General features: G+C 43.9%; 51 protein-coding genes, 1 tRNA gene and 2 pseudogenes (2 of these 54 only partly in view). 24 read left to right on the top strand and 30 right to left on the bottom strand.

Annotated features, from left to right (window positions below):
* The 5 genes from F6K64_RS10820 to F6K64_RS10840 form a co-directional block, all read right to left on the bottom strand.
* A protein-coding gene (locus F6K64_RS10820) for a hypothetical protein (protein WP_008182523.1) crosses the window boundary here: on the bottom strand, positions 1-36 show its 5' end (the start). 1,479 nt of this gene lie to the left of the window's left edge; only the first 36 of its 1,515 coding nucleotides appear in the window; its start codon is at positions 34-36; its stop codon lies beyond the left edge, outside the window.
* 304 nt (positions 37-340) lie between these two features.
* Positions 341-1,687: a glutathione-disulfide reductase gene (gor, locus tag F6K64_RS10825; RefSeq protein ID WP_008182520.1), complete on the bottom strand. Its 1,347-nt coding sequence runs from the start codon at positions 1,685-1,687 to the stop codon at positions 341-343.
* Positions 1,688-1,916: 229 nt separating this feature from the next.
* Positions 1,917-2,450, bottom strand: coding sequence for a peroxiredoxin (locus F6K64_RS10830; protein ID WP_287248494.1), 534 nt, complete (start codon positions 2,448-2,450; stop codon positions 1,917-1,919).
* A gap of 129 nt (positions 2,451-2,579) precedes the next feature.
* Complete coding sequence (locus F6K64_RS10835) at positions 2,580-2,909, bottom strand: YbjQ family protein (RefSeq protein WP_044494012.1); 330 nt, start codon at positions 2,907-2,909, stop codon at positions 2,580-2,582.
* Between the two features lie 85 nt (positions 2,910-2,994).
* On the bottom strand, positions 2,995-4,386 hold the full coding sequence (locus F6K64_RS10840) for an NAD-dependent malic enzyme (protein ID WP_008186990.1): 1,392 nt from the start codon (positions 4,384-4,386) through the stop codon (positions 2,995-2,997).
* Positions 4,387-4,573: 187 nt separating this feature from the next.
* Between F6K64_RS10840 and F6K64_RS10845 the strand changes: the two genes are divergently transcribed.
* Positions 4,574-5,308, top strand: a complete 735-nt coding sequence (locus F6K64_RS10845) for a hypothetical protein (RefSeq protein WP_287248497.1) — start codon at positions 4,574-4,576, stop codon at positions 5,306-5,308.
* 25 nt (positions 5,309-5,333) lie between these two features.
* Here the strand turns inward: F6K64_RS10845 and F6K64_RS10850 are convergent, their stop codons facing one another.
* Positions 5,334-8,132 carry a tetratricopeptide repeat protein gene (locus tag F6K64_RS10850; RefSeq protein ID WP_008186985.1) on the bottom strand — a complete coding sequence of 933 codons (2,799 nt, stop codon included), beginning with the start codon at positions 8,130-8,132 and terminating at the stop codon, positions 5,334-5,336.
* A pseudogene (locus F6K64_RS10855) lies at positions 8,122-8,514 on the bottom strand (zinc ribbon domain-containing protein); the annotation flags it as partial. The pseudogene F6K64_RS10855 and the gene F6K64_RS10850, both read right to left, overlap by 11 nt.
* A 35-nt stretch (positions 8,515-8,549) precedes the next feature.
* On the opposite strand from F6K64_RS10855, the gene F6K64_RS10860 reads away from it, so the two are divergent.
* Entirely contained in the window at positions 8,550-8,726 is a 177-nt protein-coding gene (locus tag F6K64_RS10860) for a hypothetical protein (protein ID WP_154659857.1), read from the top strand.
* 177 nt (positions 8,727-8,903) lie between these two features.
* On the opposite strand, the gene F6K64_RS10865 is transcribed toward F6K64_RS10860, so the two are convergent.
* The 5 genes from F6K64_RS10865 to ppsA all read right to left on the bottom strand — a co-directional run bounded on the left by F6K64_RS10865 (position 8,904) and on the right by ppsA (position 13,717).
* Positions 8,904-9,167: a hypothetical protein gene (locus F6K64_RS10865; RefSeq protein ID WP_131827261.1), complete on the bottom strand. Its 264-nt coding sequence runs from the start codon at positions 9,165-9,167 to the stop codon at positions 8,904-8,906.
* Positions 9,168-9,253: 86 nt separating this feature from the next.
* Positions 9,254-9,538, bottom strand: coding sequence for a hypothetical protein (locus tag F6K64_RS10870; protein WP_008186979.1), 285 nt, complete (start codon positions 9,536-9,538; stop codon positions 9,254-9,256).
* Between the two features lie 299 nt (positions 9,539-9,837).
* Complete coding sequence (locus F6K64_RS10875; RefSeq protein ID WP_008186977.1) at positions 9,838-10,107, bottom strand: hypothetical protein; 270 nt, start codon at positions 10,105-10,107, stop codon at positions 9,838-9,840.
* 82 nt (positions 10,108-10,189) lie between these two features.
* Complete coding sequence (locus F6K64_RS10880) at positions 10,190-10,447, bottom strand: hypothetical protein (protein WP_008186976.1); 258 nt, start codon at positions 10,445-10,447, stop codon at positions 10,190-10,192.
* 753 nt (positions 10,448-11,200) lie between these two features.
* Positions 11,201-13,717 (bottom strand): phosphoenolpyruvate synthase, encoded by a 2,517-nt coding sequence (ppsA, locus tag F6K64_RS10885; RefSeq protein ID WP_008186971.1) that lies wholly within the window; start codon positions 13,715-13,717, stop codon positions 11,201-11,203.
* Here ppsA and F6K64_RS10890 point away from each other — a divergent pair, their 5' ends adjacent.
* The gene (locus F6K64_RS10890; RefSeq protein WP_008186969.1) at positions 13,718-13,855 is read left to right on the top strand and encodes a hypothetical protein; all 138 of its coding nucleotides are present in this window, start codon (positions 13,718-13,720) and stop codon (positions 13,853-13,855) included.
* 845 nt (positions 13,856-14,700) lie between these two features.
* On the opposite strand, the pseudogene F6K64_RS10895 reads toward F6K64_RS10890, so the two are convergent.
* From F6K64_RS10895 to F6K64_RS10910, 4 genes and pseudogenes are all read right to left on the bottom strand, one after another.
* Positions 14,701-15,235: pseudogene (locus tag F6K64_RS10895) on the bottom strand (adenosine-specific kinase).
* A gap of 535 nt (positions 15,236-15,770) precedes the next feature.
* Positions 15,771-16,310 (bottom strand): universal stress protein, encoded by a 540-nt coding sequence (locus F6K64_RS10900; protein WP_008186964.1) that lies wholly within the window; start codon positions 16,308-16,310, stop codon positions 15,771-15,773.
* Between the two features lie 403 nt (positions 16,311-16,713).
* Positions 16,714-17,217 (bottom strand): S-layer family protein, encoded by a 504-nt coding sequence (locus tag F6K64_RS10905; RefSeq protein WP_008186961.1) that lies wholly within the window; start codon positions 17,215-17,217, stop codon positions 16,714-16,716.
* A gap of 15 nt (positions 17,218-17,232) precedes the next feature.
* Entirely contained in the window at positions 17,233-19,437 is a 2,205-nt protein-coding gene (locus F6K64_RS10910) for a pre-peptidase C-terminal domain-containing protein (RefSeq protein ID WP_008186960.1), read from the bottom strand.
* A 1,187-nt stretch (positions 19,438-20,624) separates the two neighbouring features.
* Between F6K64_RS10910 and F6K64_RS10915 the strand changes: the two genes are divergently transcribed.
* The 5 genes from F6K64_RS10915 (at position 20,625) to F6K64_RS10935 (ending at position 26,835) form a co-directional block, all read left to right on the top strand.
* Positions 20,625-21,113 carry a hypothetical protein gene (locus tag F6K64_RS10915; RefSeq protein ID WP_008188263.1) on the top strand — a complete coding sequence of 163 codons (489 nt, stop codon included), beginning with the start codon at positions 20,625-20,627 and terminating at the stop codon, positions 21,111-21,113.
* A gap of 613 nt (positions 21,114-21,726) precedes the next feature.
* Positions 21,727-22,239 (top strand): hypothetical protein, encoded by a 513-nt coding sequence (locus F6K64_RS10920; protein WP_287256992.1) that lies wholly within the window; start codon positions 21,727-21,729, stop codon positions 22,237-22,239.
* Positions 22,240-25,854 (top strand): NB-ARC domain-containing protein, encoded by a 3,615-nt coding sequence (locus F6K64_RS10925; protein ID WP_353814118.1) that lies wholly within the window; start codon positions 22,240-22,242, stop codon positions 25,852-25,854.
* A gap of 289 nt (positions 25,855-26,143) precedes the next feature.
* The gene (locus F6K64_RS10930; protein WP_287257291.1) at positions 26,144-26,425 is read left to right on the top strand and encodes a hypothetical protein; all 282 of its coding nucleotides are present in this window, start codon (positions 26,144-26,146) and stop codon (positions 26,423-26,425) included.
* Between the two features lie 2 nt (positions 26,426-26,427).
* Positions 26,428-26,835 carry a type II toxin-antitoxin system VapC family toxin gene (locus F6K64_RS10935; RefSeq protein WP_287257292.1) on the top strand — a complete coding sequence of 136 codons (408 nt, stop codon included), beginning with the start codon at positions 26,428-26,430 and terminating at the stop codon, positions 26,833-26,835.
* Positions 26,836-26,884: 49 nt separating this feature from the next.
* Here the strand turns inward: F6K64_RS10935 and F6K64_RS10940 are convergent, their stop codons facing one another.
* The 3 genes from F6K64_RS10940 to F6K64_RS10950 form a co-directional block, all read right to left on the bottom strand.
* Positions 26,885-27,490, bottom strand: a complete 606-nt coding sequence (locus F6K64_RS10940; RefSeq protein WP_287265414.1) for a hypothetical protein — start codon at positions 27,488-27,490, stop codon at positions 26,885-26,887.
* Positions 27,487-27,657, bottom strand: a complete 171-nt coding sequence (locus F6K64_RS10945; protein WP_287265415.1) for a hypothetical protein — start codon at positions 27,655-27,657, stop codon at positions 27,487-27,489. Before F6K64_RS10945 ends, F6K64_RS10940 begins: the two co-directional genes overlap by 4 nt.
* 190 nt (positions 27,658-27,847) lie before the next feature.
* Positions 27,848-28,021, bottom strand: coding sequence for a hypothetical protein (locus F6K64_RS10950; RefSeq protein WP_154659914.1), 174 nt, complete (start codon positions 28,019-28,021; stop codon positions 27,848-27,850).
* 156 nt (positions 28,022-28,177) lie between these two features.
* On the opposite strand from F6K64_RS10950, the gene F6K64_RS10955 reads away from it, so the two are divergent.
* Complete coding sequence (locus F6K64_RS10955) at positions 28,178-28,423, top strand: UPF0175 family protein (protein ID WP_008188247.1); 246 nt, start codon at positions 28,178-28,180, stop codon at positions 28,421-28,423.
* Positions 28,420-28,926: a PIN domain-containing protein gene (locus F6K64_RS10960; RefSeq protein ID WP_287248051.1), complete on the top strand. Its 507-nt coding sequence runs from the start codon at positions 28,420-28,422 to the stop codon at positions 28,924-28,926. Before F6K64_RS10955 ends, F6K64_RS10960 begins: the two co-directional genes overlap by 4 nt.
* Before the next feature lie 506 nt (positions 28,927-29,432).
* Here the strand turns inward: F6K64_RS10960 and F6K64_RS10965 are convergent.
* From F6K64_RS10965 to F6K64_RS10980, 4 genes are all read right to left on the bottom strand, one after another.
* A complete protein-coding gene (locus F6K64_RS10965; RefSeq protein ID WP_008188244.1) occupies positions 29,433-29,993 on the bottom strand; it encodes a Uma2 family endonuclease in 561 nt (186 codons plus the stop codon).
* Positions 29,990-30,139: a hypothetical protein gene (locus tag F6K64_RS10970; protein WP_154659913.1), complete on the bottom strand. Its 150-nt coding sequence runs from the start codon at positions 30,137-30,139 to the stop codon at positions 29,990-29,992. The genes F6K64_RS10965 and F6K64_RS10970 overlap by 4 nt, the downstream gene beginning before the upstream one ends.
* A gap of 157 nt (positions 30,140-30,296) precedes the next feature.
* Positions 30,297-30,491 carry a hypothetical protein gene (locus F6K64_RS10975; protein ID WP_008188242.1) on the bottom strand — a complete coding sequence of 65 codons (195 nt, stop codon included), beginning with the start codon at positions 30,489-30,491 and terminating at the stop codon, positions 30,297-30,299.
* Between the two features lie 162 nt (positions 30,492-30,653).
* Complete coding sequence (locus tag F6K64_RS10980) at positions 30,654-30,842, bottom strand: hypothetical protein (protein ID WP_044494793.1); 189 nt, start codon at positions 30,840-30,842, stop codon at positions 30,654-30,656.
* Between the two features lie 409 nt (positions 30,843-31,251).
* Between F6K64_RS10980 and psb28 the strand changes: the two genes are divergently transcribed.
* On the top strand, positions 31,252-31,638 hold the full coding sequence (psb28, locus tag F6K64_RS10985) for a photosystem II reaction center protein Psb28 (protein WP_287265417.1): 387 nt from the start codon (positions 31,252-31,254) through the stop codon (positions 31,636-31,638).
* Between the two features lie 106 nt (positions 31,639-31,744).
* Positions 31,745-32,662, top strand: coding sequence for a thylakoid membrane protein ThyD (thyD, locus tag F6K64_RS10990; protein ID WP_008188239.1), 918 nt, complete (start codon positions 31,745-31,747; stop codon positions 32,660-32,662).
* A 98-nt stretch (positions 32,663-32,760) separates the two neighbouring features.
* On the opposite strand, the gene murA is transcribed toward thyD, so the two are convergent.
* The gene (murA, locus tag F6K64_RS10995; protein WP_008188237.1) at positions 32,761-34,158 is read right to left on the bottom strand and encodes a UDP-N-acetylglucosamine 1-carboxyvinyltransferase; all 1,398 of its coding nucleotides are present in this window, start codon (positions 34,156-34,158) and stop codon (positions 32,761-32,763) included.
* Between the two features lie 320 nt (positions 34,159-34,478).
* Here murA and F6K64_RS11000 point away from each other — a divergent pair.
* Positions 34,479-34,562: transfer RNA gene (locus tag F6K64_RS11000), tRNA-Leu, on the top strand.
* 17 nt (positions 34,563-34,579) lie between these two features.
* A complete protein-coding gene (locus F6K64_RS11005; protein WP_287265419.1) occupies positions 34,580-35,368 on the top strand; it encodes a TrmH family RNA methyltransferase in 789 nt (262 codons plus the stop codon).
* Between the two features lie 363 nt (positions 35,369-35,731).
* Here F6K64_RS11005 and F6K64_RS11010 read toward each other — a convergent pair whose 3' ends face one another.
* A complete protein-coding gene (locus F6K64_RS11010) occupies positions 35,732-36,268 on the bottom strand; it encodes a jacalin-like lectin (RefSeq protein WP_009149063.1) in 537 nt (178 codons plus the stop codon).
* A gap of 634 nt (positions 36,269-36,902) precedes the next feature.
* Here F6K64_RS11010 and lpdA point away from each other — a divergent pair.
* The 6 genes from lpdA (at position 36,903) to ftsE (ending at position 43,489) form a co-directional block, all read left to right on the top strand.
* Positions 36,903-38,333 (top strand): dihydrolipoyl dehydrogenase, encoded by a 1,431-nt coding sequence (gene lpdA / locus F6K64_RS11015; RefSeq protein WP_287265420.1) that lies wholly within the window; start codon positions 36,903-36,905, stop codon positions 38,331-38,333.
* Between the two features lie 140 nt (positions 38,334-38,473).
* Positions 38,474-39,361 (top strand): indole-3-glycerol phosphate synthase TrpC, encoded by an 888-nt coding sequence (trpC, locus tag F6K64_RS11020; protein WP_009149054.1) that lies wholly within the window; start codon positions 38,474-38,476, stop codon positions 39,359-39,361.
* 66 nt (positions 39,362-39,427) lie between these two features.
* Positions 39,428-39,712, top strand: a complete 285-nt coding sequence (locus F6K64_RS11025; RefSeq protein ID WP_009149053.1) for a DUF5340 domain-containing protein — start codon at positions 39,428-39,430, stop codon at positions 39,710-39,712.
* Between the two features lie 411 nt (positions 39,713-40,123).
* The gene (locus F6K64_RS11030) at positions 40,124-41,278 is read left to right on the top strand and encodes a pyridoxal-phosphate-dependent aminotransferase family protein (RefSeq protein WP_009149052.1); all 1,155 of its coding nucleotides are present in this window, start codon (positions 40,124-40,126) and stop codon (positions 41,276-41,278) included.
* A gap of 517 nt (positions 41,279-41,795) precedes the next feature.
* A complete protein-coding gene (locus F6K64_RS11035; RefSeq protein WP_044494355.1) occupies positions 41,796-42,575 on the top strand; it encodes a WecB/TagA/CpsF family glycosyltransferase in 780 nt (259 codons plus the stop codon).
* Between the two features lie 242 nt (positions 42,576-42,817).
* A complete protein-coding gene (ftsE, locus tag F6K64_RS11040; RefSeq protein WP_009149044.1) occupies positions 42,818-43,489 on the top strand; it encodes a cell division ATP-binding protein FtsE in 672 nt (223 codons plus the stop codon).
* A 174-nt stretch (positions 43,490-43,663) separates the two neighbouring features.
* Here ftsE and F6K64_RS11045 read toward each other — a convergent pair whose 3' ends face one another.
* From F6K64_RS11045 to F6K64_RS11065, 5 genes are all read right to left on the bottom strand, one after another.
* On the bottom strand, positions 43,664-48,892 hold the full coding sequence (locus F6K64_RS11045) for a PAS domain S-box protein (protein ID WP_131827111.1): 5,229 nt from the start codon (positions 48,890-48,892) through the stop codon (positions 43,664-43,666).
* Positions 48,893-49,380: 488 nt separating this feature from the next.
* Positions 49,381-50,202: an aminotransferase class IV gene (locus F6K64_RS11050; RefSeq protein WP_009149041.1), complete on the bottom strand. Its 822-nt coding sequence runs from the start codon at positions 50,200-50,202 to the stop codon at positions 49,381-49,383.
* Positions 50,203-50,359: 157 nt separating this feature from the next.
* On the bottom strand, positions 50,360-50,629 hold the full coding sequence (nrtS, locus tag F6K64_RS11055; RefSeq protein ID WP_009149028.1) for a nitrate/nitrite transporter NrtS: 270 nt from the start codon (positions 50,627-50,629) through the stop codon (positions 50,360-50,362).
* A gap of 157 nt (positions 50,630-50,786) precedes the next feature.
* Positions 50,787-52,145 carry a chloride channel protein gene (locus tag F6K64_RS11060; RefSeq protein WP_009149027.1) on the bottom strand — a complete coding sequence of 453 codons (1,359 nt, stop codon included), beginning with the start codon at positions 52,143-52,145 and terminating at the stop codon, positions 50,787-50,789.
* 740 nt (positions 52,146-52,885) lie between these two features.
* Positions 52,886-53,482 carry a helix-turn-helix transcriptional regulator gene (locus F6K64_RS11065; protein WP_009149026.1) on the bottom strand — a complete coding sequence of 199 codons (597 nt, stop codon included), beginning with the start codon at positions 53,480-53,482 and terminating at the stop codon, positions 52,886-52,888.
* 615 nt (positions 53,483-54,097) lie between these two features.
* Between F6K64_RS11065 and F6K64_RS11070 the strand changes: the two genes are divergently transcribed.
* From F6K64_RS11070 to F6K64_RS11085, 4 genes are all read left to right on the top strand, one after another.
* A complete protein-coding gene (locus F6K64_RS11070) occupies positions 54,098-55,201 on the top strand; it encodes a saccharopine dehydrogenase family protein (protein WP_009149024.1) in 1,104 nt (367 codons plus the stop codon).
* Between the two features lie 313 nt (positions 55,202-55,514).
* Entirely contained in the window at positions 55,515-56,066 is a 552-nt protein-coding gene (locus F6K64_RS11075; protein WP_267872075.1) for a GTP-binding protein, read from the top strand.
* Positions 56,067-56,714: 648 nt separating this feature from the next.
* Positions 56,715-57,269 carry a protoglobin domain-containing protein gene (locus F6K64_RS11080; protein WP_009149022.1) on the top strand — a complete coding sequence of 185 codons (555 nt, stop codon included), beginning with the start codon at positions 56,715-56,717 and terminating at the stop codon, positions 57,267-57,269.
* Positions 57,270-57,530: 261 nt separating this feature from the next.
* Positions 57,531-57,671, top strand: the 5' portion of a protein-coding gene (locus F6K64_RS11085) for a roadblock/LC7 domain-containing protein (protein WP_009149020.1). 231 nt of this gene lie beyond the right edge of the window; 141 of the gene's 372 nt are visible here — the first part of the coding sequence; its start codon is at positions 57,531-57,533; its stop codon lies off the right edge, out of view.

Genomic DNA, 57,671 nt, shown 5'->3' on the forward strand with positions numbered 1-57,671 from the left:
TTTGACGAATTTTTCTAATTTTTGTAAAGATGACATCGGGAAACTTGGGCTTTATACCACTAGATGGTGATGTTTAACTCAGATGCATTGAGTTTCTTGGCGCAGCCATTCCTTCCTGATAATACAGTTCTAGCGGCTTTTTTAGGATTTATTCTGATTCAGTAGTGTTGATCTTGAGAACTTAAAGTATTTAAGCACTTAGTAACAATACCGGGTTTGCAGCATTCGTGAATTGAATTGCTATAAATTTTCAGATTTGATTTGAAAGCGCTATAGTACGAAACTAGGGCGTGTGTTCACACCCTAGTTACAACTGTATTTAAAAAACTTTTTGAGTCCCTTAGCGCATTGTGACAAACTCTTCTGCAGAACTGGGATGAATTCCAACAGTAGCATCAAAGTTAGCTTTGGTAGCTCCGGTTTTCAATGCGATCGCAATTCCTTGAATAATCTCTGCTGCATGGTCTCCTACCATATGAGCACCCAAGACTTTGTCAGTGTTTTGGTCAACCACTAACTTCATCAGGGTTTTTTCATCCCGACCGGGTAGGGTGTAGTACATCGGTCTGAACCGAGAACGATAGACTTTTACCGCATCCCCATATTTATCTCGTGCTTCGGCCTCACTTAGACCAACAGTAGCTGCTTCGGGTGTGGTAAAAATTGCGGTTGGAACATTCTCGTAGCTCATGATCCGGGATTTGCCACCAAATACGGTATCGGCAAAGGCACGACCTTCATTAATCGCAACAGGAGTTAAGTTCATGCGGTTAGTACAATCCCCTACGGCAAAGATATGATCTTCTGTGGTAAGACTGTACTTATCGACTGCGATCGCACCATTTTCAATTGCTACTCCAGTATTCTCTAAACCTAGATTCTGGATATTGGGTATACGACCTGTAGCAGCTAAACTGACAGCATCAGCAATTATACTTGTTTGTGATTCTCCTTGTACCGTTACATTCAGACCAGCTGATGTCTTTTCAATAGCGATGATCCTACTGTTATTTAGCACCCGGATCCCATGCTTCTCCATGGCTTGTTGAATCTCAGAACCGATTTCAGCATCAAATCCCCGTAAAATCTGATCACGACGAATAACCACTGTCACTTCAGAGCCTAAACCATTGAGAATACAGGCAAACTCGACACCAATATAGCCACCCCCAAGAATCACGATCCGCTTCGGTTGTTCCTTGAGGTGGAAAATATCATCAGAGGTAATCGCGTGTTCAATGCCAGGAATATCGGGCTTGACCGGATGTGCTCCCACTGCAATCAAGATTTTGTGTGCAGTTACTTTGCGTCCGCCAATGTCTATGGTGTGGGAATCCGCGAACTTAGCATAACCCTGAAACAGTTCCACTTTGGACTTATCCAACATACGTTGGTAAATGCTATTGAGGCGTTCTGTTTCCTGATTGACTGCTGTGATCATTGTTGTCCAGTCGAGGGTACTGTGTACCTTACTCCAGCCATATCCCTGTGCCTCTTCAAATTGATCAGGAAAATGGGAGGCATAAACCATCAGCTTCTTAGGAATGCAGCCACGATTTACGCAAGTTCCACCTAAACGGTCAAATTCTGCAATGCCTACTTTTGCCCCATATTCTGCGGCTCGTCTAGCTGTAGCAATTCCTCCGGAACCTGCACCAATAACGAATAAATCAAAATCGTAGCTCATGACTCTCCCAAACTTCTGAATTACTATTCGGTTGAAAGATTACTGATTCTTGGTATATAAAAGCAATAGCTGTCGGAGGGAAAATTTTACTGATCGCCCAAGGTAATTATTGTTGTATCACTCTCAAGTCAATCCACGATGATCAGGACTTACACACCAAACTGAAAACAGTAGAGGCATTGCCGGTAACGCCTCTACTGATAAAGCTTTAAGTAAGGTCGGAGGGATGTTACTTTTTAGCTGACTTCAAGTATGCCAGCATTGTATCTGCATCTGAGACCTCGAAGGGATCGGTAGGGCAGTTATCTGCATAGCCTGGTTCTACAAACATTTTTTCAATCTTGCCGTCATCTACCACCATAGAGTAGCGCCAAGAACGCATACCAAAACCGAGATTATCTTTTTCTACCAACATCCCCATTTTGCGGGTGAATTCCCCATTACCATCGGGTAGCAAGAAGATATTCTGAACCCCTTGCTGTTTGCCCCACTGGAACATCACGAAGGCATCGTTGACCGATAAGCAGATCACTTGATCAACCCCTTGTGCTTTGATCTCATCATAGAGTTCTTCATAGCGGGGTAAGTGGGTTGATGAACAGGTGGGTGTGAAGGCACCAGGAAGGGAAAATAGCACGATACGCTTACCGCCAAAAATTTCCTGTGTAGTCCGGTCTTGCCAGCGGAAGGGATTGGGTCCAGGAACTGACTCATCTCTGACTCTGGTCTTAAATACTACGTCGGGTACTTGATTGATAACCATCTTGTCTTACTCATTCCTTTATGATTGTTACTATTTAATCGTAGTCGTAACGAGTATGAGTTGTCAAGGAAATTTAGCAGATTTAGTTAAACAACAGTTGACGGGTACCCGTCAACTGTCAAGCAACCCTTAATTCCTTAATTTGATGGCTGTGCCAGTGGCGGTAATGAGTAGCAGCACCCCCTTTTCATCAACGTTAATTGTTCCAGTATCCATACCAATGCCAATCACAGCATCTGCTCCTAGTTGTGAGGCACGTTGTTTCAATTCTTGGAGGGCTTCTTGGTGTCCTCTTTCAAAGACTTTTTCATAACTGCCAGTACGTCCCCCAATTAAATCTCGAATACCGGCAAAGAAATCCCGCAGTGCATTGGTGCCGTAAACCACCTCAGCAGTGACAATGCCCAAATACTCTTCAACAATCGCACCTTGAATAACATCAGTAGTGGTTACAATCATCAGTCCTGCCTCAAAAAATGGATCAAATGCCACCAGAATAGCTAATTTCTACGGCTAAATCATGGAATTATCTAAATATAATTACTTAATGGCATGCTACACCATCCTGACGTGCTGCCCTTTGCACCGCCGCAGCAACCGCAGGAGCAACTCGCTCATCAAATACTGAAGGAATGATATGTTCTCGATCTAAATCACTGGGATTAATCAGGGATGCGATCGCAAAAGCTGCTTCGAGACACATATTCACGGTAATGGTTGACGCCCGACAATCTATAGCGCCACGAAAAACCCCTGGAAAAGCCAGAACATTATTAATCTGATTCGGATAGTCACTACGACCTGTAGCCATTACTGCTACATCATCTACTACCAATTCTGGCTGAATTTCCGGGATAGGATTAGCCATAGCCATGACAATGGGCTTGTTTGCCATCGACCTGACCATGTCTGGGGTGAGAACCCCAGGTACACTCACCCCAATAAACACATCAGCATTGCCAATGGCACCAGCCAGAGTACCCGAAGCATCCACAGCAAATTCTTGCTTTTGCTCAGTCAAGTTAGGGCGTTTAGTGGAAATAATGCCTTGGGAGTCGCATATCCAAATTACACCTGCACCAGCTTTACGGAGTAACCGGGCAATTGCCATACCGGCAGCGCCCGCTCCATTAATAACAATTCTTACCTCTTCTAGGGATTTCTTGACTAGCTTGAGGGCATTGGTCAAGGCAGCAAGGGTGACAATAGCGGTACCATTCTGGTCATCGTGAAAGACTGGAATATCTAACTCCTGCCGCAGTCTGGCTTCAATATCAAAGCAACGGGGAGCACTGATATCTTCTAAGTTAATACCACCAAAAACCGGCGCGATAGTTTTAACGGTTTCTACGATCTGATCCGTATCTTGGGTAGCTAGGCAGATAGGAAAAGCATCAATACCAGCAAACTCTTTGAACAGCATTGCTTTACCTTCCATCACTGGCAAAGCGGCTTCTGGCCCTAAGTTACCCAACCCCAACACTGCACTGCCATCGGTGACCACAGCAACCATGTTGCTTTTAATGGTAAGGGAGTAGACCTGTTGTGGGTCAGATGCGATCGCTTTACAAATCCGACCCACACCAGGAGTGTAAGCCATAGCCAATTCAGATTGATGCTTAAGGGGGATTTTGCTGTTTACACTGATTTTGCCACCACGATGGAGGTTGAAGGTACGGTCATAGACATTTAGGATTTGGACATCGGGCACTTCCTTAACCGCTTGTACAATCTGTTCAGCCTGTTCAGTGCTAGCTGCATCTACGGTAATCTCGCGAGTAGCAATTTTCCGAGTTTTCTCCACCACCATAATTTCTCCCAAGTGACCGCCAACAGACGCGATCGCTTGAGTTACGCTGGCTAACATCCCGGCACGGTTGGGGTATGTTAAGCAAATAGTCAAACTGAAACTAGGATTTGGGGTCAGGTCTACCATGCTGTATGATCTGGGATTCTAGAAATATCTTGGCGCAAGCTGATTTCCTGCTATTTCAATCTAGACTAAACTAGACTTTAGTTCATAGTTGATCGCAAGCATGGGATAGGAATAATTTAGGGACCTCCAAAAAATCAACTATGCCATCCCTAGTAATGATAATCATTTAAGATGGAAAAACTGTCAATTGATTATTAATAAACCACTACTGACTGCAAGCTTTCTTGCCATCGGTGCTATTCTGGCAACGATTGCCAGTTTCGTTTTCGGCGTGCCCTGGCTGGTGCCAATTTTAGGAGCAGCAGTACCCTATCCGATCTTTTTGTTTCACGTTCGTCACCGTCAATACATGAGGGCCCTAGGGTGGATGCTGCTTTGGGCATTGTTTCAAAGTCTTGCGGTTGGGATTGGAACCGCATTGGCTCCAGAAACCGCAGCTCAGGTAATCCTAAATGGCTCTGACTACATCGAAGAGCAGCTTCTTTGGATTCGTACAGGAGAAGGAACAGAAGGATCCCTACGTTTGTTTCTGCCAGATCATGTCCAACAGTACACAGTTTTTTGCTTTCTATCCCTAGTGACTTTTGGAAGTGCAGCGCTAGTGCTGGGAACTTACTTGCTCAATTACATGAATTTCTACGTAGCACAGCTAGTACAGATCAGTGTCAATCCGTGGCTAGCTGCCCTAGTGGGATGGCCGCCCTGGTCTGTGCTGCGAGTGGTGGGATTTATCTGTACCGGAGTGGCTCTAACTGCTTTGGGACTTAATCTCGTTGCTAAAATCACCAGATCAAATTCCCAGCATCCCTTTCCTCAACGCTATCTCCTGATTGGTATTGGCTTTGTGGTTGCAGATATAATAGTCAAGGCAACTCTAGCACCGATTTGGCAGCAGCTTCTATCGTTTGCTCTTCTGGGCTAAGGTGACCCAGGAGAGCAAAAGCATTCTAGCCTCCAATCAACTGCCAGAAGCGATCATCGTCTGAAATAGCCTCAAAATCCGGATCATTACTGGCTTCTTCCCGATACCTTGGATTTAGCTCAATCGCCTGCTCTAGGTTTTCCACAGCTAAGGTTACTCGACCCTGGGAAGAATAAACTATTGCTTTGTTATAATAACCAGCAGCATACTCAGGTTGAATCTCCAAAGCCCGATTAATGCTTTCCAATGCCTGATCATTCTGTTCTAGCTTGACTAAGGTAGAACCTCTGTAATTCCAGGCTTTATGGGAGTCGGAATTTAATTCAATAGCCTTGTCAAAAGAGGCAACAGCTTCTTGGTATCTTTCTAATACATCTAGAGCCATGCCTCGATTCAACCAGGCTACTGTATTATCTGGCTGAACTTGAACAGCTTGGTCGAAGGAGCCAAAGGCCTCTTCATGCTTTTGTAGCATTCCCAGTGCGACTCCTCGGTCAACCCAAGCTTGATGATAATTTGGCTGAATTTCTAGGGCTTTGTCATAGGAAGCGATCGCATCTTCGTAGCGTCTCAACCGTCTTAGGGTCATGCCCCGGTTTAACCAGGCTTTGTAGTGGTCTGGTTTGAATTTAACCACCTTATTAAAAGCAACCACTGCTCCTTCATACCGCCGCAGTTCCATTAAAGCCAGGCCTCTTTGATACCAGCTATCTGGGTCATCTGGCTTGATTTCAATTACTTTGTCATAGGAAGCGATCGCATCTTGATACTGCTGTAGTTCCCATAATGCCATACCTCGCTGGTACCAAATATCAGGGTTATTCGGTTGAAGGTCAAGAACTTGATCATAGGAAGCGATCGCATCTTGATACTGCCCTTGAGAGAATAGAGTATTGCCCTGATTCACATAGTCATCTGGATTCAAGAACAACTTAGGATGGTTAGATTTGAGGCGTTCTAATTGTTCTGTCAGAGTTTGAGTGTTTTGCAGCACTTCAGACAGAGCAGCTTCTGCAATGGATGTTGGGGAAATCTCTGCTAGTTGTTGTAGAATCTTATCCTTCTCGGTTTGAGCATCAGATTCGACCTCAGACAGCTGAGCAGCCAAGGTTGTTTCCAATTTGTCCAGATTTTGAAGGATTATATCTTTTCGATTTTGAATGTCCGACTGTAAATCATAAAGTTGAGTTTTAGCCTCTGTTTCTAATTTTTCCAGACTCTGAATGGTCTGAGCCTTCTGGGTTTTAATTCCTGATTGAGAGTCATAAACTTCAGTGTTTAAGTTAGCCTCTAGCTCTTTCAGATGCTGGAGATTCTTATCAATTTGCACTTCAATCTTCGACTGGGATTTTGAAAGTTGTTCAGTAATGTCATTTCCTAATTGCTCTAGCTTCTGAAGAGCTAAATCGATTTTATGTTGAGCTTTTTGTTCAGCATCCACCTTAATGTCAGATAGCTGAGGAGTAAACTCTGTCTCTAGCTTTTTTAGATTTTCTAGTATTAAATCCCGTTGCTGTTGAGCCTTGGCTTCAAGTTCAGACAATTTTGAGGCAAACTCTGTCTCTGATTGGTTCAGTTTATCCAATACTTTATCTTGATGCCCTTGGACATTGGCTTTGAGTAAAGATAGTTGAGGAGCAAAATCAGAGGTGAGTTTTTCTAGATTCTTGAGGTAACTGTTCCTTTCTTGATCAGCCTTTGCCTTAAGCTCAGACAGTTCAACAGCAAACTCAGACTCTGATTGATTTAGTTGCTGCAGGACTTTATCCTTATGTTCTTGTACATTCCCCTGAAGTTCAGATAGTTGAGGAGCAAAGTCAGCACTTGATTTTTCTATGGTTTGCAGGTAATCTTTGCTTTGTTTTTGAGTCTTGGCTTTCAAGTCAGACAGTTCGGAGCCAAACTCAGTCTCTGATTGGTTCAGTTTCTTCAGTATTATCTCTTTCTGGGCTTGCACATCCGCCTGGATTTTCGATAATTCAGGAGTAAATTCAGCCCCTAATTTTTCTAAATCTTTTAAAGTTAAGTCCTTTTGGTTTGCCGCAGTTTCCTTAAGAGCAGACAGTTCGGAGCCAAACTCAGTCTCTAATTGATTCAGTTTCTTCAGTATTGTCTCTTTCTGGGCTTGCACATCCCCCTTGAGTTCAGATAATTGGGGGGCAAACTCAGCGCTTAAGTTTTCTAGATACTTCAGAAAACTATCCCGTTGCTTTGTAGCGTCTTGCTCGAGTTTAGACAGTCTTGATGCCAAGTCAGTCTCTAATTGTTCTAGCTCTTGTTGAGTATCGGTTTTTTGCGTCTTGATTGTCGTTAATGCCTGTTGCTGGGACTGAGACAATTTCGATAGCAGCTTAGATAGATTTTCTCGTTTAAAACTTAGGTCTTGTTTAAACTCTGCCGCCTGCTGATCTAGCTCCAAGGCAATCTCTTCAGTTTTTTCTAGGATACTTTGAACATTTTTATTAGCACTGGCAATCCTATCTTCCAAGTCAGTCATTTCATTGAGGTGAGCTCTCACGATTTGCGCAACCTCACGAATCACAGACCTTCTTAGCAGCCACAACGCTGCGATCGCGGCCACCAGTAGCAGTACCAGAGTCACCAGCACAATCAGCAAAACATTAGACAGGAGCGTCACCCGCTTAAAGCTAAGATTAGCGTCAGTTTGAACTGGCTTTTGACTTGAGCCCTGAGCGACTATCTGTTTTGGTGGGTCAGGTTCGATGGATTGGGCACTGCCAAGGCCAACAGGCAACAGGAAAAATGACAAAACAATAGTGCTTCGCCACACCAGTGCTAACATGTCTTGATTTTTACGCTTCATCAGAACGTCCTTTCTCTGTTGTTGACACTCCCCGGGCCTTAAGGCGCGGGAATTCTTTCTTCCCAGGGATTCCGACGAACTTGCCCTCAGAAAGCATCTTGACCGTGTGTCCCACGGCTGCAAGCCCACGTAGGCAGACTACTTGAGCGGCTGCCACATCTCTATCTGTGGTATAACCGCAATTTTCACAATGATGGACACGCTCAGCCAAGGTCTTTTTGCCAGTTTCAGTTAAACAATTGGGGCAAATTTGGCTAGTCTTTTTAGAGTCTACTTTTTGGAAGTAAACTCCACGTTTAAAGCAGCACTGCTCTAGTATTTGGAAAAACTGACCCCATCCTGCATCTAAACAGTGCTTACCCAGCATACCCCTGGCCAATCCTTTTGGTTTTACTGTCCCTCCACAGGCTCAGAACCGTGTCCCACAGTCCTAAACTCAACTCGCCACTCTCACCTTGGTATGACAACAATGGTCAACCAGCTGGGGCAAGAGTCTTCCCTGAACTCTGCTCTTTTTGTACCAAGCGTCTTACCGCTACGAACGGTGATCTGTTCCGAGACAGTCAGGCGGGTCAACAACCAATACTAAATTAGTGCCAAATAACACGCTTTGACAACTCTTGAGGGGGAGTATCCATCCCCACCTTTTTGAAGAATGGGGAATTTCGTCCCAGAGACGAAACCACTCTTGCCTCCCCGGATTTGTTAAATCCATTTCTTCTAGTTTGCCACCTCCTGACACTGGCTTCACTAATTTAATTCATCACCTGTTTAATCAGAAGCGATAGAGCCTGAAGCTGGCTCGCACCCCAGGGTATCGTGACCTTGATAGCGTTTACCATTTGCGGTGCGACCCCGGTCGGGTTTCCCGACAAGCGTGAAAGCGTACCAACAGAGGTGAGCTTGACCAATCTGAAGACTCAGTAAAAACCAGATTTGATCAAGTTTGCTGAGATTTAGTAATTGGTCCATGACTGAAAGGGTTAATGCCGTTTGATCGCAGTTTTCAAATCCGTAGACCAATCCGTAGACCACAGTTAACACACTGTTGGTTAAACCAACAGCTCCTTCTCAGCTTACCGCCTAATCAGCTATGGCGCTATCCAAGCTATAGCAAGTCTTCAAAGTAGCACTACAGATGCAGATGGCCAGATCGGGAGATGGCCAGATCTGACAAGGGTAGGTTTTTTACTTTGGAGATAGGTAATAGGTAATAGGTAATAGGTAATAGGTAATAGGTAATAGGTAATAGGTAATAGGTAATGGGTAATGGCTAATCGGTAATGGGTAATGGCTAATCGGTAATGGGTAATCTGTATTTCGGACCGGTCCATTACCCCGACCAGTCGGGGAATATGGGGAGATGGGTCGGTAATCGGTGGAAATTCTGGTAGAAAATCCCACATATTTTGCGAAATTTATTCCCAATGCCAGTACGTACTCGCCCTGCTAGGTAAAAAACCTACCCAAGTGAGGATGGCCAGATCGGGAGATGGCCAGATGAAATTGATGTGCAATTCATCCACCAATTAACGAGAATCCCTACCTTCAGAAGGCAGGGATTCTCGTTAATTGGTTTAATGTAGTATACTGTCAAGGAAACTTAGTACTAGTACAGGGGACACGGAAATAAGCGTGTAGGACCAGCTCCGACCTTTGTAGATGAAAGTGGTGACTTATTTCTGCCAGCCTGGACTAGGTGGAATCAGTACAATCTACGTTCTTCCCACAAGAAGCAGTAGTACGGTACACTCCCCAAGCCAGCATTAGTCAAAATTGATACCTTTATGACTGGGTTGGGTTCACAATTGTCTTCCTCAGATATCACATCTAGGTTGGCCTGGTTAAAGAAGATGCCTGAAACCAGGCTTTTGATAGCTTGGAAATTATGGGCAATCCCAACGAGCACAGATAACAGCGTTTGCCAGACTACGGCAAAGGTTGGTTTGATGGTTTCGTTAATTGTTGTTAGCATGTCAACACCCTTTATAGTATAGATTGAAAAAAAAATTGTCTAAAAATGCACCCTTTAATACCCATGGCCTACTTGCACTGGTTCAACCTTTCCAAAAGAAGCAGTAGTACGGCACACTGCCCAAGCCAGCATTAGTCAACATTGATACCTTTATGACTGGGTTGGGTTCACAATTGTCTTCCTCAGATATCACATCTAGGTTGACCTCATTAAAAAAGATGCCTGAAAACCTGGTTTTTATAGCTTGGAGATTATGGGCAATCCCAACGAGCACAGATGAGAGCGTTTGCCAGACTACGGCAAAGGTTGGTTTGATGGTTTCGTTAATTGTTGTTAGCATGTCAACACCCTTTATAGTATGGTTCGAAAAAAAATTGTCTAAAAATGCACCCTTTTATACCTATGGCCTACTTGCACTAGTTCAACTGCTGTCTGTGGATCCTGTTTACCCTAGGCTGTGCCATTGAAGACAGCCTGATTAGCCATACCACAAGGGGTGGTTTCTCCCATAGTTGTGGCTAGCATGGTTTTATCCTTGAGCTGACAGCAATAAAACTAGTGATTTCAGCTCATCTACATTTGATAAATTTTGAAAAATCAAAAATGGTGGAATTTGTTCTATTTAATTACCCATTCTTGATTTATTTTCTAATCTTTAGATTTTATTTATATTTCTCTGGAGCTATCATCCCCAATTCCTCCTATTTTATATTTCTTAAACAAACAACTCTTGATGAAACGTCAAGTTTATGGTTAGCCAAGGGTTTTCTATGGTTTCGGACCAGTTAATCACCCTCGCCCCTGGCGTATCTTAAAGTTTTGTAATGTAATTTTTGATTTGAAATTACATGAGAATTTCTTGCTATTAACTCATCCTTCCTCCAAGATGATCTGGGATTGTTGATCAAGAACTCGGCGACATCAAGCACCAAACTCGGCATCGTTGGCGTTTTGAACCTAGAAGCTAGCTGCAACTTGCCCCTAAATGCGACAAGATTCCAGTCATCTCTATGGGGGAAAAGATTGAGGTATTTGGTTAGGTGTAATGTAGATTTCTTAATACCTAACACTCTTAACACCTAACACCGGGACACTAATTTACTCCTTCTACCTTGGCGATATCCAGAAGTGTCTTGAGTACCGAGTCAGGGTTCAAGCTGATCGAATCAATTCCTAACTCCACTAGGAAGCAGGCAAATTCGGGATAGTCACTTGGTGCTTGACCACAGATACCAATCTTGCGACCATTTTTCTTGGCTTTTTCTATCACCATCCGCACCATCTGTTTCACTGCTTCGTTGCGTTCGTCAAAGATATGGGCAACTAACGCAGAGTCACGGTCTAAGCCTAGGGTTAATTGAGTCAGGTCATTAGAACCAATGGAGAAGCCGTCAAAGATTTGGCTATACTCGTCGGCTAGGATGACGTTACTGGGGATTTCACACATCACATAGACTTGTAACCCATTGTCTCCTCGCTTCAAGCCATGTTTTTCCATTTCCGCCAGCACCCGGCGACCTTCATCAGGGGTGCGACAGAAGGGAATCATGGGGATAACGTTTGTGAGTCCCATCTCATCCCGTACCCGTTTGAGTGCCTTACATTCCAAACCATAGGCTTCCCGGTAGATTTCATCACAGTAACGAGACGCCCCTCGCCATCCTAGCATCGGGTTCTCTTCCCTGGGTTCAAACTGTTGACCCCCCAAGAGATTGGCGTATTCGTTACTCTTGAAATCTGACATCCTGACGATAACTGGTTTGGGATAGAAAGCAGCAGCAATGATGCTAATCCCGTTGGCTAGTTTATCCACAAAGAAGTCAGGTTTATGCTCATACAATGCTGTCAGCTGAGCAATTTCTTCCTTGACCGATGGATCTTCGAGTTTATCGAAGTGAATCAACGCCATCGGGTGTGCCTTAATGTGATTGGCAATGATGAACTCAAACCGGGCTAACCCCACCCCATCGCAGGGAAGAAAAGACAGACTAAAGGCTTTCTCTGGGTTCCCCACATTCATCATGATTTTGGTGCGGGTGCGCGGTAGGTTGTCAAGGGGGGTTTCTTGCACCTCAAAGGGCAGCAACCCTTGATAAACCTTGCCTTCATCTCCTTCTGCACAGGAAACTGTCACTGGTTGGCCTGTCTTCAATTGGTTAGTGGCATTGCCACAACCCACAATCGCGGGGATACCCATCTCACGGGCAATGATGGCAGCGTGACAAGTGCGACCTCCTTGGTTAGTTACGATAGCACTCGCTCTCTTCATGATAGGTTCCCAATCCGGATCTGTCTTGTCCGTGACCAAGACCTCTTTGGCTTGGAAACGGTCAATCTTGTTAACATCCAGAATTACCCTTGCTTTGCCTTGACCAATCATTTCACCGACAGCGCGACCGGTGGCTAGCACAGGCGTTGCTTGCAATGTCTCTACATCGCCTTTGAGTTGATAATGACAAATAACATTGGCAGATTTCTGGGATTGTACAGTTTCCGGACGGGCTTGAACAATAAAGAGTTCACCGGTTTTCCCGTCTTTAGCCCACTCAATGTCCATGGGGGTGTAGCTACCCCGCACCTGGGAATAGTGGTCTTCAATGATGCTAGCCCACTTGGTTAGGGTGAGAATTTCCTCATCATTGATCGCGTATTTTCCCCGTTCTGATGGCGGAACTGAGATATTTTTCGTCAGTTTACCGCCGTCATCATAGACCATTTTGACTTCTTTGCTGCCTAGACGTTTGTCTAGGATAGGGCGATACCCCTCTTGGAGAGTCGGCTTGAACACCAGGTATTCATCAGGATTGACTGCTCCTTGGACAACGTTTTCACCCAAACCGTAAGCCGCCGTTACTAAAGCCGCATTTTTAAATCCGGTTTCGGTGTCAATGGAGAACATCACACCAGATGACGCTAGGTCTGAGCGCACCATTTTCTGCACACCGACAGAGATAGCGACATCAAAATGGTCAAAACCTTTAACAGTTCGATAGGAGATGGCGCGGTTGGTAAAAAGGGAAGCAAAGCATTTGTGACAGGCTTCTAAAACCCCTTTTACTCCGTGGACGTTGAGATAGGTTTCCTGTTGACCAGCAAAGCTAGCATCAGGTAAGTCCTCAGCGGTGGCACTGGAACGAACTGCTACATCTGTATTGTAATTTGACTGTAGGCAAGTGTCCCGATCCTCTGGCTCAAACTGCTCACAGAATTCCTGGGGATCATTCCCATAGCGTTGGCATAGTTGTTGGTAGCCTTGCGCGATCGCATTGGCTAGTTCTTCTGGGAATGGGGTATTGAGAATTAAGCTTCTCGCTTGTATCCCCCGTTGCCGCAAGTTATTGACATCTTCCACATCCAGATCCAAGAATGCCTGGCGTAGCTTAGCTTCTAACCCAGCTTTCTCAATAAAATATCGATAGGCATAGGCTGTGGTAGCGAAGCCACTGGGTACTCTAACTCCTACTGGTGTAAGTTGTCGGATCATTTCCCCCAAAGAGGCATTTTTTCCCCCCACTAGGGGGATATCGGCAATCCCAACTTGCTCAAACCAGAGGACGAAGGCTTTGTCTTTGGCAGATGTTGGGGCTTTTTCTGGAGCAGTGGTGACCATATGATCCTTCTCCTGAGGTTGACTTCCAAGGGGAGTAGTAATGGTTTTCTGCCTCAATGGGATTGTGAAAAGTCCGATGAAGCACCTGAAGTTGTGGCAGTTTCTGAACTAGCATTACCTCAAGGCTTAGCCTCTTAGGCAGACAACTTCACCTACTCTCAACGTTACCTAATGATAACGTTCACGAATATGCCATTGTCTTAACTCTAGCCTAGCCATTGATTGCTCCCCTTCATTGAGCTATCTACTCTATCGGGGCTGATACTACTAGTTTAGACAATTTTCCTCTTAGGAGGTCATCTTTCTTAACTTTATTTTATATACAACACAGAGGTTTTTTAAACATAAATCAGAAATGATTAAGTATAAGCCAGAAATGATTGATTTTTTTTATAGATATAAAAAAGGGGATGAGTTTTTGTTAATTTTCATGATTTGGGTTAGCTCCCCATAATTTTGTATTTTAGTTTACATAAATTCTCTGGCAGTTGTATTTTAGTTTACATAATTTTTCTGGCAGTTGCTATAGGCTAGAAAAGCTGGGTAAAATAGTCATATATTTATCTATACTAATATTTCCCTTCTCTGCTGCAACGGGCAAGGAAATAACTGATCGCTACAAATCACCCCCTCACCCCTTTACACCCTCATCTTCAAAAGAACTGGTCACAAATTTATGGTCAGGTGTACTAATTACGGGTAATGTAAGGGGTCGTTATCGTTTCTAATCTAGTTGAGAATCATCCGTCACCCATTCCCTTATTACCCATATTATAGCGCTTTTTAAGCTAGTAAGGTACAATTTTTGGGGTTTTAGGGAGCAGGGAGCAGGGAGCAGGGAGTAGGGAGCAGTAAAGTCAGAAGAGGGAAAAGGTAAAAAAATATGTGTACCTCATGAGGCTAAAAACCGCTATATCGATTCTCAACAATACAGGGACTATTTTGGCAGTAATTAATTTGACAGTAATTAATTGGACTTGGTACTAGAGCTTGTTGCCGATCTGGCTCAGGAAATCCTTGGGTGTCTTGACCTGCTCAGCACCTTTTACTCCTTGTGGTCAAAACCCATCCATAACCCCTTTGATGCTACGCCCTTGTTCGGTTTCAGCTACAATTTCCTTTACCGGATTGGGGGGGTGGAAGAATGGATAGGGCAGACTTCTGGGCACTGCTGGATAGGATTCAATAAGTTGATTGGGTATGCTTCTTTGAGTACAATCAGGAAGCTATGTCCAGATGCGCTCCCACAGCGTGAGCAAAGCTCAATCGCACAGGGTGAACTTTGCTCAATCCCTTGAGGATTATGAGTTGGATTAGATTTAAGGGTCGGATCATTTCCTGTAGCTCGGATCAAGTATGAGCCAGATGCTTCACAGAAGGTGATGGCAAATTTTAGCTGGGTCGAAGTTCCGACCATGACCTGATATAAGTCAAGGACGGTTTTAATAAAGTGGGCGTTAACAATGATGATGTTACTCCCCCTGACGAAATTTCCATGCTAACCACTTTCAGTTCGATTCCCACCGACCTCTCTGCCTTAGTTAAACACTAAAAACCCTAAATTAAACGGTAAACTTATATAATATTCCCAGCCGAAGTAAAATAACTGCCAAAATGCCAAATATATCCCCGCATCATAGATACTTCTTCTGATGGCAAGTGGCCTTCTGTAGATCTAATTATGACCTTAGCCTTGACAAAAATGCCTAAGTATGAATATAGAAAAGGGAACAGGGAACTTCGGATCAAAATTCTCACAATTCCTACACGGATTGCTATACAAGCAAACTAACATCAACAAGCCACAGTTGTTGCGAAATTCCCGGCAAAATAACTCCCACAACTTACACAAAACTGGACTCCAAAACCTATAACTAGTAGGGTGCGTTATTAACGCACCCTACTAGTAGAGTTATTGCCTAAGTCCTGTTCTCAAAAAGAGACTAGACCACTGGTGATAGTAAGAATGATTAGTGATTAATCAGTCTATTTGAGCCATCTATGTAAAAAATGCATAATCCCTAAAGCCTTAGAATGTCAAGGGTGTCTATGTCTACTTTGTATCTCTAGTTACTGGAGTGGCTGTAGTGCTTAACTCAATGCTTGGGGTTGCTACCCCTTGAACTACCAACACTGAGCAAGGAGCATGGTGAACAACATAGTTACTCACACTACCCAGCACCATTTCTTTTAAACCCCCAAGCCCTCGACGACCTAGAACAATTAAATCCGCACCCCACTTTTGGGCTAGATCACAAATTCCTAGACCCGGATCTGCCAATTGACAAGATACTTCGGCAGCGATACCATCAGCATTTGCCTGTTGAGCATAACTCCTTAGCCACCCTTTGTTTTCCTCAAGGTGTTTTTGGAGATTTTCTTGCTGAACCTTTCGGATACTACCATACACGTCTACATCGGCTATGGTGCCAAGACCTACGTAAGGAGTCATCATTTCCTGAGGTTCCCAGTTAAGGCAGTGTACTAGCATCAGAGTACTCTGTTCCTTTTCGGCTAGGTCTAAAGCCTGTTCAAACACTGCTTCTGCTTGGGATGAGCGGTCCATTGCTACCAGAATCTTTTTGTAAGCCATGATTAGTTTTTCCTCGTCTCTTCAAATTATTCAAATGGGGGCTCGAAGACATGGAATTTAAGTACTTCCAGAAAATAAATTAAGGGTTGCCCTTGTCTGGTAAAGATAGGGAAGATGGGTAAGATACTGAGGTTCGCTGGAAGCTATAATCCCTGACCTTGAAGACGTTGAGTGAATAATTTATTGTAGTCAGTGGTTTAGTCAGTGCTGTAGTCAGATGCTACTCAATGTGATAGGGTTCTATAATTTAATTATAGAAAAACTACTGACAGATATTATACTGGTTAACTATTTGTAACACTTATTGTATTGGTCTAGAAATAGCAATGAGATGATAATTATTAGGGTGAATGATTAAGGAACCCTAAAACTAGAGAAAAGTAGAGTTATTGCCCCATTTCTGTTACCTTACGCAATAATAAGGTTCAAACCAGGAAATGAACGGACTCGACTGAGGTGAATCAGGCACTAACTCTACCACTCCGTCCTTATTAAGAATCCATCGATTAGCTTCAATAATTCTAGACCGACGTGAGTTAACTGCATTGGGCTTAGCAGCATGATCAGGATTTTTCCGGCGGCGAGTTCTGTGGCGAGGTAATGGCCGTAAATCCATCCACAGGGTTTCACCCACAAGAGGTTTAGTGGGGTCTGTGGGTAAGCCACCCCGCCCAAATTGGGTAAATTGATTGCCGAGATCGGTACCGCAACCAGTGGCAACTAGCAGTTTGGGATTAACAAAATTTTCCGGTAGCTGGAATAATGCAGCGCTAGGGTCGGGGTCAGGTGCATTAATTTCCACAGTACCGCTAAAGGAAGCTCCCAGTTGGGAAGAAGCGGTAATATCACTATCTGGGGTTTTTTGTTCTCGAAATTCAGTGCCAAAAATGCCTAAGGCATTAGACATCTCCAAAAATTAACCTCAAACCCTTGCACTGCCTGGGTCAAAACCGAGTTTCTGGAGATGTCTATTGATAATCACTCGTCCGCCAAAGCTATCTTCAGCATTGGCCGTGATATCGCTATTTTCTAGGGCAACTAGCAAGTCAGTATCAATAGTAATATTACCGCCAGTGGCAGCATTTTCGGCATTGGTACTGATATTACTGCGATCGCGCATTAGGATTAGCTGGGAATCCAGGATAATATTGCCCTGCTCCCCAGCACTGACTTCAGCAGAAAGGCTCCCTAATTGATCTAATACAATCGACTCAGCGGTAATGTCGAGATTACCAGCCTTGGCCCGAATGGTAATAGTGCCAGCATCCCCAGCTCCACGGGTAGAAGAGGAAAATCTTGCTTGATCACTGACAAGCAAATGCTGAGTTTCAATGGTTAAATTGCCCCCATCCCCGGAGCCCTGTGTAGATGTATAAAAGCCGCTGGCAAATAGAAGACGATCAGGTGAGCTACCAATGGCTTCGACTAAGTTAGCTCTAACTATTACACTGTCCCCATCCCCATTACCCCGATTAATGGAGCGAATTTGAGCGCCATCACGCAACTGCAAAACTGGAGTGTCAACAACCACCCTCCCAAGCTGGCCAGTTGCTTCAAGTGTGGCGTTGCTATCGATGCGCCCACGCTCTTCAACGGTACTTGAAAGCATCATAGATTCGTTTGCAGTCATGGTAATCTGACCAGCATTACCGGAGCTCAAGGTCTCGGTAATTACAATACCCCCGTTCAGCTGGAATTTTTTGGTATCAATCACGAGGTTGCCCCCATTTCCCTTACCCCGGACAATGCTTGAGATTAAGCTTGATCCATTCACTTCCAGCAATGAGCCGACATTGAAGGTAATATTGCCACCAGCACCAGCATCAAAGGTATCGGTGGAGATTCTACCACCATTGTTCAGTATCAATTTGTCAGTATTAATCGTTAAGCTGCCACCATCCCCTGTGCCGATCGATTCTGAAAATAAGCCGCTCCTGGCTTCCACATTAGGATTAAAGTTAGCTGGATTGAAACGGTCTTCCGGTAACGAGACTCCCTCTGTGCCAAGGTTTTCTAGAGACACTTGCAGGGTGTAAGTGTCCCCCACTTCTGGTGTTGCGCCCTCGATCAATTCATTATTACTAACATCAGAGGGGAAGGCACCGACTCCGATTAAGTAAACCCCTGGCTCAGTAATAGTGGTATCAATTAAGGAGTCTGTGGTGAAACTGCCAAAGACTTGTAAACTTCCACCGGCACCATCAGCGGTCAAAGAATCCTCATTGACCTCTAATAATTCTCCTGTGCCTTGATTAAACAGGAAAATCTTGGTATCTACGTTGCCGTCTCCCCCTGTAAAGCCATTGTCGATGTCGAAAATAGCTCGACTGTGAAGAGTGGTGATGCTGAAGGAGAAGTAATCGATTTGATTTTCTGCTGCACCCAATACGGTGGTGCCATTAATAATCTGTTCTGGAGTCCGTTCAATGGAAACATAGGGAATTCCTCCAGGTCCAGATTCCGCCACGTTGGGATTGGGTTCAGTAATAAACTCCAGAGCATTTAGGTCAAAGGTTTCTAATTCCAACAAAGGATTAGGGAGAAAATCCCGACTTTCCCCAGAGATAGTGACACTTTCGCTAGCCTTAATCGTGATATCCCCAGCATTACCTAGGTTGGTGGTAGCGGTGATAATCTGTCCACCAGTGTCAAGGACTAAGTTATTGAGATGGAGTGCGATCGCACCGCCATTACTACTACTATTGGTAACTGTACCGATAAATCCCCGATTCGCTAGATTCAGTGACCCTTGGGAATTATTAATGGTAATGTTGCCTCCCGGGCCACTAGTGTCAACAGCGGAACGAGTTAGAATCCCGCTAAATAAACCATCTTCAGTAAAACCGGAGATCTCAATGGCACCATTGGCATTAATCTCAATATCTCCTGATGCCCCATTGCTATTGGTAATGGTTTGAATTCTTGAGCCACCAGTGATGGTAAGGGCGCTAGTGGTTAGCTCTATGAAACCGCCATTGCCAATCGCTCCAGTTTCTACATCATTAGCAATCAAACTCCTGTCACTGAGATTGGTATTGCCTTTGGCGTTAATAGTTATATTGCCAGCTACTGCATCTGGTATCGATTCTCCTGAGGTCAATCCAGCTTGTAACTCACTGGCTGACATGTCGAAGTTAGCACCATTGATGGCAATATTTCCGCCATTGACATTAGTTACCGAAAATTTTGGGTTTAAAGCCCCGTCCTTCCTTCGACGGCTTTCAATGAAAGTTTGTAAGAGATGTGCTATAATGAAAGCATAAACAATAAACTTTAAAAGTAGAGAGATACTATCTAATCNTCAGCTATCAGCTATCAGCTATCAGCTATCAGCTATCAGCTATCAGCTATCAGCTATCAGCTATCAGCTATCAGCTATCAGCTATCAGCTATCAGCTATCAGCTATCAGCTATCAGCTATCAGCTATTAGCTATTAGCTATCAGCTAAAGGCTAAGGACTGAGGGCTGACCGCTGACCGCTGTTCGCGTAGCGTGCGCGTAGCGCATATGCTTAGATATCAACCTACCTCCTTCACCAAGGGCAGGGTGGCTTGGTGGAAAGCTAGGATTGATGATCGTGATATTTTTGCCATGATAGAAGTAACTCCTATTTAGGTGGGAGGAAAACCGCGCTGATTTTCATTAAGGCTATGACCAGCGCGGTTATTAGTTTCAGTCGTTACTTTTTAGAGTATAGATAACTCCTGGAAAAAATGCAAGGGGTAAATAAAAAAAAATACATTTATTTACAATTAAAAATTTTCGCTATTTTTATAATAAATTATGTGTAATTAATTTTTATTTTGGTTGTTAGCTTAGCCTTTATATATTCAAGGATAGCTACATATCATTTAAATTTTGTAGGACTACTTATGAAAATAATTGTCAATAAAATACCAAGGTAAGTATTCAGCCATTTGCTTAGGGTGCGGGTAGCGCATTAGCTGTTGGCCTAGCCTGCGCGTAGCGCATATGCTTACAGCAGGGTTTATTGATAACTATCTCCGGTTTATTGACAAGATGCCTTTGCCCTGCTAACCTTTTTAAAAGCACTTTCAACTTTTAGGTGCGCTTGACGCAAGCGCACCTTTTGATGCAGCTTTTAGGCGCTCCTACTAAGATAAAACTAATACAGCGTTTTTCATAGCTATGAAGTACACATAATTTTTTACCTCTTCTATCTTCCCTATTATCTCTTCCCTGTTCTTTTCCCCCCTTATTAAGGGGGGTTAGGGGGGATCGCTGTTCCCTAAAACCCAGAACTTTGTCCCTAAACCAATTGAAAACTACTCTAATTCTAGAGATATAAATTTATGATATTTCACATATCTATTGCCGCAGATAATCCTTACCACGTAGCCACGGTACTAGCAGAAATCTTTAAGGGAAATTGCATTGAATTTGCGCCTCACCCAGGAAGTTATATGACCTTAGCCTTTGATCAATATGGAACAGCTATTGAAGTTTATCCTAGGGGCACGGAATTAAAGCCTGGAACTAACCAACAAGAATTACAGTTCTTAAATAATGAAGCTAGTTCCAAATTTACCGCTACTCATGCCGCCATTGCCGTTCCCTTGAATCAACAAGAAATCGAAAAAATTGGTGAACGAGAACAATGGCGAGTTGTTCGCTGTAGCCGAAAGGGATACTTTGATGTCATGGAATTGTGGATTGAAAACACCCTATTGCTAGAACTCCTAACACCGGAAATGGCGCACCAGTACACTCAAGTCATGGAACCTAACAATTTAACCCAATTAATCGAGCAATTTAAAAACCAAAAGGCAATTAACAACTGAATATAGAGAACAGAAATATTGATGTAGATGTAGGGTGGGCAGTGCCAAAGATAGATAACAGCAGCTGGGGATAGCATGAGTAGGCACTGCCCACCAAAGAATTAATCACAATAGAATATTGATGTAGGGTGGGCAGTGCCAAAGATAGATAACAGCAGCTAGAGATAGCATGAGTAGGCACTGCCCACCCTACTAACTAACTACTAACTAACTCACTAAAAAAATCCACCTCACCCCATTAAGATGTAGGGTGGGCAGTGCCAAAGATAGATAACAGCAGCTAGAGATAGCATGAGTAGGCACTGCCCACCCTACTAACTGAATATAGTAGATGTAGATTTAGATGTAGGGTGGGCAGTGTCAAAGATAGATGTAGATGTAGGGTGGGCAGTGCCAAAGATAGATAACAGCAGCTAGAGATAGGATGAGTAGGCACTGCCCACCAAAGAATTAATCACAATAGAATATTGATGTAGGGTGGGCAGTGCCAAAGATAGATAACAGCAGCTGGCGATAGCATTAGTAGGCACTGCCCACCCTACTAACTACTAACTAACTCACCCAATTTAAAAATACTATAATAAACCAAGACTCTGAATAATCTCCTTCAAAAATGGAACCATTAGCTGCTGCCGTTGTCGCTATTTCTACTGTGCTAGCCACTAAAGCCCTAGAAAAAACTGGGGAAAATGTCGGGCAAGTTGTTTGGGACCAGACTAACCAGTTTGTAGAATCCCTGAGAAACCAGTCTCCAGATACAGTAATGGCTATCGAGCAAGCCCCAGAGCAAGCACTTGATTATGCCAAGGTGGCATTGGAGGTAGAAGCAGCAGCCAAGCAAAATCCGGAAGTTGCCCAAAGTATCGAGCGTTTAGTGACTACTGTTGATGCTGAAGCTTTGCCTAACTTAGAAGAAATTCTTGAAAAGATTACCAAAGCTTTGGAATCCCATCAGGCTATCCGTGAGAATTACAACCTTGAGAATGTGAAAAACTTTGCCAAAAGGGATATTAATCAAGGTAATACTAATATTGGAAGAGATAGTATTGGAAGAGATAGTATTGGAAGAGATAATATTGGAGGAGATAGTATTGGAAGAGACAAAATAACTAATAATTATAATTGACTGCAGTCGCCTGGGAGGCAGGTTAACCAAACTCGACCTAATCAAGCACCCCCACTACCTCCGTATTATGTCGAGCGCCCGGAAGTAAGCCAACGACTAAAACAAATTCTGTTATCCCAAGAAACTGCTAGAGCTGGCACTTTAGTGGTTAGTGCCATCTATGGCTTAGGAGGCATTGGTAAATCCACGTTAGCTGCAGCATTAGCCCATGATCCAGAGGTTCAATCCCATTTTCCCGATGGGATTTTTTGGGCTACTTTAGGTCAGCAACCTGATATCTTATCGTTTCTAAGTACGTGGATACAGCAATTAGGCGATTATGACTTCAAACCGATTAATATTGATAGCGCTTCTTTACAACTAAGAACGTTATTATCCGATAAAAAAGCCTTGTTAGTGGTGGATGATGTTTGGCATCCTGACCATGTTGAACCCTTTCGAGTAGCAGGGGATCGCTGTCGGGTTTTAGTAACTACCAGAGAAGCCCCGGTTAAAGGTGCGATTCGCTATGATTTAGATGTGATGACTCTAAATCAATCCTTGGAGTTATTAACGTCTTGTTTAAGGAACGGATTAACTAATCAAGAACTCGACTATGCTGAAACCTTAGCCAAAACTGTCGGCTACTTACCCCTAGCTTTAGAATTAGCAGCTGCCCAAGTTAGGGATGGATTCTCTTGGGAAGAGTTACTGGATGAGTTACAAGCAGAAATTGCTGATTTAGAAGCTTTGGATCGATGGGAAGCAGAGGAAGAGCCAAGTGACGCCAAGCGCAAAAACTACAGTCTAGTGGCTTCCTTTAATCTCAGTTTAAAGCGATTATCCGCCGAGAGATTGAATAAATTTGCTTGGTTAGGGGTACTGCCGGAGGATGTCACTATTACTGAAACCATGGGGACTACCTTATGGGACTGTAATTTATTTCAAGCAAAAAAAACTTTACGATACTTACGACAAAAAGCGTTATTACTACCAGGGGTCTCTAGTACCCAAGGAACTAACTATCGCCTCCATGACCTGTTACATGATTTAGCCCGTAATCTGCTGCAACCAGAGCTAGGATTATCCATTACAGAAGCTCATCAGCAATTATTACAACGTTATCACACTAAGACCGAAAAGGGATTATGGCATACCTTACCTGATGATGGTTACATCTATAACCACTTAACCTGGCACCTAGAGAAAGCTGAAAAGATAGATCAAATTCATCAACTCTTGAAAGAAGAAACTCCAGCAGGATCTAACGGTTGGTATTGGCAGTGTGATAGACAGGGAAAAACTGCCAATTTTGTAAAGGATGTATCGAGAGCTTGGAAAATAGCAGTAGCTAATTTTAGAGAAAATTCTACAGAATCGATTAGTCTACAGTGTCGGTATGCTCTGATTACCACATCCCTCAACAGCTTGGCCGGAAATATTCCTCCAGAGTTAATGGCAGCATTAGTTAAGAACAAAATTTGGACGCCAGCTCAAGCACTGGCTTATGTGCGACAAAATAAAGATTTTAGTAGTCAAGTAGAGGGTTTGGAGGCAATTAGTGAGTATCTTCCCCCTTCTTTATTACCGGAAGCTTTAGATTGCGCCAGAGGGATTTCCTGTGAAGAATCCAGAGCTAGAGCCTTAGTATACTTAGCCCCCCACTTACCGGATGTGTTACCAGAAGCCTTAGATTGCGCCAGAGGGATTTTCTATGAAAAATACCGAGTATTAGCCTTAATCGCTTTAGCCCCCCACTTACCGGATGTGTTACCAGAAGCCTTAGATTGTGCCAGAGGGCTTTCCCATGAATTCCTGCGAGCCGATGCCTTAGGAGCCTTAGCCCCCCACTTTCCCGAAGAGTTGTTACCCCAAGCCTTAGATTGCGCCAGAGGGATTAAGTATGAAAAAGACCGAGCCCATGCCTTAGTGGCCTTAGCCCCCCACTTACCGGATGTTTTACCAGAAGCTTTAGATTGCGCCACAGGGCTTTCCTATGAATCAGACCAAGCCGATGCCTTAGTCGGCTTAGCTTCCCACTTTCCCGATGTTTTACCCCAAGCCTTAGATTGCGCCAGAGGGATTAAGTATGAAAAAGACCGAGCCCATGCCTTAGTGGCCTTAGCTCCCCACTTACCGGATGTGTTGTTACTCAAAGCCTTAGATTGCGCCAGAGGGATTTCCGATGAATCAGACCGAGCCGATGCCTTAGTGGCCTTAGCCCCCCACTTACCGGATGTTTTACCAGAAGCTTTAGATTGCGCCACAGGGCTTTCCCGTGAATCAGACCAAGCCGATGCCTTAGTCGGCTTAGCTTCCCACTTTCCCGATGTTTTACCCCAAGCCTTAGATTGCGCCACAGGGCTTGACCATGAAAGGTACCGAGCCGAAGCCTTAGTGGCCTTAGCCCCCCACTTACCGGAAGAGTTGTTACCCAAAGCCTTAGATTGCGCCAGAGGGCTTGACCATGAATTCCACCGAGCCGAAGCCTTAGTGGCCTTAGCCTCCCACTTTCCCGATGTGTTACCCCAAGCCTTAGATTGCGCCAGAGGGATTTCCGATGAATCAGACCGAGCTGATGCCTTAGTGGCCTTAGCCCCCCACTTTCCCGATGTGTTACCCCAAGCCTTAGATTACGCCAGAGGGCTTTCCCATGAATACCACCGAGTCAGAGCCTTAGTGGCCTTAGCCCCCCACTTACCGGAAGAGTTGTTACCCAAAGCCTTAGATTGCGCCAGAGGGATTGACTATGAATCAGACCGAGCTGATGCCTTAGTGGCCTTAGCCCCCCACTTACCGGAAGAGTTGTTACCCCAAGCCTTAGATTACGCCAGAGGGCTTGACCATGAAAACTACCGAGCCCATGCCTTAGGAGCCTTAGTCCCCCACTTACCCGATGTATTACCCCAAGCCTTAGATTCCGCCAGAGGGATTTCCGATGAATCAGACCGAGCCCATGCCTTAGGAGCCTTAGTCCCCCACTTACCCGATGTATTACCCGAAGCCTTAGATTGCGCCAGAGGGATTTCCGATGAATCAGACCGAGCTGATGCCTTAGTGGCCTTAGCCCCCCACTTACCCGATGTATTACCTCAAGCCTTAGATTGCGCCAGAGGGATTTCCGATGAATCAGACCGAGCCCATGCCTTAGGAGCCTTAGCCCCCCACTTACCGGATGTGTTGTTACACCAAGCCTTAGATTACGCCAGAGGGCTTTCCCATGAAAACTACCGAGCCAGAGCTTTAGTCGCCTTAGCCCCCCACTTTCCCGATGTGTTACCCGAAGCCTTAGATTGCGCCAGAGGGCTTGACCATGAATCAGACCGAGCCAGAGCTTTAGTCGCCTTAGCCCCCCACTTTCCCGATGTATTACCTCAAGCCTTAGCTTGCGCCAGAGGGATTTCCTATCAATTATTCCGAACCTATGCCTTAAAGGACTTAATTAAGACCTTAACTCCTTCATCAGTTGATTTTGATCTTTGGCAACAAATTCTTGATGCTTTAGCTAGTCTAATCCGTCCCCATTTTCTTGAAGCTCTTCCTGAATTAGCTCCTTTAATTATCAAGTTTGGGGGTATTGAAGCCCTAGGAGAAACGGTGGCAGCGGTTGATGATGTTAGTCGATGGTGGAAGTAGGGAATAGGGAGTAGGGAATCGGGAATCGGGAATCGGGAATCGGGAATCGGGAATCGGGAATCGGGAATCGGGAATCGGGAATCAAGGATAGAGGATTTATGATTAGCTTTAGTGGGTGTGGAGCGAATGGGTGTTAGGATTCAGTTGATGCCTGTGCCATGGGGAAGAATTGCGCTAAGCTAATGTTAGCTTAATCATGGGCAAGTTTAGTTTTGCTAACTAAGCTAGACTATATATAACCTAAATTAATCATAAGTAAGCCTCTCATCTCATCAAAACAATACTATCCATGGAAAACGTCAATCAAATCACATTAAATTTACCAATAGATTTGCTGAAAACTACAGAAGAACTAATTCAAACAGGACTAGTCAATAATCTTGAGGAATTAGTTGTGTTAGCCTTACATCATGAAATTGTTAAACTTAAACAATTACAGCAACAAAATCAACAGCTACCAGAAAATAACAATGATGTAGATGATCCCATTTGGGGACTCGGAGATAATCCAGTTGTGGGTGGAGTCAGTGATGCTTCTACATCTATTGATCAGTATTTATATAACTATTAATAATGAATTGCTTGTTTTTAGACACAAGCTATCTTATAGCTTTAGAATTGGCTGATGACCAAAATCACCAAATCACGTTAAATCATTGGCAAAGTTTAGACAGAAAGACTTTAAAATTAGTTACAACGTCTTATGTTTTTGATGAAGTGGTAACCTTCTTAAATAGTCGTTATCTTCATAGTAAAGCGGTGGAGATAGGAAAACGTTTACTAACCAGCTCTGTAGTAGATTTGATTCAGGTTAATGAAGTTCTTTTTTTAGAAGGATGGGACTATTTTCAGAAATATCAAGATAAATCATATTCGTTAACAGATTGCCTATCTTTTGTGGTGATGAACAAGCTAAAAATTAATGTTGCTTTAACATTTGACCAACATTTTGTACAAGCCGGATTTATTAAGTTACCATAAAACGTAATTCTTAGGGGGTGCATTTCATAGTAAGCATTCAGCTATGGTTTCAAGTCATAATCCCGACTAAAATTTCCAGCAACTGGGTTAACTCTTCTGGGACGATGTAGCGCTTGGGGTCTTGTTGTATGGAACGTTCAAGGCGATTAAAAGTACCGAAACGCCAGTCTTCTCCGGTGGTAACAATGCCATACAAAATTCTCTGGTCAGACTCGATCCACTGATCAAGGGCAACCAACTCCACCGCCAGTTGAGTGAAGCCCCGTACCAGATCAGATTGTTTGGCTTCGATCACAATCAAGTTATGGTTAGCAATGTAATAATCTAAGGTTCCCCGCAGGTGTTCGTTAACAGCAATAGAATATTCAATGTAAATGCGGTGATTAGTTAGATCGACTACTTCAAACAGAATTGGTGCGATCAGGGCTTCGCGACGGGCAGTTTCGTTGATCAGCTCAATGCGCTTGCGGTTACGCTGGAGTTGGTGCAGCAGGGGTTCAATAGCAGCAGTGAAAGGCTGACGGGGAAGATCGATATGCGATCGCACAAAGGTACAGTCAAATTCAGCCAAGATATCTTCTAGGGTAAAGGGAAGGTCAAAATATTGCCTAAAACTGTAAGGCTGTCCAGCTTTGAGAATGCGGCGGCGGTTCATTTGTGGTTAGTCTTCCTTTCTTGAGCAATTTCCTGCTTAATCTCCTGCACAAGCTCGATAATTTTCTCCCTTGAATCATACCCCGATTCTGTCAACGCCTGCTTTAATCCCTCTTGCAACTGTTTAGCTGACAGGAGTGGTTGCTGTTGATAGTTACTGACTTCCAAAACCTATTTACCTCCCCATCTGTTTCGTCAAACATAATAATTACTCCTACTGGCTTAGGGGGAGTATATTCAATTGGGTAGTCTAAGGATAATTGACCTGATGGATCGATTTTTCCACTAGCAGTAATTGCTTTGATCATAACTAGTTGTGGGGGCGTAGTCAGTTAACTACTATAATTTTACAGTATTTTTAAATGGGGTGAGGTAGAAAGTTCTGGGTTTTAGGGAGTCGGGAATCGGGAGTTGGGAGCAGGGAAGAGATAAGAGACAAAAGACAAAAGGCAAGAGCGATGCAGCGCGGTCTTGGGGAGGCAGTGCGGTCTTGGGGGTTCCCCCCATGAGCAACTGCCGTGGTTTCCCCCATGAGCGACTGCATCAAGACGGCAAGATTTAATCAACGATAGAGGAATTATGATTAGCTTTACTGGGTGTGGCTTTAACGGGTGTTATGATTCAGTTTAAATTTATGATAAAATTAAAGTAACTATTCATAATATATCAATTACTTAATAGTGTAGCTATGAGTGTAGTTATCCCTGACGATATTGTCCAAGCTAGCCAAATGACTGAGGATGAATTCAAACTTGAAATTGCGCTGATGCTCTATAAGCAAGACAAAATTAGCAGTGGCAAAGTCCGTGCCTGGACGGGTTTAACTGTGATTGAGTTTCAGCATGAACTGGCCAAGCGCGGTTTAGATTTGAATTATGATGTTGCTGATTTTGAAGCAGACCTTAAAACCCTACAATCGATGAGTTTGCTGTGATTATTATTAGCGATACATCACCGATTACTAATCTAGCAGGCATCAATCAACTTAACCTCTTGCATCGCTTATATGGTTCTGTGATTATTCCCGTTGCTGTCTACAATGAAATGGTTGGTATCGGAAAAATTGTACCTGGAACAGTAGAAGTTCAAACCTTATCTTGGATTAAAACTCATGCTGTTTCAGATAGGCAGCAAGTTATCACACTTCAGGAAAGTCAAGAAAGCATCGATTTAGGTGAAGCAGAAGCGATCATATTAGCATTGGAAATGGATGCCGATTTGCTACTGATGGATGAGCGACGGGGACGAGCAGTTGCTCAAGAATTGGGGCTAACTATTGTGGGCTTACTGGGCATTCTCGTGCAAGCCAAGAAAAGTAATTTAATTCCGGCAGTTAAACCATTAATGGATCAATTGATTGAAACAATGGACTTTCGTATTAGTCCTCAATTGTACCAAGCAATTCTCCAAGCTACCGACGAAGAAAGTACATTATAATCTTAAAAGAGGGAGGATTTTATCCTTCTTGGGTTTTAGGGAGTAAGTTGTCTAATTCTTCTCACCCATTCGCTACTATTTTGAGTATCTTGTCGATCACGACCCATACCAATAAAAGGTTGATTGTCTAATTACAGAGGATTAAGAGATGCCGGTTTTTCTGTTAAATACTGTTTTTTGAATACTTCAATGATATCGGCAATAATGTTTTGATCGTCTTCTAGTAGTTCTTGAATATTTTTTATCAGTTGTTATAGGTCACGCATAAGTCTTAGGAAGTATGTTCAATAACTTTCTATAAATCCATTATACAAAGTTATTGGTTTTTGGCTTATGCCACCACAACACCCATCAATGGGTGCATCTCATATTTGTAAAAAAAAAGGAGTAAGGTATAAATTTACCTTGAATATCTGATTGCTTTCATCTAATGCCCGTTCCCGTAGCTTCTCCCTCGGATAATCCCTTGGCTGTAGGCTGAAGGCTGACAGCTGATGGCTGACGGCTTACATTACATCTTCATACAAAGCCTCAAGACTAGTCCTAAAATCCACAGTTTCTAGATTAATCTCACTGCCCGGATCATAAAATTGCAATGTCCAAATTCCCTCAGAATTTCGGCGGAAGCAGTCTAGCCGCTGATGGTTTTGGCTAATTAAAACATATTCCACCAAGGTGTCTAATTTTCGATAATTATAAAATTTGTCACCCCGGTCAAAGGCTTCAGTCTTGGGAGATAAAACTTCCACAATTAAACAAGGATATTTTTTATAATTGCTCAATTCTCGGTCTCTGGCATCGCAAGTCACCATAACATCAGGATAATAATAACTATTGGATGCTTCAACATAAGTTTTCATATCTGCCATATAAACCCGACAGCCAGTGCCCCTGACATGATTTCTTAAGGCTGAAGCCAGGTTAAGGGCAATAGTAACATGGGCATCACTCGCCCCAGCCATGGCATAGACTTCTCCATCAATATACTCGTGTTTGATGGCACTATCTTCTTCGTAGGATAGATAGTCTTCTTTGGAAATGTAATTGGGACTTTTATCAGCAATCATGACAGTTTCAAGACAGTGACACTATTAGTATAGAATAAAGGGAGTAGGGAGTAGGGAGCAGGTAACAGGGAACAGATAAGAGGCAAAAGGCAAGAGGCAAGAGGCAAGAGGCAAAAGGCAAGAGGCAAGAGATAAGAGTTAATCAAGGATAGAGGAATTATGATTAGCCTTACTGGGTGTGGCGTGAACGGGTGTTAGGATTCAGTTAAAGAGAGTAAAGCCATTGCTGACATTGTTGTGCTTCTAATTTGTCATTGGGAGAAGATAACAACCCTAAAAGGCCGGTATCGACAAAAACAATCATTAGTAGCTATATAGTTTAGAGCCTTCTGGACGAAAACTATCAACAATTTGTTTAAAATTTTCTAAATCTTCCTGTCGAATTTTAGCTTCTTCTTGAGTGATTTCCTCTTCAAGGCGTTTTCTTAGCCATGCCAGAGCAGGTTGATTGAGTTTATAGCGTTTATAGGATTTATGAGGTACGCTTTTCAGCCTCAAAGTCCCCCTTTTTAAGGGGGATTTAGGGGGATCCCTACCTCATGGGATAGAGAATTGCTATAATTTGTTCTTCAACAGTTTTCCCTCTATGTTTTAAGTAGGGGGCAAAATGACTTTGAGTATTCTTTGCCATAGATTTTAACACCTTGTTTACTTCATAGTTTACTTCCTTAAGTATAATCCAAGGATAAATGCGATCGCTTCGGGAAGGGGAGGACGAGGGAGATCGATATGCGATCGCACAAAGGTACAGTCAAATTCAGCCAAAATATCTTCTAGGGTAAAGGGAAGGTCAAAATATTGGCTAAAGCTGTAAGGTTGTCCAGCTTTGAGAATGCGGCGGCGGTTCATTTGTGGTTAGTCTTCGTTTGTTTTTAGGGAATTCGGAGCAGGGACTTAAGAGCAAGAGTAAAGATAGAAAACTAGTTTTTAATATTATGAACAATCACCAATACTGTTTATCAACTATTTATAAATTAAATTTTATACCTAGATTTTATACTTCAACATCCTCAAGTAACTGGAAATAATCTCCAAAATTATTGCTTAGGAAGAGTCAAAAAAAATACCAATTAAAGTAGGGTGGGCAAAGTAATCTAATCTAAACGACTCAAAATAACCAAACTTTCTTTGCCCACCCTACAAGCTCTCTTCCCGACTCCCGACTCCCGACTCCCGATTACCTTGTACCTATAAAAATAATTTTGTCAACCCCTCCTCAGGCGATATACTAAAATTTAACCATGTTTTTATATTTAAAATGAACTCCTCAACACCATCCATCCAATTCTTTGACGGTATTTATGAACAGCTGAGTGACGTCAGCCTCAGAAAAAACCGACGGTCAGGAGCCCGCATCGTCTTGATGACCTTTGAAAAGTTAAAGGCTATTGAACAATTCAACAGTTATAGAAACCGATTTTCTCAATCAATGGTCTTAACAGACGAAGAAGGGGTCATTGCTATGACTCCTTCCTCAATAAAATTTCGCTTCGGTGGTCCAGAAGGAGATGAGCTAGCAGGAGTGGAGTGTAAAGTTGAAATTGACGAAGACGACCACTGGGAACGCTTCATGCGCTTCATGAATCGGTACGCTGAAGCCAACGGCATGGCTTACGGTGAAACCAAACCATCAACTGAAGGATAATTACCCATCCTAAACATTTTCCCCCGTCTTCCCGTCCCCGTATCCCCGTGTTAGCCTAACCGATGAGTATGGTATCAGACACGATATAGAGTATCAAGGATGAAGTATGAAAGTCGCAATTACTGGAGCAACAGGATTTGTCGGTAGCCGCTTAGTGGAGCGTCTACAGGAAGAAGGACATCAACCCTTAATTATAACCCGTAACTCAGCTAAAGCTACGGCGCAATTTCCCAATATAGAAACTATTGCCTACACTCCCACCGAATCAGGGGATTGGCAAAATGCGATCGCAGGCTGTGATGGTGTAGTCAATTTAGCCGGAGCCCCGATTGCTGAGGAGCGCTGGACACCAGCCCGTAAGGAAGACATCCTCAATAGCCGCCAATTAGGGACCCAAAAAATAGTGGAAGCGATCGCCCTTGCTGACCCTAAACCCACGGTATTAGTAAACGCTTCTGCCATTGGTTACTACGGCACTAGTGAAACAGTAACCTTTGATGAAACAAGTCCTGCTGGAGAGGACTTTCTGGCAGAGGTTTGTCAAGCCTGGGAAGGGGAAGCCCAGAAAGTCCAAGATGCAGATGTGCGACTAGTGATTCTGCGCATTGGTATAGTTTTGGGCAATGGCGGTGCCCTAGCGAAAATGATACCCCCCTTTCAAATGTTTGCTGGAGGGCCAATCGGTACCGGTCGCCAATGGTTTTCTTGGATTCACCGAGATGACTTAGTGAACTTAATCATAGCTGCCCTAACCCGACCAGACATGGAAGGGATTTTCAATGCCACAGCTCCCAATCCTGTCTTGATGTCCGAACTATGTAAAGCCATTGGAGATGTTCTCAATCGTCCCTCCTGGTTACCAGTTCCCAGTGTTGCTCTAGAAGCCCTTTTGGGAGAAGGAGCCATAGTAGTCTTGGAAGGTCAACAGGTGCTACCCAAACGAACCACTAGTTATGGATGGGAATATCAGTATTCCACAGTAAAACAAGCTCTAGTAGACATATTGAAAACTGAAAATTGTTAATTGTTAATTGATAACAGATAACAATTAACAATTAACAATTAACAATTTCTAAATGACTAATGACTAATAACTAATGACTATAACTACTACGGTAACTACTACGGTGTTGCAGTCATGGCATTAGTGGGAGTCGGAGGAAGTTCCTCTTCCTCTATCTGAGCCGGAACCCGTTCTACTCTAGCACCAAGTTGTCGCAGTTTCCCCTCCAAGTCTTCATAACCCCGGTCTAAATGACGGAGTCCTTGAATCGTAGTTATTCCTTCTGCCGCTAACCCAGCGACCACAAGTGCAGCAGATGCCCGTAAATCCGTACCCACTACTGGTGCTCCCGACAACATTGGCACACCTCGGATAATCGCATTATTCCCTTTAACCCGTATATCCGCCCCCATGCGATTCAATTCGGCAACATGACGCAGCCGATTTTCAAAAACCGTTTCGCTAACAACACAGTTTCCTTCACTCAGAGCCAGCAACGCCGTAAACTGGGCTTGCATATCCGTAGGAAATCCAGGATAAGGCAAGGTTTCAATATCCGTTGCCCTTAGTTTATTAGGAATAATTCGTAACCGATTGGGTGCCTCAACCATCACCTCACTACCAATTGCCTGTAGCTTAGCAATCACAGCAGTTAAATGTTCCGGTATTACTGGGTAAAGGCTCAGTTCAGAGTGGGTAATTGCCCCAGCTACCAAGAAAGTTCCAGCCTCAATCCGGTCAGGAATAATTGGGTAATCCACCGAATGTAAACTAGAAACCCCAGAGATACTAATAGTTTTAGTACCAGCACCACTAATTTGAGCTCCCATCGCTCGGCAGAAATTCGCCAAATCCTCCACTTCTGGCTCTTGAGCTGCATTTTCAAGGGTGGTTTCCCCTTCTGCCAGAGTCGCTGCCATCAGCAGAGTTTCCGTTGCCCCCACACTGGGGTAATCCAGGTAGATTTTCGCCCCCTTTAGCTTGTTGTTACCTGTTCCTTTCACATAAGCATTGACAATGCCATGCTCAATATGAACCTGAGCGCCCATAGCTTGTAGACCCCTGACATGGAGGTCTACTGGTCTAGCACCAATAGCACAGCCACCAGGCAGTGGTATCCGTGCCACTCCCAATCGCGCTAGGATCGGACCGAGGATAAAAAAGCTAGCTCGCAGCTGGCTCACCAACTCATAGGGAGCTTTTGATTGTCCGATATGGCTGACATCTAGGTCTAAGATGTCACCACTGCGTTTGAGCTTCACTCCCACAGCAGCAAGAATCTGGCTCATACGCTCGATATCTACTAGGGAGGGCACATTACGCAGTCGGCAATCTTGAGAACACAGTAAAGCCCCTGCCATAATTGCCAAGGCAGAATTTTTAGCTCCACTAATTTTTACCTGTCCGTGGAGAGACGCTCTACCCCAAATCTTGAGAACCGATTCGTTTTCCTGGGACAGAGATGGGGGATTTATCGGGCTTTGAGAGTGATTAATGGGTCTATCCTCCAAAATCATTATAATTTCTGGCGAAATGTTAAATTTGGTTTTGATTTTACCTGAAAGTTTTTAAATGTCTAGTTTTCCACGTATCTTGATCAAATGTCAGGTTTTCCACTATACTCAGAAGTTGGCAATGTAAACCGGTAAATTTTCAGGCGTTGCGGCTATCGACAACAAACTTGTCCACAATAGCAGTAAATGCTGTATACTAAAAAACCGGTGAGCTAATAGAGCAACCCCCATAGCAACCCTAAGTTGAATCCTAAACCGTGACAGTTATGACTCAGGACTGACCACTCTCGGAATCACCAACGATTGCTATAGCGCCAACAAACGCGGAACTGGCGGAATTGGTAGACGCGCTAGATTCAGGTTCTAGTGTTCGCAAGGACTTCCGGGTTCAAGTCCCGGGTTCCGCATAATTAACCAAACTGGTATGCTCACAAGCACCAAGAATCCCCTAGTCAAGGAAATTCGGAAGCTGCACAGAGTCAAAGGACGTCGGCAGCAAGACCTATTTCTGTTGGAGGGAACCCACCTGTTGGCAGAAGCCTGTGCCGTAGATTATCCCCTAGTCACCCTCTGCTATACATCAGAATGGCTTGAAGCTCATCCACAACTATCCCAAGATGCTTCCGTTCGGTCTCAAAGAGTGGAAGTGGTAAGTCAGTCTGTACTAAAAGCGATCGCTACTACAGTTGAGCCAGATGGAGTAGTAGCCACAGCAACCCGTCTTCCCCTTTCCCCGAAACCCCTCAATTCCCTCTCCCTAGGGCTGGCTCTAGAAACCATACAAGACCCAGGAAATCTTGGAACAATCATTAGAACTGCGGTAGCCGCTGGTGCGGAAGGATTGTGGCTAAGTTCCGATAGTGTAGAGCTAGATAATCCTAAAGTATTGCGAGCCTCAGTCGGTCAGTGGTTCCGTCTGCCCATGGCAGTTACCCCCCATTTGCCCACCCTCGTAGCTCAAGCTCAAGCTCAAGGGATACAAGTAGTGGCCACAGTACCAGATGCTAAGGTCAGTTACTGGGACATAGATTGGCGCTGTCCTAGCTTAATACTCCTGGGCAATGAAGCAGCTGGACTTAGGGAAGACTTGGTAAAAACAGCAGATCAGCAAGTGAATATTCCCCTGATGCCAGGAGTAGAATCCTTAAATGTAGCCATTGCTGCTGCCTTGATGTTGTACGAAGCTAAACGGCAACGTTTTTTTAAAGTCTGATATCATGTCTGTTTGAATACTTACACTTTGGTAAATCGAAGGCAGAGGGCAGAAGGCAGAAGGCAGAAGTAAAGGAATAAGGTTTAATCGGAGATAGTTTTTATCACTAATTATCCGGACATGATATAAAGTATAAAGTCTGAGGTAGGCTGGTTGACTGACAAAACTCAACCAGCTTAGTTAAACCACCTTACTTTAAAGGCATCTACATCTAATTTTATGATTTTTATAAAAAATAGTGTTCTTGGAATTCCAAAAACACTATATAAATTGCCTTATCAAAAAAACAATAAAGCAGGGTTTATTAAGAACTATCTCCGGTTACCCAACAAGATGGGAATACGGATGATAACTATCCCCAGTTTATTCACACCCGGTGTCGATATAGACTCCCAAAGAGGTGAGATAGCCACTGGCGCTGCCGAAGAATGATTGAATGGTGGGTTGGGCAGCTTTCAAGGTGAATGGCTTTCGGTTTGATGTTGCTTGCATAGTACCAAACGGACCATAGCTCTTGCCCTTAAGAGTCTTAAATGTTAATTGGGCAATTAAGGGTTTGTTGCCAGCATATGAATAGTCGGCAACGTAACCATCTACTTCTACTAATGGATCATCTGCACTAAAAGAAATGGTGGTCTCTCCGCCACCAGTACCCCCATTCTGAAATGATTTTCCATTGGCATAACTTACCTTAAAGCCATCAATAATAAAGCCGTGATGAACGGTGATTTCAGTAATTGGACCTAATGTTCTGGCCTCAGGGAAATTATAAAATTCAGTGGTTGTCCGTCCTACAGGGCCATCAATAACTTGGGCTTGGGCAGGAGAAACCCCTAGTGTTGTGCTCAGCAAGACTACTGCAGCCAATAGTCCAATCAACTGAAAAAATCGCTTAAACATTACTTAAAACCTCAATCTTTTAAAGGATTTGTAACCCTCCAGAATCTAGCAGGTATGTTAGCCAAAATCTTGAATTATTTAAGGAAATTTTATAGTTATAAAAAAAATATTATTTTTGACAGGTGATGGTTCAATATATGCTCAGTATTTCAATGGTAAGAGGCAAGAGGCAAGAGGCAAGAGGCAAGAGGCAAGAGGCAAGAGGGGAAACAGATTCGGGGTTTTATGGTTCAATAAAAAAAGAGCGATGAAGGGGCGATAGCTTGAGTACAAATGCTCTGCATAAGTGACATGCACCCCATCTAACTTAAGTAAGTTGAAAAAAATCTATAGTTATGACCTGTAACTAATAACAATTAAGGGATTGGGGCTAGCTAAAATTTTTTCTATAGCGGTTTCTAGCCTAATGAGGTACACAGGAGTTTTTCCGTGTTCCCTGTTCCGTGTTCCGTGTTCCGTGTTCCGTGTTCCCAGATCCGCTGTTCCCAGATCCGCTGTTCCCTATTCCCTTTGGGATCCTTGATACTTCATACTTCATCCTCCCAATCTTAATACTTGGGCACTTGCAATCGTGGATTGCTCAAGTTGAAAATAATAAGGACGAAGCATAGCCAATCTAACTCAGGAGATAGATGTGAGTCAAGACTTTGATTACGATTTAGTGATTATCGGTGCTGGTGTGGGGGGTCATGGTGCTGCCTTACACGCAGTTAGCTGTGGTCTGAAAACCGCTATGATTGAAGCCGCTGACATGGGCGGAACTTGTGTCAACCGGGGCTGCATCCCTTCTAAAGCTCTATTAGCCGCATCAGGTAGAGTGCGAGAGCTACAGGACGCTCATCATCTCAATGCCCTTGGGATTAAAGTAGCTGGGGTTGAGTTTGACCGAAATGCGATCGCAAATCATGCCAGCAATCTAGTCAGTAAAATTCGTGGTGACCTGACCAACAGCCTAAAACGCTTGGGTGTGGATATTATCAAAGGCTGGGGTAAAGTTGCTAGTAATCAAAAAGTAACCGTTGTTACAGACAATGGTGAAAAAACGATCACAGCTAAAGACATTATGATATCCGCTGGTTCAATTCCCTTTGTACCCCCAGGAATTGAGATTGATGGCAAAACCGTATTTACCAGTGATGATGCCATAAAACTAGAATGGCTGCCAGATTGGGTAGCAATCGTGGGCAGTGGTTACATTGGTCTAGAGTTTGCCGATGTCTACACAGCACTAGGATGTGAAATCACCATGATCGAAGCCCTAGACAACCTGATGCCAACCTTTGACCCTGATATTGCCAAACTAGCCACACGAATACTGATCAAACCTCGGGACATTGAAACCCACACTGGGGTGCTAGCGATGAAAGTAACTCCCGGTTCCCCTGTGGTAATTGAACTAGCAGATGCCAAAACTAAGGAAGTAGTCGATGTGCTCGAAGTCGATGCTTGTCTGGTCGCTACAGGTCGGATTCCCGCCACCAAAGACCTAGGACTAGATGCCGTAGGTGTGGAAACAAACCGGCGCGGTTTTATTCCCGTAGATGACACCATGGCAGTACTTTCAGCAGGGGAACCCGTGCCCCATCTTTGGGCAATTGGTGATGCCACTGGGAAAATGATGTTAGCCCATGCCGCATCCGCTCAAGGTATTGTCGCAGTAGAGAATATCTGTGGACGTCAGCGCACCGTAGACTATCGCAGCATACCCGCAGCCGCCTTTACCCATCCAGAAATCAGCTACGTCGGCCTGAGCGAACCACAAGCCAAACAATTGGCCTCCGAAGAAGGCTTTGAAGTATCCGTTGTAAGATCTTACTTTAAGGGGAATTCTAAAGCGATCGCAGAAGGAGAAGCAGATGGGGTAGCGAAAGTGATCTACCGTAAAGATACCGGGGAAGTGCTAGGAGTCCACATCCTAGGTATCCACGCCTCCGACTTAATTCACGAAGCCTCAAATGCGATCGCAAACAGACAATCCGTCAACTCCCTCGCCTACCTAGTCCATGCTCACCCCACTCTCTCAGAAGTACTCGACGAAGCTTACAAACGAGCTGTAACTCATTAGTCATAATCCTTTGTTAATTGCTAATTAACAAAGGATTATGAAACTGACGCACTGAGGGACTGACGCACTGAGGGACTGACGCACTGAGAGACTGACGCACTGAGGGACTGACGCCAAACACGGACTATATAAAACTACTGATGCAAATTCGCCGACGCCCACCTAATCCAGCAGTTAAAATCCAAACCCTGCACTATCAAGTTGCATTACCAGACGATAAACCCCACCATATTCTCGAAGAAATTGTCTGGCACAAAGAGAAAGAAATTGACCAGATGCGGGAAAGTCTGCCCCTAGTGGAGTTGCGCAAGGGAGTACAAACAGCACCACCCCCCCGAGACTTTCTAGCAGCCCTAAAATCAGGAAAGACTAGCCCTGCCCTGATTGCAGAAATCAAAAAAGCATCTCCTAGCAAGGGGGTTATTCGAGAAGATTTTGACCCAGTAGCCATTGCTCAGTCATACTGCCAAGGTGGTGCTAGTGCGATCTCAGTGCTGACCGATCAAAAATTCTTTCAGGGTAGTTGGGAAAACCTGGCAAAAGTTCGTGCTGCTGTAGACATGCCTTTGCTGTGTAAGGAGTTCATCATCTATCCCTACCAAATGTACATGGCTCGTAGTCACGGAGCAGATGCAGTTTTATTGATTGCAGCCATCCTTTCCGATCAAGACCTGCAATACTTTATCAAAATTGCTAAGACTCTGTCGATCACCCCCTTGATCGAAGTCCATACCCAATCTGAATTAGATCGAGTATTATCTCTCGATGGCGTTACCCTAGTAGGTATAAACAATCGTAACTTGGAAGATTTTTCCGTCGATTTACAAACAACCTGTCAAATACTAGCAGCAAGGGGTAACCAACTACTCGAACGTGGCATTCTGGTAGTCAGTGAATCAGGGCTTCATACCAACGCTCACCTTGATCAGGTAGCATCTGCCGGAGCCACAGCCGTCCTGATTGGTGAGTCATTGGTAAAACAGCCAGACCCAGCAGTTGCTATTGCCAGCTTGTTTAGCCATCAGTGACCCATAGCCCAAAAAAATAGTCAATTGTGATGGCAGACTCAGACTCACCGAGGTACAGCAAATTTCATGGATCCAATTCCCCTTCCATCTTATATTCACTACGAACTGCTGCTCCAACTGCTAGAGCGCCAAACAGCATTTGCTACCAGTCAAAACCCCCAATTGCGAGAGCAGGTTCATGAATTGATCAGTACTCTGCGTAAAGCCCGAGCTCAACAGAAGCAATTAGAACAAAGCTGTCAGCGAGCCAACTTGCCCATGGAGTATCGCTGGTCTCTCAACAGCGTCAAGTTGGATGCCCATGATTCAACAAATGGTTTACCGGATTCAGCAGGAAGACTCCCCCATTAAATAGTCAACAAATTGTCAACTTCATAAAAAAAAACTAAGAAATTTAGTCAGAGTATCTCATTTGAGCCAATATATTTTGAGATTGTTACCTACTCCTGAGGAGCGTTACTCCCACTGTCGGCATCAATAACACATGCTCGCTATGGCTCCGAACTAAAGAGTGTCCTAACTGCAGGGTGTCAATATACAAAGACTTGAAGGCAAGTTTAAATCTAGCGCGGCTGGGTTGGTCGTGTAAGCATGGGTGGGGATAACCGCTCCCATGCTCCGGTGGTGAAACGCCAAATTAACCCCTAAATTAACCTTGAATTTCCGGTTTTGTCCGGTAAGATCCAAGACTTAATCGGTCACTTCAGAGTAACTAACCAATCATCAGATCACAACAACCCTAGATACCAAGACTAACTACAGATGGAAGACAAGCTCAAACTAATGATTCCTGGCCCGACGCCAGTACCAGAACAAGTATTACTGGCCATGGCCAAACACCCGATCGGACACCGTAGTCCCGAATTTAGCGAAATCATGGCAGAGGTCAATGAAAACCTCAAATGGCTACACCAGACCAAAAATGATGTCTTGACTGTAACCGCTAGCGGTACCGGAGTCATGGAAGCTGGCATTATTAACTTCCTCAGTGCAGGCGATCGCGTTTTAGTTGGTTCTAATGGTAAATTTGGCGATCGTTGGGGAAAAATCAGTACTGCTTTTGGTCTGGAAGTGGACACCATTACCGCCGAGTGGGGTAAGCCCTTAGATCCGGAGCAGTTTCGCGAAAAGCTAGAAGCTGATACCGAAAAGCAAATCAAAGCCGTAATCGTCACCCACTCTGAAACCTCTACTGGCGTTCTCAACGACTTAGAAACCATAAATCGTTACGTCAAAGACCACGGGGAAGCCCTAATTATTGTTGACGCAGTTACCAGTCTTGGAGCAGTCAATGTACCCATTGATGAGTGGGGTCTCGATGTAGTAGGCTCTGGTTCCCAGAAGGGATACATGATTCCCCCAGGACTAGGATTTGTCAGTGTTAGTCCTAAAGCTTGGGAAGCCTACAAAACGGCTACCCTGCCCAAGTTTTACCTAGATTTGGGGACTTACAAGAAATCTACTGCTAAAAACAGCAATCCCTTTACCCCGCCAGTGAACCTAGTCATTGCCCTACAAACTGCACTGGGCATGATGAAAAGAGAAGGGTTAGAATCAATATTTTCCCGTCACCAGCGTCTGATGGAAGCAACTCGTGCCGCCGTCAAAGCCCTATCATTACCTTTGTTTGGTTCTGATGAGTATGCTAGCCCAGCCGCAACTGCAGTGATTCCCACATCAGTAGAGTCCGAACAAATCCGTTCTGTGATGAAAAAACGCTATAACATTGCTCTAGCTGGGGGACAAGACAACTATAAAGGAAAAATATTCCGCATTGGTCACTTAGGTTTTGTCAGTGAGCAAGATATTCTTACTGTCATTGGTGCTCTCGAAGCCACCCTTCAGGAATTAGGACACCAATCCATGACACCAGGAGCAGGTATTGCTGCTGCTGCTAGTGTCTTTGCTAAGAGCTGATTAACAGTTTATGGTTGACGGTTGACGGTTGACTCTGTTCTGCGCTAAAAGGTCAACCGTTGGCCTACGGCCACGCTACGCGAACAACTCCTAATAGTGTTTTTAATTGTTAATGAAACTTCCGCCACCTAAGTTCAGCAAGGATGGGGGAATAATTCCTAATTGAGTTCAACAGCACCATCAAATCCCAATTCTCAATTAGGACCCAATCACATACCCAATTCCCAACCCAATTCCCAAGTTTTCCTGATCAGTACGAAATCCTAAGGAGTTAATTAAAGAAGTTTTGGCTCTGCCATAAGAGATCATCCTAAATAACCGCCCAAATCTGTTATGCCCTGACTGGGAAAAAAAATTTGACTTGATCAAAAGTTTTTTAACTCTCAAAGCAATGCCCAGTAATGATTTCAGCATCAGTTAAATTCCAATTACCATAACAAGTTCGGAAGAGCCGAAGGGTTTAACTGGTCTTACGTAGAATAAAATACATGGGTGATGTGAGGGTATGCAAAAGCCAATGTTTGAAACAGCTGAACAATTTCCTGTCTTGGGGTTACCCGTTCACCTTTTAGACAACTATAGTCATTACTTAGATGATCGTCTCACCAAAGGTCTAGGTAGTCATGTGGTAACTCTAAATGCTGAAATGGCAATCCAGGGAGAGCGCAACCCTGAGCTAGCTGCCGTTATCAAGCAGGCAGAACTAGTGATTCCTGATGGGGCAGGTATTATATTTTACTTACGACTCCACGGAAAAAAAAAGCAGCGCTGTCCAGGAATTGAACTAGCTCAGTCTTTACTGGTCAAGGCTGGACAATACGGAGAATCTTGCCCAGTGTTCTTCTATGGGGCAGCCCCTGATGTAGTCCAAAAAACAGCTAGGGTTTGGCAGAAGAGAGTTCCAAAATTAGCGATCGCAGGAATTAGTCATGGCTACCTCAGTGCAGAAGCAGAGGAAGAATTAAAGCTGACCTTAAAACAACAGCAGCCCAAAATCATATTAGTCGGCTTAGGTGTACCACGTCAAGAATTTTGGATTGCCCAGAATCGCCACCTGTGTCCCCAATCCACTTGGATTGGTGTTGGTGGTAGCTTTGATATCTGGTCAGGGGCTAAAACCCGTGCGCCAGCCTGGTTCCGGAACAATAATCTTGAATGGTTATATCGGTTGTATCAAGAACCCCACCGTTGGCGGCGAATGATGGTTCTGCCTCAGTTTGCTCTCAAAGCCTTAGCTCAAAGAATAATGGTTTTCCCTCAGTTTGCTCTCAAAGCCTTAGGTCAAAGGTTGGCATAACCTAATCCCTATCCCTGATCAATAGACCTCAAAGGATTAGTTCGCACCATTAGTATTGTTTCGTATTGTTTTTATGCGATCGCTAATGGGGATCGGCTGTGTGCTCAAGCTTGCGTCCGCAGCTTATTAGCCCCGTGGAAGGCCAGTTGTTCATCTGACTCCCGATCTCCCCATCTCCGGATCTCCCCATCTCCCCACACCTCCCACACCTCCCACACTTCCCTATCTTTCCCTAATCCCTAATGACCCAGAAAGCGATAATCAAATTACAAGGAGTAACAACAACCTATCCCAACAACCGAGGTTTGTTTAACGTCAATCTAGAAGTCAAGTCAGGAGACTTTTTATTTATCACAGGGCCTTCTGGTGCTGGTAAATCCACATTGCTAAAGTTACTCTATGGTGAACAGCGCCCCACCCAAGGGAAAGTATTTGTCGATCAATTCAATGTTGGGCAATTACGAGGCGATCGCTTGTCATTCCTACGCCGTCGCCTGGGGATTGTTTTTCAGGACTACAAACTAATTCCCAAGCGAACTGTGTCAGAGAATATCGCTTTTGTTCTGTGGGCACAGAGTTTCACTCGCAAAGAAATTAAGCGACGCCTAACACCAACCCTTAAATTAGTCGGTTTGCAACACAAAGCCAACTGTTTTCCAGAGCAACTTTCAGGAGGAGAACAACAACGGGTAAGCCTGGCTCGTGCCATTGTTAGTACACCGCCCTTGATATTAGCTGATGAACCAACAGGTAACCTCGATCCCGACAATTCTTGGCAGGTATTAAACATTCTCAGGAAACTCAATCACCTAGGCACTACAGTTATTGTCACAACTCATGATGAAAACTTAGTCAGAATCTCCAATCAGCCAGTAGTACAGCTGCGAGAAGGACGTTTGTCTTGTCCTTTTTAGAAGCAATAGTTTACGATTACGATTTGTTTGCTGGTTTCCCTAACCTTACCCCATAATTTTTAATTATACATTAGACTTCGCGGCAGTTGTCGGTAACAGCGGATATGGTAACAGGAAACAGTGGACAATAATTGACGCAAACACTATTCTAAAAAGACTTTTGCAAGAGGTCTATTAGAGCACTGGACTCAAGGATTGTTCTTCAATTTTCTTAGCACTCTTAGTCAGTCCTACTCTGAGTTGTTGGTATTCAGACTCAAGCTGCGCAAAAATTTCCGCTGCTCCAGTGATGGTTTCCGACCTGCCCAGACTTTCCAGTTCGTGACACAGTTTGGAGAGATTTATACCCCCTAGGGTAGCGCTACTAGACTTTAATGTGTGAGCCGCAATTTCCATGGCTTTTGGCTCTTCTTCACTAATTGCTTGAGCCATGTTTTGCACTAACCTCGGAGTATCTTTTAAGTAAATTTCAATCAAACCAAGCAAGCATTCGGCCCCCCGTTCTCCGATACTGTCGATCAAGGATTGCAAAACCGAAAAGTCAACAGCTTGATCAGCTACTACTGGGTTGGAAGGTTGACGATAGTGCGGACATTGACTCAAGGCACGGACTAACTCTGGTACCTGGATAGGCTTGCTAATGTAATCATCCATTCCTGCACTCAGGCACATTTCTCGATCCCCTTCCATGGCATTAGCAGTCATGGCAATAATCCAGGGGCGTAAATGAGCTGGCCATTGTTCACAAATGCGTTGCGTCGCAGTTAAGCCATCCATTTCCGGCATCTGGACATCCATCAAAACCAAGTCATAGGGCTGACGACTAAGAGCTTGGAGTACTTCTAATCCATTCCCCGCGACATCAGCCCGGTAACCCATCCGTTTCAACAATTGCAGGGCTAACTGCTGGTTAACGATATTATCTTCAGCCAACAAAATCCGCAAAGGATGCTTTTGAGCCATTTCGGTGTCAAGTTTTAGGTGTTGAGCAGGTGTTCGCTTAATCTTGATCGGCTGTCCGCTCATCACCTGGGTCAAAACATCGTGAAGCTGAGATTGCTTAATAGGCTTGTTTAAGACAGCTGCAATATCTAGCTGACTCTGATGATGCTTTGTATCTGATTGATTCATTGAGCTCAGCATTACCAAGGGCAAGGCTTGACCCTCAGACTGCTGGCGGATTTTCGTTGCTAGGGTAAAACCATCCATCTCAGGCATATACCCATCCAGAATGGCAATGTCAAATTTATCCCCCTGACTGAGCCAATCGAGAGCTTCTCTACCTGATGCTGCTGTCTGGGTAAGCATACCCCAAGACTTAGCTTGCTCGGAGATAATCGTGCGGTTGGTCGCACTATCATCTACAATCAACAGCCGCTTTCCTTCTAACAATGGCTGAGATACTGGCAGCTTAGGTTCCTCGATCGGATCAGGCTGTTTAGCCAATACAGTGAAATAAAATTTAGAGCCTTGACCAACTTGACTTTCTACCCAAATTTTCCCACCCATCATGGTGGTGAGCCGTTGACAAATGGCCAAACCAAGACCTGTGCCTCCATATTGGCGAGATGTGGAGGAATCCACCTGAGAGAAGGACTGGAAGAGGCGGTCGATCCGATCCTCAGGAATGCCAATCCCAGTATCCTTGACCACAAATTGGATTTCGTAGATCGAAGATTGAGTAGAGGCGGAACGAAATCTGGCAGTGTGAGGGTTGCGGGAAGAAATCTGGGGGTGAGGCGGTGAAAATACTCTCGTGTTGTCTCTGGTATTGTTCTGTGTTCCTTTAGCTCCCCTGACCCCGTTGATATAGCCCGTCTGGTCAAATCCTCCTTGTAGAGTGTAGTCCTTTCCATTGGCTAGAGTAGGGAAACTCAAAGAGTAATGTTTTCCGTAGTCAGGAGCAGAGGCCAACGGGTAGGAGTAGTTAGCAGTATTACTGTGTTCTGTTTCTTTGCCATCAACCAATTCCCCTATGCTAAGTTCTCGGGCAGTTACAGAAACTAACACTTCCCCGATATGGGTAAATTTAATCGCATTCCCCAACAAATTGACTAGAATTTGGCGCAGCCGAGTCACATCTCCCACAATCATGGGTGGAGTGTTGGGATGGAATAGATAGGCTAACTCCAATTTTTTCTCAGCTGCTTTTGCCGCCAACAAATCTAAGGATTCCTCAATGCAAGTGATCAGATTAAACGGTTGTTCTTCTAACTCCAGCTTTCCAGATTCAATTTTTGAAAAATCGAGAATATCATTAATGATGGTGAGTAAACTATCCCCACTATTGCGGATAGTTTCCACAAAGTCTCGTTGCTGGGAGGTTAGGTCTGTATCCAGTAGCAAACCCGTCATGCCAATCACGGCATTCATAGGAGTGCGGATTTCATGGCTCATGGTTGCCAGAAATTCGCTTTTTGCCTGAGTGGCCGCTTCGGCAGTTCTTCTAGCTTGCTCTAGGGCGAAATTTTGCTCAGTCAATTGCTCTCGTTGGCGGGTTTCTTGCTCAAGCAGGTGAGCCTGAGCAATAGCAATCCCTACTTGGTCAGCGACGGCTTCGAGTAACTCAATTTCATCCAGACTCCACTGACGAAATTCATCACACTGATGTATTCCAATCACACCATTCGGTTCCCCCTGATAGGAAGTACGAATTACCAACATGGATTTGACTCCAATCTGCCGACTTATTGGGATCATCGGTTTCAGAAGGGGGTCTTCGTAAACATTAGGGGAACTGATGGCTCGGTCTTGGACTAACAACTGCTCTAAATGAGGATTCCCCAGAATCGGAATTTCTAAATCCAGTATCGATAGATAACCCTTTTCTAAATACTCAGCAACTGTAGGAATGCGAGGATAAGGTTGGGAAACATAGGTATGAATGGTGCAACGGTTCACCTGAAACACTTGACCAATTTGTGTGGCGGTGGTCTGAAAAATTTGTTTAGTCTTTAAACTTTGGCGGATTTCTTGGGTCACCTGTTTGAGTAGCATCACACGAGTCAGTTGCTGGTGTAATGCTTCCTCGGCTTGCTTTTGCTCAGATATATCAATCGATACGCTTAATACCGCTGGCATGTGGGCAATTGCTAAGGAGAAGGGAATTTTGGTAGTTTGGATGATAAGCTTTTCTCCATCAGGATAGATGATCGTCTCTTCTGGAAGGTGTGTCGGTTCTCCACTCTCCAATACCTGCAAATCCGCCTCTCTAAACTCGAAGGATTTTAGGAAGGATTGAGCAAAATCTTCATCCCGATGGTATAGTAAATCATCTACTGTCGTACCATAAGCTTCCGCAACTGCTTTGTTGGCTAGAAGAAACTCTCCATCTCGGTTCTTGGCGTAAATGAAATGAGGCACTAAATCAATAACTTGACGCAGTTGTCTCTCACTTTCTTTCAGATGTGACTCGGTTAATTTACGATTTGTAATATCTCGGATAGTACCAGAGGTACCTGTGATATTACTGTCAGGATCTAGGGTTAATTGCGCATGAATTTCGAGCCAGCCCGAGCCGCCATCCTTGGTAATATACCTTAGTTCCTGCTGATAATACTCCTGTTTTTGGGTAATTAGAGATTGAAACAGTTCTATGTTAGTTTGACGGTCATCAGGATGGAGATAATCAATAAAGTTAGTACCAATGCTATCTGCTACAGAAAAGCCCGTCATTTCTGTCCAAGTTGGATTGAGAAAGGTCAATACCCCAACCCCATCGGTTTGGAAAATAACCTCTTGCACATTTTCCACCACTGACCGATACTGCTCCTCTCTCTCCAGCAAGGCGAGTTCAACTCGCTTGCGTTCGGTAATGTCTTCCACAGAGCCTTCGTAGTAGAGCAAATTCCCATTAGTGTCTCGGACAGGGCGCACATTTTCCAAAATCGAGATTACACTACCATCTTTGCGATAAGCCTGAGCCTCAATGGATGATAAAGCGCCATTGTCCGCTAGCAAGTTAGTAAACTCGTTACGAGCCTCAGTGTCCACGTAAATTTGCTTTGAAACGTTCGTAATCGACTCCACTAGTTCTTCTGGAGAAGAATAGCCATAAATTCGCGCTAAGGCTGGATTGGCACTAATAAAGCGTCCATCCGGTGTAATCTGATAGATGCCCTCTACTGAATTCTCAAAGATGCTACGGTAATTCGCTTCAGCTTGCCGCAGCGCTTCCTCGGCTCGCTTGCGATTGGTGATATCACTAAAGGTACAAATGACTTGCTCTACTAACCCATCCACCCCCACCTGGGGATCGGCATTCACTAGTAACCATACCCAATCTTCAGTAGCTTGATTATGGACACCCATTACCACGTTTCTTACCAGTCTACGGGTGCTAATTGCCTGTTGGATGGGACGACTTTCGGTGGGGAATGGAGTGGTGTCTTCGTGAATGATAGTCCAATCCGAACCAAAAGGACTTTTATCCAACAATTCACTTTCGGTGAAGCCCAATATATCGAGAGCCGCTTGATTAAAGAGCATGAATTCGGTTTTTGCCTCGAATAGCAATACCCCGACCTGCATTTCTCGAATCACCATCCGGAATAGCCTTTCGCTCTCTTGCAATGCTTCTTGTCTAAGAGCTTGCAGTGCTTTACTCGTTTTCTGCTCGTAATATGAGGCAAGTAAGGTGAGGCTGAAGATGATTAGGTTAGTTATCCCTATGGTGCTTGTTACTACCGAAGTATTTAATGTCGGAGAAAACCCAGTGTCTAATGGTGGAGTAACGGTGAACTTGGCTGCCATCATGGTTGTATAGTTTACAGCGGTAATGGCTAATCCCAGGAGCACTGCCCAGCAAAGCTTCCACCCATGAAGGAATTTTCCGGTTCCTACCCCCACATCAAAAGATAGCCACAAGATGAAAAAGGATGTCAAGCTGGCTATAACAACGGATAGGGCAACTAAAAGGAGGTTGTAGTGAATGAGCCCTGGTATTCCCATGGCAGCGATCAGCAGGTAGGGTACGGATGCGATCGCTAATCCCATTACCACACTGCCCACCATTAACTGTCTGAGGTTGGTGATGGGGCTGACACTATAGAGTACGGCACCAGAGATTAGCACTGCTACCCAGTAAGAAAGCAGTACCATGGGCGTATCATAAGTGATGGGGATCGGAAACCGGAATGCTAGCATTCCCAAAAAGTGTATTGACCAAATCCCAACTCCCATGATCATTGCCCCACCAATCAGCCAACCTTTACGGGTAGGCTTTTGTGAGGTTTTTACTTGTCCAGCTAAAATCAGCACCCTATAGGTCACAATCGAGGCGATAGCAATGGATAGAACAACTAACTGTAGGTCATAGATACCACTCATTGCTCTATCTGTATCGCTAATTGGAACAGTTTTTATGATAAAATTTAGCCAGACAAAAACCATTGAGTAGGGCATACCGAGATATTATCTCCCAGACCCTCTAGGGGCCATTTCGATATATTTATTACGAAAATTGTCTTGTAATTCTGAATAGATGTATTGAATTTACACAATTTTGATAAATTAATTTACCGTATAAATACGGATTTTTACTATAGCTATATCCTGAAATTTACCGAATCTAATCTATTGGTTGAATCAGAAAGCACCAAATTTAAAACTTGGTAATTGTAATTGCAGAGATTTTTTTAGCTACAAAAAAATGGTCAACAGATAGCAGGATAAGTAGATTTATCCATACCTAATTAAATTATTGATAATAATCATTGGGTGTATACCGTAAAAACAACTACTTTGAACGTCTGAAGCTTAGACTAAAGGTAAGCAGTCAGCTAATGCGCTAGGCGCACGCTACGCTAACAGCATTGAGCTATCAGCTAATGTAAGGCAACCCCTGATCAATAAACAGAGTACGAATTTTTTCGTCAATTAAAAGTTAATAGTTAATACTTACGTAAGTCTTGGAAAACTGGGTGTAGTGGGTCATAAACTCGTTCAGAATTTTCTTGAATGACCCGGTGAATGGGAACAACCTCCACCACGCAGTTAGTGTATGCGATCGCATCCAACTGTCCTACCAACTCGGGTGACCAAGGTTCCTCACGAACTCTCTGATTTTGGCAAGTCAGCCACTTAATTAAATGCGATCGCATCACACCTGGTAAAATTCCAGCTTCCACTGGTGGTGTCCACCACTGACCATCTCTCCATCCCCATAAGTTACCTGTGCTAGTTTCCAGCCAATTCCCGTGATTATCTACCAGAATTGCTTCCTGTGCTCCCATATTTTGCGCCATTTGCTTCGCCAGCCATGGAGATAGATAATTCCCGGTCTTGTGAGTGGGTAAGCAGCGATGAAATTTTACCGAAGAGGACTCAGCTACCCAAGCAGTGATGCCTTGTTCTTGCCACTGAGCTAAATTGGCTGGCAGAGGACGACCCATAATCAATTCTCGTCCATCGGGGAATAGGGTAATTCTCAGCACTGGGTAAAGGGTGATCAGTGATTGTGCTCCTTGGCGCAATTGCTCCCAATCCGGCTGTTGCCAACCAAATGCTTGTAAACTCGATTGGAGGCGATGGCAATGATTAGTCCAATGGGTTAGTGGGTGATCTAATGACTGATGGTAAACTCGTAGGGTGGTAAAAACTGTAGCGCCATAGATAAATCCTGGCTCATCAATGGTCAGGCTCAGGGAGTTGCCCTCAATTAGCTGACCATTGTACCAGAAGCAGGGTTTTGACATCACTCTAGCGTTTTCCATACTTATGAGGTACACAAAATTTTTTCAAATCCCCCCCCTCAACGCGCCTGGGTTTCCTATTCCCCATACTCTTACCTCTACTCCATGCTCCCTGCTCACTGCTCCCTAAAACCCCAGACGAAAGTACCTCACCCAATTGATAAATGCTATATCGTAATCAACCAGAATTGCGATTATAATCTGCTTTTCCTCTTCGAGCGGTTTGCCTAGAACGCATGGTGTACTGACCATGAATGTTGACCAAGTAGGGAACTATATAGGTTAAACCCCCTGAAATCCATCGCTGTTGAGTCATCTGTCCTTGTAGGAGAGCAGAACCATGATTGATCACAAACAGAACTGAGCCAACGACCAAAGCCACCCTCAGCGCAGTTGGCATCAATTCGAGATCAACAACACTTAGACAGAACTCTTTTAAAGATTTCACCCTGTACCTATCTAGGAAGCTGTTAACGATACAATTTTACCTAACTGATGGTTTTTTTTGGCGGTTGACTCTTAATTACCCAATTAGCTAACTTCTCAACAAAAAAACTGATTTTGTTGACTGACTAAATCCTTGACTAACTCAGACTTAAGTCTTCTTAAGCCATTACTGGTATACCCTCCTGACTACGCGATCGCTGAGTTTTCAGCAAAGAAATATTAGTAGTTAACAAGAAACTGGCAAAGCTAGCAATAGCAATAATTGGAAGAATCGATGTATCAGACAGAACGCTAAGAATAACCGTGCTACTGACCGGTGTTTTGGTGACAGCCACATTCACCGCTGCCATCAGGCAAAGCATAGCAATGGTGGGATGAATTTCGGGTAAGGCGATGGAGATAGCTAAACCCAGATTGGCACCGATGAAAAATAGAGGAAAGATAAATCCGCCTCTAAACCCACCGTGGAGGGTAAAACTGATCGCAAACATTTTTGCCAAGGCAATCCCCAGTAACATGGTTACCCCCAAAGTGGGACCTTGTTCAATCACTGTTTCAATTTGCTCCTCACTAAAAAATAGGGTTTGGGGAAAGAATACAGCAATCAACCCAATAGATAATCCGCCTAGTGTAGCTAGCAAAATATGGCGATGTTCAATAGATTTAATCCAAGACTTGGTAAAGCGAAAGATATAGATAAACACGATAGCAGCTAATCCACCAGCAACCCCGAGTAATCCACCCTCAATTAAATTTAGCCAGGACAGAGTAGGTAATGTATCAAAAAGGTTAAAGCGGTAAATTCCTCCCACATTTAACCCAGTACCAAAGCGGAAAACAGAGAAGCTAAAAATTGACGCGACAATGGCTGGTACGATGGCTTCATAGTATTCCAGACTCCGGCGGTGGGGAATTTCTAGGGCAAACAATGCCCCCCCGATCGGCGCACCAAAAAAGGCACCAAGAGCAGCACTCATCCCGCAGAAGGTCAATATCCGGATATGGCTGATTGCCAGTTTAAGCTTGACTCCTAGCCAGCTACCTAAGCTACCATTAATCTGTACCAAAGGTGCTTCTGGTCCAGCACTCCCGCCAGCGGTGATGGAAATTAGAGAGGTCACAATCATGCCAGGAGTTTGACGAGGCTCCATCCTACCTGGATCGTGAACTTTTTCGATCACCAACGCCATTTCACCGGGTAACCCCAAGAAGTACAGGGATAAGCCCACGAAAAACCCACCAATGGTAGTGGCAATCCACACATAATTCCAAGAGGGTATCCAACTGGGGAAATAGGGTTCTAGAAATTCGGGCAACCAATGCCAAACAAAATGCAAACACTGTTCTAGGACAAAATAGTAACTAGTTGCTACTAATCCGCCAGCAATGCCAATCCCTGTAGCGCAGAGGATTAGCTTTATATAAGCTAGCTTGACGGGTTGATTGTAGCTATCTGATTTTTCCGTCTGATTAGTCCTTTGATTTACCGATGATACTTGAGCCGTCTCTGATGTCATTGTTGTCATGACCCAGTTGTCTTTTACGAGAATTGGTTATTTTTTCATCATGGACAACAATAACTTAAATAGATAGAGTTACTATGTATCGGGTGCATGAAATTCAATTGCTTTTTACATAAAAAAATCTTTAATGTATATTTTGCATGAATTTAAAATGTTTTTTGCATAAAGTAGTTTTCATAACGTTTAAAACTGACTTATCATTAACAATAGAAACCCTTGGTGAATAGGGGGTGATCGGTTAGGGGAATTTTGCCCTCGTCTAGTCTGATGGTTCAATACCTAACATTGATTGAGGTAAGCCTGACAAGAGTTTGCCTGAGTCGGGGGTGTTGCTACAGACTACAACAAACCCTCCGAGTGCAACTCCTCTAATTGGTAAGCCAGATGCAGCAGCTAGTCCACAACTGCTCGCTTCAAATCATTGGTCTAGCTGCAAAGCACTGGCTTAAGGTTTTAGCTGTAAGCATTCAGCTAATGCGCTACGCGAACAGTTTTTGAAGAAAAGAGGCAAGGATTCGTTTAATGTGAGTTACTTCTACTGATGGGATTTTCCCCAGACTTTCAATTGGGTGCATCTCATATTTGTAAAAAAGACGGGAAGTGTGGGGCCCGGGCGCGGGGAGTGTGGGAAGTATGGAGATTTTATTAGAATTTTTGCCTAATTGCATGCATTGAGATGCACCCCTTTCAATTCTCATTAATCTCGAATTAAATTCGACCGTTCGAGGTTTATTTTAAGCTGACAGCTGACAGCTGACGGCTGTCAGCTTACGTTTAGCATGAATATTTTTCATGTGCTTCTTCACTGTGCTGAGGGTAATGAATAGCTTAGCGGCAATGTCTTTATAGGAGTAATTGACTCGACGCAGTAACCAGACTTCTGCTTCACGAGGAGTTAAACCATAGTGGTAAACTTCTGCAAGCACTAGATTTTGAATGGATTGATGTTGGTCTTCAAGAGTGACTAAAATAAAAGGCTCTTTGGATAACTCTAATTTGAGCCATCGAACTCGTATCCGAACAGGAGTTGACTGACTCGTAGTAAGATAAGAATCTATAATAACTGCCTGAGAATGATAGGACTTAAAACTGTACTTCAAAGCTTGGCAGACACGCCAGATTTGTTTAGGCACCAAATTAGATTTTTTACTGTCTGGTGTGAGTTTATCCAACAGAAGACGAGCCGATTCATTGGCATGAAGTATCTTTCCTTTTGTACTCAGAATCAAAATGCCATCAATAAATCCTTCCAGTATCCCTTGTAATAAAACCTGATCTAACTGTTGTGCTTGAGTATTGGCTCTTTCTAAAGAGTTAGTGATAGTATTCATCTTGTAGACCTATTCTAAAAGAAGTTGGATAGTCTGTGGCGAGGGGATTTCCCACTGATCAGTTTGGGGGAGCTAGGTTATTTACGGCAAAGTGTAGTTAGTTGCTAGTTTTAAGGGTTTTAATACTTATCAGGATTAAGCCTTACCGTTTATGCCGGATGTCGCAATTTTGTAACAAAACTTAACTAAATGGCGCAGGTGAAGCCTATCCCCTGAAGGGGTTTGCACAACATCGGGATAATTGATGAAGATGGCGATGGGGAAGATGGGAAAGATGGGGAAGATAGCAAAGAATCTCCCCAAAGTCGGACTGACTTCTATTACGTTTCAATACCTGAAAATTGCTATAGTGTTAAAGGGAGTAGGGAGTAGGGAGTAGGGAGTAGGGAGCGGTGCGACCCGTGGCGAATTTAATTCGACGACTGTAAGCGCACCGTAGGGAATATGGCATCAAAAATTATCACAATTCCTACAGGGATCCCTAGAGTTCAAAAATTTACTTTTAGTAAAACCCAATGGACACAATTCAATTAGACTTGAATCCAATGATGACATTAAGTGAAACTAGCAACCGTAAGATAGAACTGCGATCAGTATTCAAGCAGACATAATCTAATGACAGACCAGGTTTTAATCCTAGGAGGCAAAGGACGCATCGGGAACAGTGTAGCGCAAGACTTACTTGCCCATACTCAGGCGAAAATTACGATTACCGGACGTCAGGGTAAACTTGACCTAGGTCTGCCACAACAGTTACAGCCCCCCGTGCAGTTTATCCCTCTAGACTTAGCTGATCAGGAGGGGTTAAGAAATGCGATCGCATCTCACAACCTAGTCATCCATTGTGCTGGTCCGTTTCTCTACCGAGACGCTACTGTCCTAAACACTTGCATCGAACAAGGAGTTAACTATCTCGATGTCAGTGACAACCGTGCTTTTACCCGTAAAGCCTTAGCCTTCCGTGAACAAGCTACTGCTGCTGGTGTCACCGCTATTGTCAATTCTGGCATTTTTCCTGGTATCTCCAATAGCATGGTGCGTCACGATGTAGAACAGTTAGATGTTGCAGAACGGATTCACCTCAGCTATGTAGTTGCCGGTTCTGGTGGTGCTGGAGTGACGGTGATGCGTACTACTTTCCTAGGATTGCAAGAACCGTTTGAAGCTTGGATTGATAATCAGTGGCAAACCGTGAAACCTTATAGCGTAAGGGAAACCATCCAATTCCCTGCTCCCTATGGTAAAGCTGGTGTCTACTGGTTTGATATGCCAGAAGCCTTGACCTTAGTGGACTCATTCCCTGTTAACACCGTCATCACTAAATTTGGCTCAGTTCCCGATTTTTATAATCATCTGACCTGGATAGCCGCCCATATCTTCCCCTCATCTTGGCTGAAAAATCCCGCTGGAATCGAGTTTTTGTCCCATGTCAGCCACATCATGACCGATGTAAGCGATCGCATTAGTGGCGTTGGTGTTGCCATTCGCTCAGAGGTTACTGGTTACAAAGATGGTAAATCAGCCCGTGCTGGCTCAACCTTAGTCCATCAGAATACTGCTGTCGCTGCTGGGGTCGGTACTGGTAGTATTGCTGAACTGATGCTTACTGGTCAACTCAATAAACCGGGAGTTTGGCCGGTGGAACAAGCCCTGTCTACGCCATTATTTGAGCAAACTATACAAAGTCGAGGACTTGAGATTAATACTGTTGAAGGTTAAGTGTTGATACCAAATTCGCTTTGATAACCCTCCTTTATAGCAGAAGTCATTTGTCAGAAGTCATTTGTCAGAAGTCAAACTCTTGCGCTTCTTGATGCAGTCGCTCATGGGGGAAACCCCCAAGACCGTAATGGTGCTTTTTCCGTTGGCGAATTAAATTCGCCACGGGTCGCACCTCTGCATCGCTTACAAAGGGTGTGAGACTAATGTCGATGTCCTAACTGCCCTGGCGACTGCTATAACTCAAATTACAGGACTTACGCCGCCAAATTTCCCTTTCTAATTTGCTAAGACAGAAATCTACTCAGTATTAATTAGCCTTGGTGGAGTAAATCCCATGAAAAGTATCCGTGTGGTAGTAACCGGAACTGTAGGAGCTGGCAAATCTACTTTTGTGAGGACAGCAAGTAATTTTGAAGCTGTGGAAATAGAAGGTAAAGCCACCGACGAAATACTTCTGCTAAAGAAAAAAACTACCGTTGCCTTTGACTTTGGTAGCCTTACCTTTGGTAACAATCTAAATGTTCATATCTACGGTACTCCTGGTCAATCTCGCTTTGACTTCATGTGGGATATTTTGATTCGTGAAGCTCACGCCTACATTGTACTGGTCCCGGTTCATCGACCCAGCAGTTTGAACCACTCTCGTGAGCTTCTCCTGTTTATGAAGGAGCGAGTAAATGTTCCGATGATTATTGGTTTAACCCATATGGATTGTCCAGGGGCAATGGCTTCAGAGGAAATTATCAGAACTCTCGGTTATAGCAACCCTCACAATCAACCCCCAACTGTAATACTTAATCCCAATCAGCGAACCTCAGTGCTTGAGGCTTTGGTGCTTTTGATGGATCTCCTAGATTCCTAGACCAGCCAGTAGCTAGTACAGTTCAGCTCAAATAACTGTCAAATAAGTGACCAACCCCTGTCAGGTCGAAACCCATAAAAGAAAGGACGTTTGTCAGGGCTAAGCATTCGCACATAAATTCTTGGTTTGCTCCCAAATTTGCTAGCCGAATACTTCGCCCCAAGGATTATCGTTTCTAAGAATTGCCATGTTCTGTAATTTATGTTTATAAAACTACATAAATCATTAATTAGCGTCACTAAAAAAAGTGATCCGGATTGAACGGATCACTTTCTGAAAAGGTTAGTAAGTAAACGTTATAGAGTTTACCTATAAATGTAGTATCAACTACTAAACATCCAAGAGTTTAGGTTATAGGTACATTCAACGATAGATGAAGTGAATAGTTTAAAATTCTGGTAAACCCAAACTATAAACTTCACTAAAACTATACAAAAAAAACTGGTAAATCTTTTATTTTATAAATTTAAAAAGCTAAAATGCAACTAAAATACTGGATTATATTTTAGTCCAAAATTATCTATTCAGATAATAATATTTAAAAACAAAGGTTGCTATAGTGTTGGAATAATCTAAAATTAAATCGGGGTGCTTTGCTAAACATTCAAGTAATCAATTAGAGTTAGCTTAACCTGTATCGGAGTAATTATGAGCTTAGATCCCCAGGAATTTATGACCAAGATGGAAAAGCGTGTCAATTTGACCAGTGAAGACAAAGCGCTTCTGAAATCACACGCAGATTGGGGAAAAGAAATTGCTTCTGAAATGGCAGATCATTTCTATACTTACTTAGGTAATGATGAAGAAATGGATGCCATTATGAAAGAGAAGGAAGGTCGTATGGAGCGCCTACGGGTAACCTTTGTGCAATGGTTTTACGAAATGTTCACTGGTATGGATGACTGGGGAAAAGCCTATGCTGAACGTCGTTGGCGTATAGGTTTGGTACATGTGAAAATTGGTATCGCTCCTCAACATGTCGTCCCAGCCATGGCAATTGTAGTGCAGGCATTTACTAACCGGATAAAAACTGATAGTAAAGATGAAGCCTTGCGGGATGCCCTCAGTCGGATCTGCATGATTGATTTAGCCTTCATTGAGCAAGCCTATGTAGAAGTGAGTTCGGCAGCGGTTCTCAAAGAAACTGGCTGGACAGAGGGTCTATTTAGACGTCTGATTAGTACTGGCGCTAGCTCTATGTAACTATAGCAATCCTAAATCATTTGTGAACAATAAATCTCAAGAAAATAGTTCTGACTCGGAGAGTTATGAGTCCTGAGTAAGACCTGTAACTGTTCACGTTTCCGATAGGATTGCTAGATTACGTGTCGTTTTTGTTGGAAACTAAATCAATAGTCTATAAGTTCTGGAAAATTGGCACTACTCCTACTTAAATATCAGCTATCAGTTTCGAGGAACACAAACTAACCGAATTACACATTCTGCAATTGGAGTAAGGGAACAATGGCGATTAATTCTCAAAAATTGGGGTATATCCTCCATAATTTTGTTACATCCACTGCTGATATTCAGGGAGCAGCTGTAGTCACGACCGATGGTTTACCGTTAGCATCTAGTCTGCCTGGAGAAATGGATGAAGAACGG

The sequence above is a fragment of the Moorena sp. SIO3A2 genome, assembly GCF_010672265.1.
Taxonomy (GTDB): domain Bacteria; phylum Cyanobacteriota; class Cyanobacteriia; order Cyanobacteriales; family Coleofasciculaceae; genus Moorena; species Moorena producens.

What these genes read in the sequence shown, in the direction of transcription:
- ppsA (WP_008186971.1), bottom strand. Translation starts at nt 13,717, where the DNA reads ATGGTCACCACTGCTCCAGAAAAAGCCCCAACATCTGCCAAAGACAAA.
- F6K64_RS10840 (WP_008186990.1), bottom strand. Translation starts at nt 4,386, where the DNA reads ATGGTAGACCTGACCCCAAATCCTAGTTTCAGTTTGACTATTTGCTTA.
- F6K64_RS10950 (WP_154659914.1), bottom strand. Translation starts at nt 28,021, where the DNA reads ATGGGGGAAACCACGGCAGTTGCTCATGGGGGGAACCCCCAAGACCGC.
- F6K64_RS10915 (WP_008188263.1), top strand. Translation starts at nt 20,625, where the DNA reads ATGATATTTCACATATCTATTGCCGCAGATAATCCTTACCACGTAGCC.
- F6K64_RS10965 (WP_008188244.1), bottom strand. Translation starts at nt 29,993, where the DNA reads ATGATTGCTGATAAAAGTCCCAATTACATTTCCAAAGAAGACTATCTA.
- F6K64_RS11060 (WP_009149027.1), bottom strand. Translation starts at nt 52,145, where the DNA reads ATGACATCAGAGACGGCTCAAGTATCATCGGTAAATCAAAGGACTAAT.
- F6K64_RS11010 (WP_009149063.1), bottom strand. Translation starts at nt 36,268, where the DNA reads ATGTTTAAGCGATTTTTTCAGTTGATTGGACTATTGGCTGCAGTAGTC.
- F6K64_RS10870 (WP_008186979.1), bottom strand. Translation starts at nt 9,538, where the DNA reads ATGTGGGATTTTCTACCAGAATTTCCACCGATTACCGACCCATCTCCC.
- thyD (WP_008188239.1), top strand. Translation starts at nt 31,745, where the DNA reads ATGAAAGTCGCAATTACTGGAGCAACAGGATTTGTCGGTAGCCGCTTA.
- F6K64_RS11030 (WP_009149052.1), top strand. Translation starts at nt 40,124, where the DNA reads ATGGAAGACAAGCTCAAACTAATGATTCCTGGCCCGACGCCAGTACCA.
- F6K64_RS11005 (WP_287265419.1), top strand. Translation starts at nt 34,580, where the DNA reads ATGCTCACAAGCACCAAGAATCCCCTAGTCAAGGAAATTCGGAAGCTG.
- F6K64_RS10890 (WP_008186969.1), top strand. Translation starts at nt 13,718, where the DNA reads ATGATCCTTCTCCTGAGGTTGACTTCCAAGGGGAGTAGTAATGGTTTT.
- F6K64_RS11065 (WP_009149026.1), bottom strand. Translation starts at nt 53,482, where the DNA reads ATGAATACTATCACTAACTCTTTAGAAAGAGCCAATACTCAAGCACAA.
- F6K64_RS10875 (WP_008186977.1), bottom strand. Translation starts at nt 10,107, where the DNA reads ATGCTAACAACAATTAACGAAACCATCAAACCAACCTTTGCCGTAGTC.
- gor (WP_008182520.1), bottom strand. Translation starts at nt 1,687, where the DNA reads ATGAGCTACGATTTTGATTTATTCGTTATTGGTGCAGGTTCCGGAGGA.
- F6K64_RS10930 (WP_287257291.1), top strand. Translation starts at nt 26,144, where the DNA reads ATGGAAAACGTCAATCAAATCACATTAAATTTACCAATAGATTTGCTG.
- F6K64_RS10905 (WP_008186961.1), bottom strand. Translation starts at nt 17,217, where the DNA reads ATGTCTAATGCCTTAGGCATTTTTGGCACTGAATTTCGAGAACAAAAA.
- F6K64_RS10835 (WP_044494012.1), bottom strand. Translation starts at nt 2,909, where the DNA reads ATGATTGTAACCACTACTGATGTTATTCAAGGTGCGATTGTTGAAGAG.
- F6K64_RS10880 (WP_008186976.1), bottom strand. Translation starts at nt 10,447, where the DNA reads ATGCTAACAACAATTAACGAAACCATCAAACCAACCTTTGCCGTAGTC.
- F6K64_RS10830 (WP_287248494.1), bottom strand. Translation starts at nt 2,450, where the DNA reads ATGGTTATCAATCAAGTACCCGACGTAGTATTTAAGACCAGAGTCAGA.
- F6K64_RS10935 (WP_287257292.1), top strand. Translation starts at nt 26,428, where the DNA reads ATGAATTGCTTGTTTTTAGACACAAGCTATCTTATAGCTTTAGAATTG.
- ftsE (WP_009149044.1), top strand. Translation starts at nt 42,818, where the DNA reads ATGACCCAGAAAGCGATAATCAAATTACAAGGAGTAACAACAACCTAT.
- psb28 (WP_287265417.1), top strand. Translation starts at nt 31,252, where the DNA reads ATGAACTCCTCAACACCATCCATCCAATTCTTTGACGGTATTTATGAA.
- F6K64_RS11025 (WP_009149053.1), top strand. Translation starts at nt 39,428, where the DNA reads ATGGATCCAATTCCCCTTCCATCTTATATTCACTACGAACTGCTGCTC.
- F6K64_RS10900 (WP_008186964.1), bottom strand. Translation starts at nt 16,310, where the DNA reads ATGGCTTACAAAAAGATTCTGGTAGCAATGGACCGCTCATCCCAAGCA.
- F6K64_RS11070 (WP_009149024.1), top strand. Translation starts at nt 54,098, where the DNA reads ATGACAGACCAGGTTTTAATCCTAGGAGGCAAAGGACGCATCGGGAAC.
- F6K64_RS10850 (WP_008186985.1), bottom strand. Translation starts at nt 8,132, where the DNA reads ATGAAGCGTAAAAATCAAGACATGTTAGCACTGGTGTGGCGAAGCACT.
- F6K64_RS10955 (WP_008188247.1), top strand. Translation starts at nt 28,178, where the DNA reads ATGAGTGTAGTTATCCCTGACGATATTGTCCAAGCTAGCCAAATGACT.
- F6K64_RS11035 (WP_044494355.1), top strand. Translation starts at nt 41,796, where the DNA reads ATGTTTGAAACAGCTGAACAATTTCCTGTCTTGGGGTTACCCGTTCAC.
- F6K64_RS11080 (WP_009149022.1), top strand. Translation starts at nt 56,715, where the DNA reads ATGAGCTTAGATCCCCAGGAATTTATGACCAAGATGGAAAAGCGTGTC.
- F6K64_RS11050 (WP_009149041.1), bottom strand. Translation starts at nt 50,202, where the DNA reads ATGGAAAACGCTAGAGTGATGTCAAAACCCTGCTTCTGGTACAATGGT.
- F6K64_RS11045 (WP_131827111.1), bottom strand. Translation starts at nt 48,892, where the DNA reads ATGCCCTACTCAATGGTTTTTGTCTGGCTAAATTTTATCATAAAAACT.
- trpC (WP_009149054.1), top strand. Translation starts at nt 38,474, where the DNA reads ATGCAAATTCGCCGACGCCCACCTAATCCAGCAGTTAAAATCCAAACC.
- F6K64_RS10920 (WP_287256992.1), top strand. Translation starts at nt 21,727, where the DNA reads ATGGAACCATTAGCTGCTGCCGTTGTCGCTATTTCTACTGTGCTAGCC.
- F6K64_RS10910 (WP_008186960.1), bottom strand. Translation starts at nt 19,437, where the DNA reads ATGTCAGCCAGTGAGTTACAAGCTGGATTGACCTCAGGAGAATCGATA.
- murA (WP_008188237.1), bottom strand. Translation starts at nt 34,158, where the DNA reads ATGATTTTGGAGGATAGACCCATTAATCACTCTCAAAGCCCGATAAAT.
- F6K64_RS10940 (WP_287265414.1), bottom strand. Translation starts at nt 27,490, where the DNA reads ATGAACCGCCGCCGCATTCTCAAAGCTGGACAGCCTTACAGTTTTAGG.
- F6K64_RS10980 (WP_044494793.1), bottom strand. Translation starts at nt 30,842, where the DNA reads ATGAACCGCCGCCGCATTCTCAAAGCTGGACAACCTTACAGCTTTAGC.